We start from the raw sequence: 57,671 nt of genomic DNA on the forward strand, positions 1-57,671 counted from the left end.
AAGTGTCTTTACATCTTTGCCCTCTTGCTTATAGGCTTTACCATGATGTTCTTCCCAGTGTTTCTGAAACCACTCTGGCTCTGCGATTTCATAATCATACATAAAGGCGGCAATTGCCTCAATATCTTCTTGCTTATAAGGCTGGTAAGGCATTAAACCAAAGCGTTTTACAGCCCCCTTCAGCTTAGCCTTTTCTTTGGTAGGTTGCTCTACAAAATTCCAAATGTTGGCAATAAACTCTTCTTTTGAAGTTGCATCTTCCGCATATTTGGCCTTTAAAGCCACCATAGGTGGCGCAATCATAGACCCTTCTGCAGCTTTAGGACTGTGACAGAGGTAACATTTGTTTTCCATAAGGGTTTTTCCCCTTACGGCAAGTTCTTCTGAATTTAATTCCGTTGACTTTAATTTGATGTAATCTGACTTGTTTTTTTCAGATGAATTTTTGCAGGATGCTAGGCTTACGGCTATAACTAAAGCTATTATGGTCCATTTCATGGCAGATGTATTTAAAAAAGCAAGTTACACAGAGTCTAAAAATTGAATGGTAACTTAAGTTACAAGAGAGTAATTAGGTATTAGGGAGTAGGTTTTGGGGGTCGTAGGAAAATCTGAACTAGTTTTTGATTGATGCAGTGCTGCTGTCATTCAGAAGGAGTCTTTTGAGCGACTGATGGATCTCTCCTATCGCAAAACTAAAAAATCCCGTTCTATGCCCGCCTTTAGATTAGGTTTTAGTTCGTGAGTTAGTCAAGTTTTAAGAAGTAGATTTTTGGTTTTAGAACCATTTGAGTGAATTGGTGAGTTTTGAGCTTGCCCGAATATTCTTATAGGCGGGTTCTTGAATTGGTGAGTCTAGAATAAAAATTTTGAATTTTGAAATGAAAAATATTTTGACTCTTTGAAACAGGACGTTTTGAATCAGGACTTGTTCTGAGAAATGTTCACAATTCTGATGTTTTACTTCAAAAATTTCTCTTTATCATTCGGTGTTCTTTATTCGGTATTCAGTGTTTCACAGTGGGTTTGTTGGTCGTCCTTCGTGACTCGTAATTCGTGGATCGAAATAGAGATATTTTGACTCTTTGAAACAGGATGTTTTGAATCAGGACTTGTTCTGAGAAATGTTCACAATTCTGATGCTTTATTTCAAAAATTTCAATTCATCATTCGGTGTTTATTATTCGATACTCAGTGTTTCAAAGTGAGTTTGTTGGTCGTGATTCGTGATTCATGATTCGTACCTGAAAATTTGATAGGAACCAAGCGATAGCTGCATAAAAAAAGCGGAGGCAAAACCCCCGCTTTTCATAACCAACCTAGTAAAAACACCTTATTAAAATTGCTTTTTGGCCAGGTACCAAGTAGTTTTTTCTACTGAATCGTCCTCCAGTCTTGCTTCATAATCTTTTAATGTTTTTGGAGGTGAAACTATTCCTTTGTCTCCTTTTTTCCAATCGAGTGGACATGCAGCTCCATGCTCATCAGAAAACTGAAGTGCTTCCAAACACCTTAAAATTTCATCCATGTTTCTACCAACATTTAGTGGATAGTACATGATCAATCTTATTTTCTTACTTGGATCTATAAAGAAGACTGCCCTTACAGCTGCGGTTTCGCTTTCGTTTGGCTGCAGCATTCCATAGAGCTTAGATACTTTCATATCAATATCGGCTATAATTGGAAAGTCCATATAAACCCCGGTGTTTTGTTTTACACTATCCACCCATCCTATGTGTGAATGAATCGAGTCGATACTCAAGCCTAATAGTTCAGTATTGAGGGCTTCAAATTCTTTTTTACGTTCTGCAAACCCGCTCATTTCAGTTGTACAGACTGGTGTAAAGTCTGCAGGATGAGAAAACATTACAATCCATTTGTCTGGAGCAAAATCAGACATTTTCATTTTTCCTGTAGTTGTTACCGCTTCAAAATCTGGTGCCTGATCACCAATTCTTGGCATGCTTATGACTTCTTGATTGTCTTGTACATTTTTTAAATCTTCCATAGTTTATTTCTTTTTTTGTTACAGGACAAATATAAGGTATATTGATAGTTTTAAAAGTAACAATAGTTACACCTGATGATGAAATGATGAGATCTTTTATAATTTTTTCTTGTCGGGAGTAGGAAGCCTGCCTGCGTTTCCCGCCTGAGGCGGTCAGGTCGGTAGTCGGTGGTCGGTAGTCGGTAGTCGGTAGTCGGTAGTCGGTAGTCGAAATTTAAAAAAATTTGAAATAATTTAGCCCCGATAGCAATGGAAAGCCCGTCAGATGAGCTGCTGTACAAAAGCCAAAACCAAAAAGCGACCAAAGGAAGCTCTTTTGGTTATGCTGCTTTTTGCCAGCTGGTCGTCGAGGACTTGAAATGGATAGCGGGAATAGCTCCCAATACTCATTTACTGCGTGAATTCTTTGAAAACGATATAAATGCCCATAAGCAAAACAAACCAGCCGAAGCCTTTTTTCAGTTTTTTGCCGTCGATAAACTTATTGAGCCAAATCCCCACGAAGATTCCTACCACTGAAAGCCCAGTAAAGAGCCCTAAGAAGGTCCAGTCGATTTCTATATTTTGAACATCCCCAATAAAACCAATCAGAGACTTAACAGCGATGATTAATAGTGAGGTGGCCACTGCTTTTTTCATAGGTAATTTGGCTAACAGAACCAAAGCAGGAATGATGAGAAAACCTCCTCCTGCTCCTACTATCCCGGTAAGAAATCCAACAACTACGCCTTCTACTATAATAAGCGGATAGTTGTACTTTACCTCTGCCTCGGGATCTTCTTGCCCTTTCTTTTTGTCTTTGATCATGGAGTATGACGCCAAAAGCATAATCAATGCAAAAAAGAGCATGATCCCTATGTTTTTGGTCACTTCGAAGTCGGCTATCGTAAACAACGAATCTGGAATGGCTGGAACCGCATATTTTCTGGTGGCGTATACCGCTATAAACGCAGGAATAGCAAATACGGTGGCTGTTTTGAGATCTACCAGGCCTTTTTGCATGTTACGGATAGCTCCTACAAGACTGGCGGTACCTACTACAAATAGCGAATAAGCTGTGGCTGTAACCGGATCTTCCATGAGAAGATATACAAGTACCGGTACCGTAAGAATGGAGCCTCCACCGCCTATTAATCCAAGAACAACTCCTATGATGAGTGCTCCAAAAAAGCCTAGTATTTCGATTATTTCCATGAAGAGTATTTCATTTACATTGGCAAATGTAGAATTAGAATACGGCTAAGGCAGTAACTTTGGTTACATTGAAAGTAAGGCTTTAAATTGATTTTGATAGATTATTATTTATCTTAGCGAAAAATTTGAAAAATGGCACTGGAACAAGAGGTTATGCAAAAAATGAAAGAAGCGATGAAGGCAAAAGATTCTGTCGCCTTAGCTTCTTTGAGGTCTATTAAAAGTGAAATTTTAAAAGCTAAAACAGCTACGTCTAGTAAAGAAGATATGAGTGAGGCGGATGAGCTCAAGCTTGTTCAAAAACTCGTCAAACAAAGAAAAGATAGCGCTCAAACTTACAAGGAACAAAATAGAGATGACTTAGCTGAAGCGGAATTGGCCGAGGTAAAAGTCATAGAACAATTTTTACCCGCTCAGCTGAGTGAAGAAGAAATCGATAAAGAGGTAAAATCTATCATTGAAGACACTGGTGCGGACTCTATGAAAGATATGGGAAAAGTGATGGGTCTGGCTTCTCAGCGCCTGGCTGGAAAAGCGGATGGAAAAACCATTTCAAAAATCGTCAAGGAGAACTTGTCTTAAGATAGATTTCTATTGTAAATTTGCATTGAATAGATTTTCGATTTAAAGGAAATTTGAGGCCGCGTAGTTCAACTGAATAGAATATCAGATTTCGGCTCTGAGGGTTGCAGGTTTGAATCCTGCCGCGGTCACGATAAGCACAAAACCACATTCTAACGAATGTGGTTTTTATATTTTACTCAAGTTAGAAAAGCAAAGCTTTTATAAACGCAGAGTAAATATAAAAATCAGAACTGCGATAGCAGTGGTTTTGTATTTCCAGCAGAGAACGCACTCAGGATATGCAATCCTGACGCGCCTGCCTGCCAGAGGCACGACAGGCAGGGTCACGAATAAATAGTCCAAACAAAAAAATCAGGTTTTAGGTTATAGTCTGTAGGTTTTAGGGAAAATGACCTTCCCTAAATAGCATTGACCGTTTAAAGAACAGGAAGGAACAGGACGTTTTGGGGTGCACGTAGTGAATCCTTGATTAACACAACAAACAGAAAACCACGCCATTTTAGCGTGGTTCTTTGTTTTTGACAAAAGCTAAAGCAATAGCTGAATGGTTTTTAAAAAAAATGTGGACTTGGACGATAATCTTAAGTTTACTATTTACTTAGGGAAACTAATTAATCCGCTGTAACTAAAACCAAAGCAGCCACGGGCATAATTGGTGGAAAGAATGGTTAACATTGTATATTCTTTTCATCAGATTAAAAGGCGTCTGCTCTCATAGCAGGTTCAATTATTTCTTTCTGATAAGAAAGCAACTTCTTTTTAAGCAAAAAATATCCCCTTAAAAGAAGATGCCTATAATTTTCAATAGCCAAAAACAAGACTTCTAAATTCTCATTGTTGTAAGCTGTATCTCGAAAATACTCCAAGTCACTTGAAAGAAATAAATGGAAGTTATCCTTCATATCTTTTGAAATTTCATTTGTATAAAGATTATCCTTCACTATTGATTCTATTTCTTGTTTCAATTGTGACTCTAATGGTCGAAAACGTCTAAAGTTGGTTATTATTTTATCAAATGGAGTTGTATAATTTGTAAATTCTAGATGATTATATATTTTAGTTATTATATCTAATTTGGAATCAATCTGCTGATCATATTCAAATAAGGTTTGGTAGTACTCCTTTAGCTTTTTAGGTTTAGATAGTAAGGCTTCAGTTTGTTCAAAAAAAGTAAAAATCTTAATATCATTTTCTTTAATTTTAGAATTGACTTGTTCTAATTCCAAGTTAAGCTTTGTTATTAGTTTATAGCCTTCTTTGCTCTCATACTTTTTGCCGTCATAGTCAAAGGTTTTAAGAGAAATAGTTTTATAAGCTATTTTTTTTATAATTTCAAGATCATTTTTTAAAGCAAATTCTGTGTGAACTAAATCTACAATTTGTTCTGAGAAAAGCTCAGGAAATTCTATTTTACCATCAGTTGTATTGATGTTTTCTAAATCAAAATAAACTGGATTTTTATTATCGTAATATTCATTATAGATATCAGAAAAAGTATTGTTTTTGAATTCTTGATAAAAGATGCTTTCAAATTTACTTGAGTCCATATATTGTATTTCCCCCTTATATTCAATATCTGTAAATAAAAAATTAGTTAAAGTTTTCTGTACTTCTTCATAATTTCTAAAAAGATGCAGTGCAGGTTGATGCTTAAATTCTACAAATTCTGAATGTTTTTTTTGTCTTTCAAGTCTATCGCTAATACTTGGGTGCGAAGCCCACTGATCTTTAATTACTAGTTTGGATTTTTTAAACTTTTTGTACTCTTCAATAGTAACTTCAGGAAACCCATTAACAATTGGAAGTTTACTTTCTTTTGCAAGTAAATTAAGTACAAACCAATGCTCATCATAAACGTTTTCACTTCTAATGTTATCGGATATTTTATCTGCATAAAACGTTAAAACTCGACTAAGTGCCTCTCCAGATAACTCCGCTCTAAGTAAAGATCGCCTAAAAGGCTCATAACCTGCAATGCTTACTGCGATTTCATCGGCATGAAACTCCATTTCTCTAGAGAGGCCCAAATAACTTTTATTTACAATTTCATAAAGCTTTTGAAGGATCCATTTTATCCCCTCGATAATATTGACTGCTAAAACAATGAAAAAGTTTAAATATCCACTTGCTTCTGCCCATTTCTGAATAATTTTATCAAAAGATTCATCCTCAGATACCAAATTGAATATCACTTGATTTACGTTATAAACATAACTGCTAAGCTTCAAACTTTTTTGAGAGAAATGACCAAATTCATGTGCCAGGACAGCTTTAAGCTCATCTTGAGAAACGCTATTCAAAAGTCCCATACCAATTAATAGGTTTTTTTTAACTGGAAAAAACATACTCCAGAAATTAGAATCATAAAAAACAGCTGCATTAACATCTGTAGATAGGTAGACTCTTTTTGGAAAACTAGTTTTGACTTCAGTTACAATTTCTTGTATCAGACTAAAGATTTCTGGCTGATTTGCATGTTGGATTTCATAAAAATTAGAGCGATCAATTTTTCTGAAGCTAAATACAAACTTGATTAAAAAGTAAAAAATAAGCAAACCAAAACTAGCAAGTCCAATTCCAAGAGCTATGGAAATAAATCTTGGAAAAGTGTCTATAAGTAATATTGCTCCATAAATACAAAGTGCTGTGAGTCCAATTGTAAAAGAAAATAGTATAAAATATATTAGAATAAAAAAAGCGATTGACCCAATTGCAAGGATACTTTTAGTTCTGAATTCTGATGATCGATTGGCTTGTCTTTTTATTTCCATTCTTAGTATTATACTTAAAAAATTTTGAAATTAGATAAATATGAAATCAATTCTGTCGAGTTAGTATAAAAAAACAAGATTATCATTTTCTGGACATGCTTGTTACAATATTGTTCAAATTAACTTAATATTTTTTTAGGTTCCAAACCAATGATAATTAGCAAAAACTAGTAAAAGTGTCTACCTACAAACTCTTATTTATAGAATACTCTAATAAACAACTAAGTTTGAAGTTACTAATTTTAACCTTTACATTGAATTAGCATATTTAATTCCACAACAAAAAGTTTTTGATTAATTCGATAAATTCCATTAGGTCTGGCAGTGTCACGAATAAATAGTCCAAACAAAAAAATTAGGTTGTAGGCTGTAGGTTTTAGGTTTTAGGGAAAATGACCTTCCCTAAATAGCGTTGACCGTTTTGAACTATAGTCAATATCTGATTATTTAAAATTTAACCATCTCAACTTTTATCAAAGGGATAGTTTGGATGGCATGGCTCTTGGATTTATACATAAGTTGACTCCAATTCAAATTGAGATGTCAGGGTTACACCCCTTTTTCCTGGATCCTACTGTTTTTTTATGAAGATATCAGGGCTAACGCCCCTAATTGGAAATAGTTTGAGAATTAAAGCATAAAATCTATAAGAGGATTTAAACAAGGTGATTTTAGGGGTAGCGCACTGAAATCTTTGTCTTCAATCAGATGTGTCTTAGCTACTTTCATCGATTCATAACTTAAGACTATAGACTGTCTTTTTGAGGTGTCGAAACCATAAACCTACAAAGCTTGATTAAACTAATTTGAGGTTATATCTATTGACTTTAAATGGTCAACCTATATCAGGGAGTGACTTTAAGAGAATTGACCTTCCCTAAATAGACTTGAAGTTTTTATGAACATTTAGAACCAGGACCCTAATCCGTGGTTATTACATTACTCAAAAGTAAAAAGCAGTGCTTTTACTTTTTAAAAGATATATTCTTAAAATTATTACAAATGCTGGATTTATGATCTAGCTAAAAGCAATTGCTCCAAAACAGATTCCACTCCATGCTCATCATTGCTTGATGTCGTATAATTAGCTATTTCTTTAACCCGTGGGTGCGCATTGGACATAGCGTAACTGAACTTTGCTAACTTCAGCATTTCAATATCATTGTTGTAATCCCCAAAAATCATCGTCTGCTCTGGTGTGATACTTAAGTCCTTTTGAATTTGCTTTAGCGCAAAGGATTTATTGGCTTCCTTATGAGAAATGTCAACCCAGTTCTGTCCAGAAACTATGACTTGTACCTCATCCCTAATTGGCTCAAGATAAGGATACACAAACTCCTCTGAAGAATCAAAATGAAAAACTGCAATTTTTAAGAATTCGTCGTCAGTGACCTGAGTAAGATCATCTACTTGTGTAGCCTCTGTATAATATTCGCATAGTTTGGAAATGAAATTTGAATCTTTGGATTCGGTATAAGCTGTTTTTCTTCCACATAAAACAATATAAGCATCCTTTACCTCTCTAAGGTGTGAAATACAATCCAAAATTTGATTCGGGCTTAGCTCTAGCAAGACGTTGGTTTCATCCTTATACTTCATAATGGCACCGTTCTCGGCTATAATGCTCATGTCATTACTGATAGAGGGAAACTTGCTAAGTATGCTTTGGTATTGTCTTCCACTCGCTGCTACAAAATGAATATCCTTACTTTTTAGCTGCTGAAACTGATTCAGGAATTTAATACTCACCTCATGCTGACTATTAAGCAGGGTGCCATCCATATCGGATACTACCAGTTTGATGTTCGAAAAATCCATGTTTTAATTTAGTTTATGGGCTAAACCAAAGTGCTTGATAAGTACACCAGGTTTAAAAAACAAATGTAGATATCATCCATAACATAGACATAGATTTTGATTTTTTAGGATAAATAATTTTGAAATTAATACCATAATCGACTCATTACTTTGATTAAGAGTAATTGCTATACTATGGATTTTGTATATTACACGTTAAGTTAAAACACATGAATTTATGACTTCTTTTCAAAAAGAGATCAGGCTAAAAGCTTACAGAAGAGGCTTTCACTTAATAACCGATGAAATTCTGAAAGAAGTGAAAAGCGAATTAATCTCAATTGACATAGGTGTTTTTCATGTTTTCATTCAACACACTTCTGCTTCGTTGACCATCAATGAAAATGCAGATCCATCTGTAAGAGTAGACTTTGAAAGCCACTTCAATCAGTCAGTTCCAGAACATGCTGCATACTACACGCATACTATGGAAGGATCTGACGACATGCCAGCTCATTTAAAGGCCTCCACTTTGGGTTCTTCGGTAAGTATTCCTATAAGTCAGGGTAAATTAAACTTGGGAACCTGGCAGGGCATCTACTTATGCGAACACAGGAATTATGGTGGCAGGCGTACGATTGTGGTTACCGCTTTGGGAACCCCTTCTAAACATTAGTTTTGATTAGAAATCCACCTTAAGAAAGACATTTCCTGTAGGAAAACAACTAAAGTCTAAGACTTGTATAACCTATCGGTATGCTTTCAAAAATCTTAAACTTATTTCTCATGTTTTACAAATTCCATCGTGTTCACTTTTCCTGAAAGATACCCTCAAAAAGCAATTTCAAAAATTAGCGTAATACTTAGTTTGACAGAAATGTATTTCGTATCAAGCTAAAATCAGACGTTGATACACTTGTGCCGTGAGGAAAGCATCACCCATTGAGGTATGCCTGTCTTTCTTGGTGATATGGAATTCATCGCACAACTCGTCCAGACTTTTTCTCATAAGCTGATGGACACCTTTATATTGAGAATACAAAGCACTGGTGTCCTGGACCTTATTCTTCAACTTAGGAAGCCCAGCATTTTTTAAAGCCATATTGATCATATGCACATCAAACTGAATATGATGCCCTATAATTTTTGAATTTCCCAGGTAGCTGAGTAATTGCTCTAAAGCTTCAGACTCAGGTACTAAGTGGTCAGTTTTATTTTTTACAATCCCATGTATAGCGATGCTTTCAGGTTTATTGATTTTTTGTTTCAAAAACACACTAAAATTATCTTCGATATAAATGATTTTATTGTGTAAGGCTACTGCTCCAATGGATAGAATCTTATCTTCAGTTGGTTTTAAACCTGTAGTTTCACAATCCAAAACGACCACACGAGCTGAATCGTCGTTCTTAAATTTTGCGCTGTAGTTCTGCCAAAATTCAGGATAGTCTTTTTTATTTTTGAACAACTTATTGAACAAGAGCTTCATAAAAAATAGGTGAGTTGAAATCTATTCTTAAGTAAACTTTGGATGTCTTTGATGGGTTTGAAGGCACGTTTCAACTTCATTTTATCGCTTTTAGTCAATTTTGAAAGTTCGAGATACCTCCCAGATGACTGATTTTTAAATCCTTCAATAGCTCGAAATTTTGATAAAACATGAAAACTCTTGATGCAGCCTGCATAGACCTCTTCATTTTGAGGTTCGAGTTGAATCAATTTTTCAAAGCGCTCTATGGTGTTATTTTTACCTTGTATTCCTTCAGATAAAATCAAAACTCTGGCTGCATCTACCAAAGGCTGAATAGCTCTAGCTTTTACATCAAACTCGTCCTTATGCTCGCCATCATCTTCAATAATAAATTGCCTGAAGAAGCCCAATGGTGGAGGGTTTTTAACAGCATCTTCTCCCAGATACGCAAAAAACTTTTGATTATTGTTGAGTTTTTTATAAATATGCTGACTCAATTCTTCCGCAAGTTGATCCTCTCCGTAAACCCTTGAATAATCAAAGAAAATACTACACATCATCATATGCTTGGTCGAGGGATGTTCAATCCAGCGTGAAAATTGTCGTTTCCAATCACTTATACTCAAGCAGTAATCTGGATTACTAGCCATCATCTCCGCAGGACAGTAGACGTAACCCAGCTGATGTAAAGACTTACTCACTTCTTTTGCCAATTTCAAAAAATACTCCTGTGTATCGTTAAGTTTGTCTCTTTCCACGTCTTCAAAAACCAGGGCATGGTCCTGGTCTGTTAGTAAAACCTGTTCTCCCCTGCCCTGGCTTCCAATCCCTAACCATGCATATTTCACAGGTGCTTTGCCTACTTTTACTTCGCTAATTTCTATAACTCTGTACATCAAAGCCTGAGTGATAAGACGGCTGATCTTCATCACGTAAGCCATTGGCAGGGCAGTTTCCAAATAGGCCTCGAGAAGCCTACTCAAGGATTCTCTTATTCGAATCAATGATTCCAAACTAGTTACGCGTTCAATTTGTTTTAAAAGAGCGACAGGATTATTGGCTTGTGCCGTCATAATATCATGTTCAGATAAAATTCCAATTATTTCAGATTGATCACTGCCGTCTTTGGTGACACACAAATGACCAATCTTATGCTGCAAAAGCAAACTTTGTACTTCAGCCAGATGCGTTTGTGGAGGAATACACCTTACCGGTGATGACATGATGTTTTCAAGCTTATCTTCCTTATCCATTTTACCTGAAGCGACCCAGCGACGTATGTCTTTGTCTGTGACGATACCTGTTGGCAGGTGTTTGTCTTCAATTATTAGTGAGCTTATTTTATGTGAATTCATGATTTTAGCAGCCTGTTGAACAGTTGCCGCAGAGGAAAGACAAATGGGGTTTCTAGTATAAAAAGCCTGCTGAAAGAAATCCAAGTCTGTTGAATCCTGATTCTTTAAGCTATAATTGGTTGACATGAGTTTGCCTTTAGCATCTGAAGCTTTTGGGTTTCTAGTATTGGAAGCAAAACTTTCTAAAAGAAAATTCATGATGCTAGTATTGTGTTGCAAAAGGCTTTTAAAAGCTTCAAAAGGAATTGCGTATAGAACTGATTCCTCTCTAGCCAACGCTTCCATTGCATAGGTCTGATCTGCAAATAAAGGTCTGAGACCAAGTATATCCCCTTCGTCACAGATATCAATCCAGTCTGCAGCATGGATTTGACTGGATCGTAAACCTACAGCTCCCTGTTGAACTACATAAAACTCAGTATGAGCAGCATCTCCTTCTTTGAAAAGAAAGTTCCGTTTGGGGATGTAGTGAACTCTAACCTGTGAGGCAATGGATTTTAAGTCTTCAAAGCTAAGATCCTCAAAAGGCGGATACTTCTTTAAAAAATCTGCTACGCGTTCAACAATTACATTCCCCATTTTTGACTGGAATTAGTGCTTAAATGAATCGTATAAATTTATTAAAAAGAAAATTAGGTTTAGGTGCTTTTATTCAAAACCTGAATCAACATGGTTTAAACGCTCAATTTTGGAATTCATTGATTGAAGGAGAGGTCCCTAGGCAAAAAAACGATATCTTTAAGCAAAAACACTATCATGATTAAACAGTATATCATTTTATTTTGGGCAAGTGGCTTGTTTTTGGGCTTGATGGTTGGCGCTTATTTTGCCTGTCCGCTTTGGAAAGTGGCCGTACCTGCAATGCTAGTCTTATCCATAGCTACTGGAGTTACAGGGTATAATCAGTTGAAGGATCAAGCAAAAGATTGAGACTTTGCTTAACAAGCTTACTCACTCTCACATTGACATTATTTTATTGTTGAATTCATTTTAAAGATCCTCTCCATCTCATAATTATCTGGTTAACATGTAGAAAATCAATAGGAATAGTTTTACATTAAGCTGTTAGGTCATTTAATAAATGACCTAAATGTTAAAATAAGTTGATTAAAAGCTTTAGAAATTTTCTAATCTATCCTCTGTATTGGTGTGTCAAACATTTTATAAAAGTTAATGATTAAAAAATACAAACCAAAAAGTTTGTTAAATGAAAGATTTTACTAATTTCGAAATTCTTAATAAAATGATGCAAACAAACAATCTGTGATCGATAATTAGTTATCTATGATTTCTTATGAATTAAGGAAAAACTCAATCTTTATGAAACCAAACCATTTGTTTACCACTTTATGTGTATTTACTTTATTTATTAATCTTTCCTGTAGTAGCGGTGATGACATTGATGACATTACAGAGTCAGACTCAGAGAGTCTACCAGAATTAAATTCAGATAATGAGATACTTTCATTTACCTTAAACAAAGGGAATTATACACAGGATTTCAATATTGGAGATTCTTCAATAGAAGGAGAAGTAGAGAGTCAAATTGACTTGGTAGATATCAACCTTGATGTTCAGATTTCCCAAGACGCAACTATAGACCCTAAGCCAAATACAGTAACTTCAATTTCAGAACCTTTCACCTTTACAGTAACTGCAGAAAATGGTGACAAAAGGGACTATTTAATTTCAATAAACAGAAAGTTGAGTGTAGAAAATTCAATACTAGAATTTCGAATCGATACTGAAAGCTTTTCAACTCAGGCAACCGTAGACGAAGAAAATAGAATCATTAGTCAAAGACTGCCGGAATATCTAGATTTTTCCAATCTTGATGTATCCATTGAAATTTCAGACCGAGCTATCTTAAGTCCAAGTAGTGAAGACCCTCTTGATTTTTCTTCCCCAGTAAATTTAATAGTAACATCAGAATCTGGAGTTGAAAAAGAATACACGGTAGAATTAAGTCCGATGACTGAAAGTTTTAGCGTGACCTGCGATGAAATGAATGTATCTAAATGGTTTGGCGGAGACAACAGAGACGCACCCCAATATGACATGGTACCTTTTGATAGAAACGTAGGTACCGGTCAGATCGTTAAACTGGACCAGGACCTTTTTCCAAGCACATTTGGTGTGCATCTCGATCGTAATTTTGAATATTCAGAGGGCAGTGTTCCTTTTAACGCTTCTGTAGAATTGAAATTAAACATCAGAACTAAAGATGGAAACTTATTGGGCTCTAGTATAGCTAACGTATTTCCAAACTTTACGGGTGGGTTTATAGATTTTGATTTAAGGGATCTCGATTTGTTTTTGAAAAGCAATACCGAATACGTGTTCCAGTGGTATTTGTTAGATGGTGCGGCCCTGGGGGTGAATGCAGGAAGTAATGGAACAAATACCAATGGCGATGCTTCCAATTTCTGTTTTGGAGGAGGATATTCTGGTCAATCTAAGCTAAGCCAGAACACAACCTTAGAAGATCCTGAAGTCTGGTTTACTCATGGCTGGAATTTCAACATAAGACTTAATGGTAAGCAATAGAAAGTTAGTTGCATAAAATTATGAAACAACTCATACTCCTGGCTGTAATACTAATATTATCATTTTCTTCATATGCTCAAGATTCAAAATTTAGTGTAGAAGTTAACTATCCAGTTTCCTTTGGAGATAGCTACTTTGGGGAAGCTTATGATGGCATTGTTGATATTGGAGCAAAGTATCAAATTATAAATCTTGACCTCATTAGCCTTGGAACCTCACTAAACGCAGGGATTTTTAAGAATCAAGATGAAAGGCTAGCAGAATTTATAGATGTTTATGTCTATACCATACAACCTGGAATTTTTGGAGAACTTAATTTGCCATCGTTGAGCAGACTGAGGCCTTCTGTAGGAGTTGGTTACAGTTTTATAATATTCGATCAGATCAATCAAAGTCCGTTACTTGACCGTGAAAGTTTTTCTGAAACAGAAGGTGGAATAAATCTAAATTTTGGAATCGCATACGATCTTACGTCCAGGCTTTTTGTCCAGATTCAGTATGATTATATTAAACTTCTAACTCAGGATGATTATTTAAGAACAACTGTAAATAGTAAAATCAATATTTTTAAAGCAGGATTGGGTTATCGCTTTTAGGTGTTTTCTCCTGAACAGATAGAAATAATTAAATACCATGAAAATTGTTGTCCTTCTTTTATTGTTTGCCCCTATGTATCTCATGCATGGGCAACCTGATTTTAAAATTCAAAAGTCTGGGAACGAACGCTTGATAAAAGCTTTAAATAATGCTGAGCAGATTGCTAAAAACAATGAGAATTATTTATCAGTTAGAGTTTATAAACTAGATAACGGTCCTGGTAGTGCGGAAAGTGAAAGCTGTGAAGTTTCGCATAATGTTTTAGTTGCTGTTTCAGAGTTTGATACAGCACCCATGCAAAATGTTTTTGAAATCGGTCCTTTTATAAATCCGGAGTTTTTAAGCTGGAGCGAAGTAAAAGAGTATGAAAGAAGCTTTCTAATTGAGTATGGTGATTATGATAATCGCAAAAAAAAAGGCTTAAGAGTAAACATTGATAATTTAAAAGTCTACTAATTCTAATCAATCCTATGAAAACCAGTTCACTTTATTGTTGTATTTTTATAGCCCTCACATCCTCCTGCTTTAGTCAGGTTACCGATATAATTACCAATTTATCCACTCCCACTGGATTAGTAATAAACGATGGTAAATTGTACATTTCAGAATCTGGAAAAAACAGAGTGATAAGCATAGACATTGAAGCAAATACTAATGAAATTACAGAAGTTGCTACAGGATTAATCTATCCTCTTGGATTAGAAATATATGCAAATGACTTATTAATTGCAGAGAACGATGCTGCAAAACTTTCAATAAAAAACATTGACAATACGTCAACTTCTGTAGAAACATTCATAACTTTCGAAAGTCCAACTACAGATCCGTATGGCTTACTAATCAAAGACCAGACACTTTATACTTCTGGAGTAGGCGGATACTTATTTGAGGTGGATATGAGTCTAAGTGATCCTATTGCGGTACCAACACTATCGAGAAGTGATGGTACTGTACTCAACTTAATTGTATTTCAGGATCATCTTTATTACACCGAATCTGAAATTGAAAACTCAATGTACGGCAGTATAAAGAAAGTAGACCTCATGAGTTCTAACCCTGAGTCTAATCAGTTTATTGGTAATTTAGACTCCCCTGTAGGTTTGGCACTAGCGAATAATCATCTATATTTTTCTGAGCCAGAATTAAATAAGATTTTTAGAATTGATTTGTCTGATGCCAATCCTAGTCCTGTAGAAGTTTTATCAAACTTAGATGGCCCAGGCACTTTATACATCCACGATGACTTTATGTACATCTCTCAGCTTGATAAAGTTTCACGAGTCCAGTTAGCCACATTGGGAACTTCAAATATTGAAAAACGACAAATTACAATTTACCCAAATCCAACCTCTGACGTCTTAATTCTAGGGGAAATTGAAAATGAAACAACATATTCTATTTTTAGTATCACTGGTAAAAAAGTGAAAAAAGGGCTGACCTCAGATCAAAAAATAGATGTCAACAACTTTGAACAAGGACTATATTTTTTGGAGTTAAACAACAACAACAAAATTTTTAAATTTTTAAAAGAATAAATACAGGTTTTAAAAATAGAGCGATATTATGTAATCCATTCTAATTCAATACAATGAAAAAATTCTTCATCTTATCTTTGATTATCATCTCTTCATCTCTGGCTGCTCAAGACTTTAATGGAGAAATCTTATACGAAATCAGACTTATACCCAAACATAAGAATCTAAATCTCGATTCTTTGTGGGCTACCAAAAAAGGAGATCAAGTGAGATATAGAATTACAAATAGTTTCTATGAATCCGCCTATTTAAAAGAAGGAAAAAAAACCTATTCTTATAGCTATAATAATGTTTCAAAAAGGATGTATGATAACTATGCCGATAAAAAGTACATTACTTACAGGGATTCCAGAAAATCCATTACTGAATATTATAGTTCTAAGATGAATAAAGATTCTTTGATCTCCATTTTAGGAATGACATGTTATCCTGTAGAATATAAATCTGATTTCGGGAACACTACATCCTATTATTCTGAAGATTTAAGAATAGAATATTCATCTTATAAAGATCATAAAGTTGGAAATTGGTATGAAAAATTGAAGAAAGTTGACGGTAGCTTACCTTTAAAATTAATCACAGAGCATGCAACTTACACTGAAATCCAAGAAGCCGTAAAAATTTCGGAAATAGACCTCAATGCTTCAGACTTTAGTTTACCCAGCAATAAAATTATTGTTGCTTCAGCTTCTGCTTTAGATAAAAAAGTAGAAATGATACAACCTCCCAAATCTAAAGTAAGACTTTACCAGCGTTTAATTAAAGATGCAATGAAAAAAGCAAACTTTAAGGGTACCTATAAGTGTTACTTATCTTTAGTGGTTAGAAAAAATGGAGAAGTAGATTATATAGAAGCTGTTGAACAAGATGAACATAGCCTATATAAAAGTGCTGAAGAACTATTTGCTCAAAGTGATTTTAAATTTATACCAGGTCAGATTGATGGAAATGAAGTAAGTTCATTAATCTATTTCCCTGTTGAATTTAAAAAATAACCAGTCAAGCAAAGAACACTTCAAAGGCTGGATTATCAAAATTAGTTCAACCACTTTGGGGCCATTAATATAACCTTAGTCGATTGGTTTAAAATAAATTTTCATTAAAAGTGTAATAATTTTCAAGTTGCGTGTCTAAAGGTTGAATCTTAAAAAATTTAACCATGAAAAATCAACTTATTTTATCGATCATTTTTAGTTTAACTTTTAGTCTTTACACATTTTCTCAAGAAGCCATTTCCGTGGCAGTACATGGAGATGGAGATCCAGTACTTTTTCTACCTGGTTTTGCAAATTCTTCTGAAGTTTGGAATGAAACTACTGCAAAAATTGAGGGTACCTTCGAATATCATCTAGTAGACTATGCCGGTTTTAATGGAAAAGAACCTATCCAAAAGCCTTGGCTCCCTCAAGTCAATACAGCTTTAATTGATTACATCCAGTCAAATAAATTAACCAATCTTACCATCATTGGTCATAGCTTAGGCGGAACAATCGCCGCTTATCTTGCTGCAGAACTCAAAACGCATGTAAAACAAATAGTTATTGTAGATGCCCTTCCACATACCGCCAAATTGATCTTTCCAAATCTTACACAAATAGATTATGAAAACCCTTTTTCTACATCTCAACTCACCATGGATAAGACTTCTTTTAAGGCAATGATAGAGCAACAGGTAAAAATGATGGCTTTCAACGAAGAAAAGCAGCCTAACATCATAGACTGGATTTTAAACACAGACCGAGAAACCTATGTTTACGGTTATATAGATTATCTTAATTTTAATGCGACTTCTTATCTTGAACAAATTGAATGTCCTGTGTACATCTTTGGAGCTACGAGTTACGGCGAAGAACAGTCTAGACTAACTTATGCAGATCAATATAAAACACTTAAAAACTACAATTTAAAAATGGCTCCAAACTCAGCTCATTACATTATGTACGATCAGCCAGAATGGTTTTATCAAAATCTAAACTTGGCCCTAAATGAATAAGCCTCTGGATTTTGAAGTCTTGTACACAGCTCATCAATCGTCTGTTTATAGGCTATGTCTAGGATATTTTGGAGGAAACAAACCAAAAGCAGATGAAGTTTGTCAAGAAGTCTTCATTAAAGTTTGGAAGTATATGGACACTTTCGAAGGCAAATCTCAGGCAGGAACTTGGATATACAGAATTGCAGTAAACACCTGTCTTAACGCTTTGCGCTCCTCCAAAAAAAGCTTTAAAAACGTTCCAATACAAGATGAATTTCTTTCTCCTGTAGAGCATGAACATACAGATGATGAAGCTAGATTAAAAAGCATGTACAGCTGTATCGAGAAATTAAATCCTAAAGACAGAACGCTTATTTTGTTAGTTCTAGAGCAAGAACCTTATGAGAAAATCTCAGAAATTATGGGACTTTCAGAAAATAATCTCAGAGTAAAAATCCATAGAATAAAAACTAAATTATCTAAATGCGTCCACCTATGACTTTTCAAGAATTAGAACACCTCTGGCAAGACCAGACTCCAGTTAAAGCATCTTTAAGTGCAAAAGATATACAAACAAAAGCAAACTTAAGCTTAATCAGAATGAAGAGGAAACAGAATTTCACCTTAGGAATTCTAGGTTCAACAAGTCTTATTATCATTTTGTTTTACATTTGGGTAGAAGCCTATAAAGACCTATGGCAAGGACTTGGGTTACTGGTGATGATTGTCATGCTATTCTCACGGATTGGAATTGAGTTGTATCAAAAGAACAGGTTAAGAACCATAGACCCAACTACAGATTTCAAAAATTATCTTTTAACCCATAAAGCTTATTTTAAAAGTAGAAAACGAGTTCACTTTATACTTACGCCTGTCATCTACTTTATCTATTTTGGAGGGTTTGCATCCATGCTTCCTGCCTTTAAGGCAAGTCTGTCCAGCGGGTTTTACACCTATATTGTTATCAGTGGAAGTTTTACTTTTTTAGCCCTGGCAGTATTTATTGGTTATCATATTAAAAAGGAACTTCAGGAGTTGAAGTTTTTTGAGGAGCTAATTTCAAATTAGAGCTTTGTTCAATCCTAATAATTATCATTTTTAGGTTAAGAAGGTTTGAATGCTGGAGTTTAACCTTATAATTTATAAATAAATAGTTATTTTTAGACACAATTACACTAATAACATCAACTCTAAAACTTCTTCAAAACCAAAAATGAAAATCAAGCTAACTAAAAAAAGACTTTACACCGACATGATTTTAGGAGCATTGTGGATTTTATTAGGTGCTTCTTATTTCATTTTTGATGAAGGCATGTCTTGGCTTGGGTACGGGTTTATGTTAGTTGGTGCTTTCAATTTATTTCAGTTTTTCTATAACCTCCAAAACCAATACCTCATCATCAAAAATGGAAGAATCCAAAAAAATATGCTCTTCAGTTTCACCAACAGAATTGAAATTGATGAGATTGAAGAATTAAAACGAATTCGAGGAAATTATATATTAAAATCAAAAAATGCAAACCTTAAAATCAATCCTGATCTGATTAAAAAAGAATCCCTTGAAATTTAATTGAGTTTTTAAGCAAGCTTAAAGTGCCTTCAGAAAAATCCTTTTTAACTCATCAAAATGAAAATAAAATTCCCCAAGTTTAGGCTTTATGTCAAACTCGTTTTAGGTCTCCTTTGGTCTATAGCGGGCTTATATTATTTATTTTTAAGGGATGACAATTCCAGTTGGACTGGTTATTTCTATTTTGCAGGCGGATTTCTTGTCTTAGCTCAATTTATATATGATATACGAAATCAATACTTCATCATCGAAAACGCTACGATCACCAAAAACATACTTTATGGTTTTAAGAATAAAATAGAATTGGATCAAATCCAGGAAATCCAAAAAGTAAAAGGCAATTACATTCTGACATCTGAAACTCAAAAAATGAAAATTAATCTGGATTTAGTTGATGAGTCGTCGCTTAATAACTTAATTGAAGTTTTAAGTCATCTCAATTTACCTTCAGAAAAATCCTTTTTAACTCGTCAAAAATGAAAATAAAATATTTTAAAAAAAGACTTTATCTACAGCTTATTTCAGGTGTGCTATTTATTGCGGGTAGTATTTTTTCTTTTTTTTACAGCGATGGTATTGGCGTTTGGATTGGTTATGCTTATCTCGTGACTGGTATTTTACATTTAGCTGATTTTTTTAATAACAAGTGTCGATATCTTATCATTGAAAATGCTAGTATTGAAGAAAGAAAATTATTCGGTTCTAAGACTAGAATGGATTTAGATGAAATTCAGACTATCGAAAAGGTGGATGGAAATTATATTCTGAAATCAGATACCAAAAAACTGGAGATTGAAATTGATTTGATTGACAACCCTTCGCTACTGAAATTGATAAAAGTATTTAAAAGCTTGGATCTACCAGCAGACAAAACATTTTTGCCTAATTGAAAAAATATAAAAAATACATTTACCTCAATCTTGTTTTCGGCATCATTTGGTTACTTGTTGGGCTCTATCAGGTCGGCATTCAAGGTAGAGAAAACTGGCTCGGCTACATTTGGTTTTTACTCTCCGCTTTCTATTCCGGTGTCTTTATTTATCAAATCTGGAAATTGAAAAAAGAAAGAAATCGTAAATGAACGTTCTAAAGACTTACTTAAATTTTGAATCGTACTGACATAGGTATAAAGCGTTTCAAATGCATATATTTAAGCTTTGAAAAATTATGTTTATGAAGTCATTTATATATTTTGCTGCTCTTATTTGTTTTACAGCTACAGGAATTTGTCAAACTCAAAGTCAACAGCTAGACATTGTCATTAAAGCCTTTCAAGACCATAAAGGTTACGATAGAGATACGTATCCGCTGGGACTATACACCGAAGAGTATTATCAGCAGGAAGCTGAATTCGCGAAAGAACGCTTAAAAGATTTAGCTGAAATTGAGACCGATAAGCTTTCTGAAACTGAACAAATTTCTTTAGAACTTCTGAAATTCAAACTGAATGAAACCATAGATTTCTATGAGTTTAAAGCCTATCTCAACCCTTTACTTTCAGACTCTGGCTTTCACCTCAGCTTGTCTTACCAGGTGAGAGACCTCAATTCTTACGACCAAGTAAAGGCTTATCTTAACAAACTAAATGCGATACCCATTTACGTCGATCAGCATTTCAAACTCCTTCGGAAAGGGTTAAAAGACGGCATCACTCAGCCTAGAGTAATTTTTGAAGGTTATGAATCTACTTATGATTCGCAAATCGTAAATCAACCTGAAAACAGCTATTTCTTCGAGCCTTTTGAAAAGCTACCTTCTACTCTATCTCAGCGACAGAAAGACTCTGTGATTAAAGCAGCTAAAACCGCTATTGAGACCAACGTAATTCCACAATTCAAACGCATCAAAACCTTTTTTGAAACTGAATATTTACCAAAAACCAAGACTATTCTTGGTGTTTCCGAAGGACCACAGGGCCAGGCTTATTATCAAAACCGACTGAATTATTACACCACTTTAGATTTAACTGCTGATGAAATTCACCAGATAGGATTAAAAGAAGTGGAGCGCATTAATGCTGAAATGCAATCCATCGTTGATGAAGTTAATTTTGATGGCGACTTAGACGAATTCATTGCTTTTCTAAGGACTGATGAGCAGTTTTATGCCAAAACTGGCGACGAACTTTTAAAGGAAGCCCGCGATATCGCTAAGCGGATTGATGCTAAGCTTCCCGCCTACTTCAAAACTTTACCCAGAAAACCTTATGGTGTCGCCAAAGTCCCCGATGCCATTGCGCCTAAATATACCACCGGGCGTTATATCGGTGCTTCCAATGAAACTCAGCCTGGCTATTATTGGGTAAACACTTACAATTTACCCAACCGTCCACTGTACGTGTTGCCTTCCTTAACCGCGCATGAAGCGGTTCCAGGACATCATTTACAAAACGCCTTGAATGCAGAGCTTGGGGATAGCATTCCAAAATTCAGAAGAAATATGTATTTATCGGCTTACGGAGAAGGCTGGGGATTATACTCAGAATTTCTGGCCGATGAAATGGGCATCTATACCACCCCTTACGAACGCTTTGGCAAACTCACTTACGAGCAATGGCGGGCCTGCCGACTCGTGATTGACACCGGAATTCATGCGATGGGCTGGACAAGGGAACGGGCTGTGGAGTATTTCACCAAAAACACAGCGCTTTCTATGCATAATATCAATACAGAAGTAGATCGTTACATTTCCTGGCCAGGTCAGGCGGTGTCCTATAAAATAGGAGAAATCAAAATCAGAGAATTACGAACCAAAGCCGAAGAAGCGCTTGGACAAAGGTTTGATATCCGAGATTTCCACGAAGTGATTTTAGAGCAGGGAATCGTTACTTTACCTATTTTGGAGGAACGAGTAACTAATTATATAGAGGAGTCGAAATGAGTTAGGAAAAAACAGATCAGCTTATAAAAAATAAAGCAGTTGCAAGAGCTGAAAAAATAAATTTAGCGTATTGAATTTAGCAAAAAGTGGGATTATTTGTCATTATAAAAATGATGAATTGGCCCCGAGCCTCCTCCAAGCCTGTAGGTGCTGCCTGCTTTGATGGCCTGATGGATAAATGCTTTTGCTTTTTGAGCAGCTTCTTCCAAGCTAAAGCCCTGAGCCAGATAACTTCCTAAAGCCGAAGACAAACTGCAGCCCGTGCCGTGCGTGTTTTTAGTGTCAATCCTTGGTGAGCTTAGCTTTGTCAGTTGCTTTGATTTGATATTGAATAAGATATCGGTAGAATGCTCGCCCTCTAGATGGCCAGCTTTGAGCAGTACAGAAACCTGAAACTTTTCTGCCAGCGCTTTAGCATATTCTGAAAATTCTGTGGTATTCTCTATGTTCTCACCCAGAAGAAGCTGCATTTCGGGCACATTGGGAGTGATAACCTCTGCCAGTGGAATCATGGTTTCCATCAAAGCCTGCATGGCTTCTTCCTTAAGCAAACGGTCTCCGGAGGTGGCGACCATCACTGGGTCCAGCACTACAGACTTTGGTTGATAGTACTTGAGGTGTTTGGCAATGACTTCGATTACTTCTTTGGAATGCAACATCCCAATTTTGACCGCATCGGTACCGATATCCTCCAAAACTGCTTTGAGCTGGGCAGAAATCATCTGAGGAGAAACGCCTTCGATAGCAGAAACGCCAAGTGTATTTTGCGCAGTGAGCGCGGTTATCACTGTGGTCGAGTAAGTACCGCAAGCCCCCGCCGACTTGATATCGGCCTGGATACCAGCACCTCCTCCGGAGTCGCTTCCTGCAATGATCAAAAGTTTAGGATAGGTTTTCATATTCGTAAATTTTAGAATTTTAGTCTGATAGGGTTAAGTTAAACAGGCCATTTTTCTTGTCGATAGGCGCTGTCCCAAAACATCCATTCCATCTGTGCTGTTTTCAAAAAAGCCCTGGCCATTAGCGTTCTGACCTCTGGCGTTGTTTTTTGGGCGTAATGTTCAGTGATTTCGATAGCTCGCTTTACTGAGTTTGAAAAATCCTCACTGCCATAAGTAGCAATCCACTTCTGATAAGGATTAGCCCCTGATTCTGCTATAGACAACAAATAATCTCCAACCTCTTTATAAATCCAAAAACAAGGCAGCACTGCCGCCAAACTCACTTCGATAGAATCGTATTCAAAAACTTCAGCAAGAAAGCCAGTATATAACTGGCAGGTTGGTGATTTCTCTGGAACTTCAAATGTCTTCAATTCTTCAGCAAATTCCTGGTGCAGTATTTTTTCAACTGCAATGGTTTCGTTTGCAAATCGCATATAATCTGAAGACTGTTCCGGATCTTTCAGTTGAGTGGAAATGCTAGCCAATACCTTTCCGTAGGTATTAAGGTAATAGGTGTCCTGATGAATGTAAAAATGAAATCTGTCCTTACTCAAAGATCCATCACTTAATTCTTTTATGAAATTATGCTGTTGAATAGCATCCATAATTGGATTTACCTGTTCAACAACTCCCTCAAACCAGTTCAGTTTCATACTTGGTGTAATTGGTAGTTTGCTAATTTAGTATCGGTCTTGAAATTCACCTGATTGATTTCGTCCATCAGGTAGCTTCTGAAGCTGCCTGGCAGATGACCTCTCTCTAGTTTTGTAGCTTTCTCTCCAGCAATTCCCATAGTGATTAAACCTGTGAGATTTGCTTCGAAAAGAGCTTTGGGGTTAGCGCCAGAAAAACCAGCCAGCAAAGCACCTAGCATACATCCAGCACCAGTGATTTTGGTAAACATCTCAGACCCATTATCTACTGTTGCAGTTTGCTTCCCATCGGTGATGATGTCTCTTTTACCAGTAGCTATAACGATGCACTTCCAGTCTTTGGCCAGTTGCTCGCAAACTTCAACTGCATCTTCTCCATCGTCCAGGGAATCCACGCCTTTCACTTGTGTTTCTGCACCTGCTAAGGTTTTGATTTCTCCAATATTCCCTTTGACGATACTTATTTTACCAAAAGATCTGAGCTTATTGATAAAGTCGATCCTTCTGGGAATCGCACCACAACCCACCGGATCCAAAACCACTGGAATATCCACTACGGCTGCTGCTTTTACAGATTGCAGCATCGCTAATTCCTGCTCTTTAGTTAAAGAACCAATATTAATGTAAACAGCCTGTGCCAGTTTGGTAAAGTCGTAAGCTTCGTCAGCAGATTCACACATCGCTGGCGAGGCGCCTGCACTTAGTAAGATATTAGCACAGTCGGTAATCGTGACATAATTGGTAATGGCTTCGACTAAAGGTCCGCCTTCTTTTACTTGTTGTAGATAGTGTTGTAAATCCATAAAATGGTTTTTTATTAATTTAAAAATGCGTTTTTGAATTTGTCTTCGCTTAAGTTGGTGATCCCGATTTCATTAAAAAAATGCAGGATAGGTAGTTCTTTTTCCGCTGAGGATTTAAAATCCTTATGAAAACACCTGGCAGTGGCTTTTAAGATATCGTCCATCAATGGTGATGATTCTTCATTGATATAGGTGTAGTAAATTTTAAAGGCCTCTTCTGGGTGGGTTTCTATAAATTCAATGGCCTTTTGAATAGCCTTGACGAAAGCATCAATTTTTTCGGGATGCTTTTCATAATAAGTTTGAGAAGTAAACAGGTCTAAGGCACAGAAGTTGGCAAAACCAGCGGAGTCAGCGTCCATATGAATGACCTCTAAATTCTCGTGTTCTGCTTCGACGCCTTCAAAATTATAAAAATAAAGCCAACCGGCGTCTGCTCCCTCATTCATATGTTTGACCAAATAAAAATCTTTGGCCACAAATTCGACTTGTGAAGCTTCTACAGTAACGCCTTGTTTGGCAGCATATCGCTTTATAATTTCCAGGCCTATACCGTTGGTTTTATCATTGGAGACTGGAGTGGCTACCTGAATTGTTCCGCCGTTTTTTAAAAGTTCAAAAGAGGCGGTTTTCATGAGGACTCCACCTTTGGTTTCAAAATAAGTCCCCAAAGAAAGAAACTCGGGATGGTGTTGCTCGATTAAATGCAAAGGCTCATTGGTGGCCAACTGAATATTCCCCTCAATTAAATCCTGAAGGCCATCGTAATGATCGGTTGGAACAATCAATTCAAAATTGGAGATACCATTGTCTTTTAAATATCTCTTTTCCTGAGCAATAATGATAGGCAGGTGGTCTGGATTTAAAAACCATTCTATAGCTAATTTCATGTTATTCTGATTTTGATAGGTTATTCACTAATTCGGTTACTGCTGTTTTGATGTCGCCAGAACCAAAAATATCACTCACCAAAGCATATAGGTCGGGTTGATAAGCGGCGATTTCGGCAATATTATCACGATGAATTCCACCAATGACACAGACGGGAACATCGAGTTGTTTTTTGGCTTCAGAGATCACTTCCTTGCTAACGACATCAGCTTTAGGCTTAGTTTTAGAAGGGTAGAAAGCTCCAAAGGCCACATAATCTGCTCCATCCTGAACGGCTTGTTTTGCTCTCTCCAGGTCTCCGTAACAGGACACACCAATAAGCATTTGCCCTCCGACCACTTTTCTGGTTTCTCTCACCGTCTGATCGCTGAATCCGACGTGGACTCCATCGGCTCCTATGTTCCTGGCCAGCTGAACACGGTCGTTGATAAAAAAGGTCGCTCCTTTTTTACTGCAAAGCTGCTGCAGGGCTTTCGCAGTGTTCTCCAGCTCAGCATCTGTGGATGATTTGTCTCTTAGCTGAATCACTTTTGCCCCTGCATCCAAGGCTTCTTCAACTTGTTGGAGAATGGTTAATTTTGGGGTTAAGACTTCATCGGTAATGGCGTAAATGCCTTGTAATGATTTCATAAGTTTTATAAATTAAAAAAACCGTTTCATGTGGATACACGAAACGGTTTATTGATGTTTCTTCAATTTTTAGTTTCGTTTTCCTACGCTGTAATTACTCAGTTCAGGTTCTAGGATGTATTCTCAGCCTTTCGGCACTCCTAACGATGATATAAATATAAATAATGAAAGCTTACTTAAGGCCTTTAGTAATTCGAAATCTCAAGATTTTACATAAATTTTATGAAAATGCTTTAAGCTGGCAATCGCATAACATCAATCTGACTTGTATTAAATTCCGAAGAAAAAGAAAAACATAAAAAAACCCGCATCAAAGGATACGGGTTCTAAAACTTCAAAATAATTTAAAATTCTTATTTCTTAATAAACCTTTTAGTTAAGGTATCTTTTCCTGATGACATAATTAGGAAATAATTTCCAGATGCCAGAGGCGAAACATCAATAGAAGTATTGTTCCCAGAGGTGTTTATGCTCATTAATTGCTTACCTCTAATATCGTAAACAGTCACTTTATCGACTGAGATTTGAGAGGATCCTAAGTCAAGGAATAAAGTTTGACTTACAGGATTTGGATAGACAGAAACTTCTGCATTATCAAAAACACTTGAGCTTAATGAACAAGCCGAAGTTGGGTCTGTAAGCGTCACCTGAATAGTTACACTAGACTCATTTCCACTTGTATCTGTCACTGTGTAAGTAACTTCTGTAAATTCCTCTTGCTTGTCTAAATCATCACAATTGAACTCAACTTGACTCAATACCTGAGAGTCAATTGCACAATTGTCGGTTGATCCGTTTTCAACATCTTCTACAGATAAAGTTGCTAAGCCATCATTATCAAGTTCTAAAGCAATTGACTCATTTGCAACAATGACAGGGTTTTCTGTATCTTCAACAACGACATTCTGAGTTTGTGTGCTCACATTTCCTGAACTATCTTCAAATTCCCAGGTAATAACTGTTGTTTGTGTAATTGGTAATTCTACTGATGTAGTTCCAGTAATTTCACCTGAGTCACAATTATCTTCTGCCGTTGGAGCAACTAAATCTGTGACTTCACATTCTCCTATCACATCTTCTAAAACTTCTTGAGTAGGTGTAGGCCCTTCTACATCACCAATATTAATTGTAATTCCTAAACGTTCTGTACTTTCACACTCCCCCTCAACATTGGCAGCATAGAGCACCTCTCCATCTGTGATCGTATAATTTTCATCAAGCGGCTCACCTTCTGTTTCTTGACTATACCAAGCTACAGTTGGCGTATCCAGTTCGATTTCTCCTAAAAGTGGAGCATCACAGAAGGTTTGTTCTGTTTCTCCAGTTGGAGCTAATAAATTACAGCTACCGGCCGGCAGAAGTACGATTGAATAATCTTCCACTTCTCCCCACGTAAACGATTCACATGAAGAAGGAATGTCATCATATTTCATAGATACTCTCATCCGTAAAGATTCCCCTTCTACAGCACCTTCTGGCACTGTAAATGTACCACTAACTTCGTTGTCTGTGGATGGTTCGCTGACCATAACCAATTCTCCGTCGTCTGTGAAATCTCCATTGAGGTTAAAATCGATCCAAACCGCAATGCCTTCATCGTAAACAGTCCCGCTCCATTCTGGATTAACAGTAACTGTGTAAGATTCACCAACAACTAGCTCTGTAGAAATATTCGTGAAATCTGAATAACCTGGGCCTGCTCCAGATTCATTATCTATCTCGTGAAGTCTTACTCTTGAAATATGCTCATCCGCTGTGGTCTCACCACTAGAGTTACAGTATGACAATACAAATTCTTCGGTTGTAAAAGTTAAGGTTTCTGAGTAATCTGAAAGTGTACCTTCTTCAACACAATTCGTTCTAATTTGGACTTCATAAGTGGTTTGCTCTGTAAGACCATCAAGATTTATAGCATTGGTTTGTAGGGAAGATTCAATCCACTCGGTTGATCCTTCTTCTCTATATCTAAAATCATATTCTCCGCCTGGAGAATTATCCCAGTATAAAGAGGCTGAGTCTGAATCTAAACCGCCTACTGTAATACCTGTTGGAGGTGTAGCTTCACAAACTACAGGTTCTGAATTCAAGCCTGTAACAATCAAAGTGAAATTTTGCTGACCGTTGGTGAGTTCACCTTTGTGTGTAACTTTTACGGTGTATATTCCAGAAGCATCAGCAATATCTACTCTTTCAAAGTTGTCTCTTGAGTTGTTACCCTTTTCATTGGTGTTCACCCCAGTAAGTCTCCAAGGTAAATTTTCAGAACCTTCCTGCTCAACCACTATATCTAAATCGTTGATTAATCGAGCTGTATCCGAGTTTAAATCTGAAGTAGCTTCGCCCGCTGGATCTGTCCAGGATATGGAAGCTAAAAGGTCATCTACATTATTGCTTTCTACTTCAAGTTCGTAGGTTTGACCAGGAAATAAAGACAGATCGTTGATAACGACTCCATTGTCTTTATTTGACATTGCTTCTGCTGCACGTTTAGTATTCATAAGTCCCCATCCATACACTGCATCTGGCCCTTCCATACCAGCATCATCTGCTGTATGTAAGATTAAACCTTTGAGTGTAGCTGATAGCATATAGTTTCCAAATAATTTCTGAGCGTGTTGCTGTAGTAAAAGCGCACTACCTGCAACATTTGGAGATGCCATAGAGGTTCCTGAAATCGAATTGTACGAAGCATCACCATTAGCATATGTTGAATATACACCCGTTCCATTACCCGTTATATCTGGTTTTATTCTAAGGTCATCTGTAGGACCTTGACTACTACTAGAATTTATCAAAACTGAAATCAATTCACCCTCATCACTAACATCAGCATCTATGCCGTTGGCCACAACCAAATTGTTTTTTGATGTGGAGTGCCCGGTTAATTTATCAAATTGAGGATTGGATGGATCTAAAGGAGATCCATTCCATGTGGCTGTACCATCGTTACCAGCAGCAACAACCATCAAATAATTTGGTGCATTGTAATGTAAAACATCCCAATTTCTGGATTCATCGATATAAGCACCAAAATAATAGTCTGGAAGTAAATCTGGTCTAAATCCATAAGAATGGTTAGACACCAGCATACCCTCTGCTGCAGCTGCTGTGGCTTCTGCCAAATCATTACTCCATTTATAAGAATCAACACTTGCTTGTGGTGCCATACCTTTTGCTGCAGGAACTACTCCAGATGCCATAATAGTACCTGTAACGTGTCCAGCGTGAAAATTAAGGTCAAGACCTCCTTCTGAATCAGCATCCATCACAGTAACTCTACTACCACTTGAACCCCCCTGGTATTCCTGATGTGTTGCTCTGGCATGCCCCCCATCCCAAACGTGTGCGGTCATATCCTGTCCATCTAGATTGAAACCTGTAGACCCTCCTATGTTTAAATGATCTGTTCTAGTGGAACGTGCTGCATCTACATTATAGGTTTGGTAATATATGGGAGTGCCATCACCTTCTATACGTTGTAATTCTGCATAGCTTCCATTGTCTAAGGTTAAAGAAAGTTCTAGATTTTGTCGTCTAGCCTTAACTTCAAGTCCTTGTTTATGAGCCTGAGATTCTGACATAAACTGGCTAGACAGCTGGTTTAACAATGAAGAGTTATACCTTGAAGTAATTCTCTGTTTTTGATTTTCTGTTTGCGAATGTGCTACGAAGCTTACTAAAACTGCTAATATTAGCACCAATCGATTCAAGTAATTGTGATTCATTTGTTTTTTAATAAAAATTAATGCGGGGAAATTAATTAATAAGATTCTGTTAACAAAACTTGATCCGTTAAAATATGGAAATAAAAAAACCCTGCCTTAAAGGCAGGGTTTAAAATAAAGAACAATTTAATTTATTCTTCTGTAGGAAGTGTTAAAACAACTCCTACTTCAAAAGGATCAGCACCCTCTTCTTGAGGTAAGAAAACTTCCTGTAATAAACTGTAAGTGAAAGTTTTAGTACAAGGATCATATGTTCCTGAGCCACCAGGAGTTTCTGGTTGATTTCCAACAATTTCTACTGAAAAGTCATCATTGATAGTTAAAGTTCCAGAATAAACTAAAATGCCATCGTTAGTAGGGTCACCTGTTGCTTCTGCTACAAAGTTTGTTCCCCAGGCTGAATCTATCTGATATACATTTTCTTCACCTTCTACTGGAGTTAGGTTAGCTTCAAACGAATTTATTTGATCACCATCAATACTTGCAGCACCATTGTAAGTAGGAGCAATATCAGTATTACATACTTGCAACGCAAAAGTAATAGGGTGATTACCTTCCAAACCAACAATTACATTTGGCTTGCTTACATTTACAATCGTAGCTTCAAGCGTATAATCCGAACCAGAACTTATAACAGGCAGCTCCAAATCAACAGTATTTTGATTTACAGGAACAACTACCTGAATGTTTGTTGGGTACTCACTTGGCAGTGATCCTGACGTAGCTTCAATTTCTATATCCACAGTAACGTCAGAGACGTTATTTGTTGAGGTTTCTAATAGAACAGGGACCTCTACATCTTCACTATTGTCTGGAACCGATGCAGAAGTTGCTCCAAATTCTATCCATCCAGACTCTAGATCTCTAGGGAAATTACCGTCTGTATAATCTGTATCACAAGCTACTAATAAAGTACTTATGAAAATTAAACTTAATACTTTTTTCATATCTTAATTATTTGTGACTTTTGTTAAACTAAATGTTACCTGGTAAGGGGCTGCCCCGCAACCTCCATCGGTTACATATTCTGTAAGAGTTAATTCAAATGATGAATCATCAAGTAAATTAAAACTAGCTGGAACATTTCCTGGGCCTAAGGTAATGGTTCCATCTCCACATCCTAGACCAGTTTCTAACGCTTCGTCAACAAGAACTTCGTCACAAACCAAATCAAAGACCACTTCAGTGGCTGGTTGATCAATACCCAATGCCTCAAGGTAGACTGCTTCAAAACTTCTCTTAGTACTAGCACCTTCCACAGGGCTTAGAGTGACAGTTTGATTTTCAAAAACTAAAACTCCGTCATCTGGATTGATAGGCGTGAGTTGTTCCAATTGATATTCACCCGCAAAAGCATCAGGCTCAATAGGACATATCTCAAAAATACTAATCGAGTGACTACTTTCAGACAATAAATCTGCTTCTGCAGCAGAAAAGGTAAGAACTATGGATTCTCTTTGTAACTCTACAGAATTATCTATACCTCTCACAACTAAATCGGATACATATTCTCCAGCAGGTATAGTAACCTGAGGATTTACAATCTCATAATTTTCAGGGTTTGCAGTAGACCTGTCTTCGTCTACTTGAACTGTTACTGTTCTATCTTGATCTGAAACTGTTGATACCCCTATTTCAATACTTACTTCACCTTCATCATCTTTTATGACTTCTAGGTTTGATGTATCATCAGTAAAACTGACTAATGAAGTACCGTTTTCATTATCAAAAATAGTCTGTTCTGTGTCATCACAACTCATAAGAGCTGCAATCAACAACAAAAACAAGCCTTTTAAATATATTGTTTTCATAATCTTTGTTTTAGTAACCTGGGTTATTTTCATTAATGTTAGGATTAGAATTAACTTCATCTAACGGAATAGGTAAAGTAAATCTAAAATCATCTGTCGCTAATGTACAAGGAGCAGAACCAATACAATCTGAAGGATCTCTTACAAGACCTTGATTGATATCAAATCTAAATCTTTTTAGGTCAATAAATCTATGACCTTCAAAGGCTAGTTCGATTCGTCTTTCATCTAAAACAGATTGAAGAGCTTCTGTTCTATTACCAAAAACCTCTAAATCCTGCGGATCTTCAAATCTTGCATCTCTGAGTGTCTTTAGAGATTGGGCAGCATCTGTAAGCCTATCCAATCTAGCTTCAGCTTCAGCTTTCATTAAATGCATCTCAGATATTCTCATAGCTTTGAAATCATTTAAGAAATTGAATCCTCCACTACCTGGATATTTGCCAATAAGATGGAGGTTGTCTTCAGGATCTGAGCCTTCAACATCTAAATTAACTTGATACCTAACGTCAAGTGTATCCAAGGTGTTGAATAGTTGATTTGACATTTCAATAAAGGCACCACCAGTTCCAGTAAAGTACCAAGCTCCTCCAATTCTGGCTTCAGCTTGAACAAACTCTCTTTTAAAAACAACTTCGGTATTATCTTCATCAGAAAACATATCAACATACTGTTCTCTGTTAGCTAACGGATATCTAGCAATAAGATCATCGGCTATAGTAAGCACATTCTCATATTCACCAGTTATTAATTCTACTCTTGCTCTCAAGAATGGTACGAAATCTGCGTTTGTACGAAAAATATCATCATTATCACCTATTAAGTCTTCAGCAATATCAAGATCTTTGAATATACCTTGTTTCACTTCTGAAACCGTATTTCTCGCAGGGAAATCACCACTTAAAAGAACTTCATCAAAGTAAGGAACGGCTACTCCATTAGGATCTAAAAGATCTGGAGAGAAAAAACGCATCAATTCATAAAAAGCATATCCTCTAAGAGCGTAAGCCTGACCTAATAAAAAGTCGTATCGCTGCTCTTCACCCAATTCAGGCTCAATGCTTTCAGCACTTTGTATCAAGCGAGTTGCCCTGTTTGCCAGACGGTTGTATCTCAAATAAAAATTTCCTACAAACGCACTTTGTGAAGTCACTTCAAAATTAAAAATATCTCTTTTTTGACCTCCTGAGTCCGCTCCAATCTTGGTATTATCACTTTGAAGTGAATTAATGTCTAAAATACTACCATCTACTGCCGGAGCTGGAAATACATCGTATATACCACTCAATCCTAGTTCTAAATCATCTACGGTTTGAAAAGCACTATCTGCTGTAGCTTGATCAACTGGAATTCTGTCTAGTTCATCACTGCATGCAACAAGTGCAACAGTGAACAACGACAGTAAAAATATATTATGTAATCTTTTCATTGTTTTATGTTTTAAAATGTTATGTCGATACCTGCTGTGTACTGTCTTGGGGTTGGGTAATCAAAAAACGAGCCTGTATTTGTTGACTCAGGATCAAATCCTCTCCACTTACTAAATGTTAATAAATTTGTTCCTTGAACATAGATTCTTACATTCTTGAATACACCGGTTTTCTCAAGTAACTCAGGACTAAAATTATAGCCTAAAGATAAGTTTCTTAATCTTAAGAAGGAAGCATCTTCTAAATATCTGTCTGTTCCCTGAAGTCTAGTAGATCCAGAGTTTATACTTGGAATAGCTGTTATATCGCCAGGTTGTTGCCAAGCTGTTAACATATCAACAGATTGATTAGAAAAGGCAGCTGCACCTACATCTTCAAGTAGACCTAAAGAACCATTTGTTCTGTACTGTTCTGCAGCAAAAGAGAATAGCAAGTTAAAATCAAATCCTTTGTATTTAGCACTTGTACCAAAACCACCTGTGTATAAAGGATCGGCTTGTTTATCTGAAAACACCCTGTCATTATCGCTGAATTGCTCTGTAAGGTTCCCATCAATATCTAAATAAAGTGGGTTACCATTAGCTGGATTAACTCCTGCCCATCTTGTTAAAAAGAAAGATCTAAGCGGCTGTCCTACCTGTAATGCGGTGTTTCCTTGCTGTACGAAATCCGATTCTGCTAACGCTACTACTTCGTTTTTATTATAAGCTGCGTTTGCAAATACATTCCAAGTTAACTCATCATTCCTAATGACATCAAATGATAAACCAATCTCAATACCTTTATTTGAAACCTCTGCTACATTGGACTCAACTGTAGTAAATCCAGTTGAAAATGAGACTGGCTGAGGAAAAAATAAATTATCCGTTTTTTTATCATAAACGTCTAAAGAACCACTCAATCTATTTTTAAAGAAGCCAAAATCTACACCTATGTTGGCCTGAGTTGTAGTCTCCCATTCTAGGTTGGGATCAACTAATTCTGTTGGCGCAAAACCTGGGGTCCCCTGGTAACCAGTAAGTGCACTTACTCGATCTAAACCAACATAAAAACCAGTAGTTCCAGGTCTTACAGTTCTGTTACCTACAACACCATAACTAGCTCTTAGCTTTAAGTTTGTAATATCTTGTGCATCTGAGAGAAAATCTAATTCATGGAGATTCACACGACCAGATACAGAACCAAAAGTACCCCATCTGTTTTCTTCACTAAATCTTGAAGACCCATCACGTCTTAGGTTAGCAGATAATCCAAATTTACCATCGTAATCATAATCTACAGTTCCAAAATAAGAAAACAAAGCGTCTTCAACTTCAGATGAAAAAGTGTTTGGTATGTAAAATCTAGCTTCACCACCGTCACCATCATCCTCTGTTAAAGTACCATCTGCAAATCCACTACCAGAACCAGGAAGTTTAGGATTCAAACCATATGCCTGAAATCCAGCCTGCTGAATATTTGTATAAACATATTCTGTGTGTACTGACGCAGAAATAGTATGGACATCAAATGTTTTATCAAATCGAATATAAGGGTTAAGGTTAAACAAGAAACTTCTGTTGAAAGCCTCAGTTTGTGATCCCTTCAATTGAGAATTTACATCTGGCTCAACTAAACCTCTAGTACTTAAAGGACTCACTATATTTAAGTTTTCAACATTGTTGTAGTCACCACTCACTCTAGCACCTACAGTAAAGTTATCGTTGAGATGATAATTGGCATTAAATGCTGCAAGAATTTTAAACTCTCTTTCCTGGTCAGTATCAAACCTTTGGTTATTTAGAGCCAGATAAGGTGTATTAGTAAAACCATTTGCTCCGTTAGGACTGATAGATCCATCTGGATTAAGTGCACCAGAAGCCTGTGTTCCTATCACATTTAAACTACCATCAGGATTGTAAGGATTCAACATTGGCAATCCAATATAAGGAACAATAAAAGGGTTGTCTAACTCACCTCCTGTATTATCTGCAAAAACTGAAGATTGTCTGTCTGCATCTACAACAAAATCATTTACAGAATAGTTCATTGTAATATTAGAATTGAAATCAAACTTATCGCTAGGTCTCACTTCTAAATTATTTCTGATAGAAAAACGTTGAATATTACTTCTATTGGTAATTCCTTCCTGCTCATAATATTGCATCGAAGAATAAGACCTGTGCGTATCACTACCTTCTGTCATAGTCAATTCATGGGAAACTGTTTGCCCGTCCTGTAACAAAATATCTGCCCAGTTTGTGTTGGTTCGTCTTGCAGTAGCATTGATTTCTTCATCAGTAAGACCTACGCCTGGACCACCACCAAAAATATCTCTACCAAAGGTTAGATATTGCTGAGCATTCATCACCCTGAAATTTGGATCTGGGTATTGAGAAGTACCATATAGAGATCTGTATTGAAAGGTTACACCTTCACTAAAAGAACCTTTTTTAGTGGTCACCAATATAACACCATTAGCAGCTCTGTTACCATATAACGCAGCAGCAGAGGCATCTTTTAATACAGAAATATCTTCAATATCATTGTTATTTAAACTCCTAAATGTGTTAGGATCTACCGGCGTACCATCAATTACATACAAAGGGTCTGTTGCTCCATTTATAGAACTTCTACCTCTAATAATAACATCTCCACGTCTACCTGGCTGTCCTGATGCACTTTTTGCATTTACACCCGGAGCAAGACCTTGCAATGCTTGATCTACTGAAGCAATAGGCACCTGCTCAATACTTTCAGAACCCACGTTCGAAATTGAAGATGTAACTTTAGCTCGGGACTGATTACCATAAGCGACAACTACTACTTCATCCAAATCTTCATTATCCTGAATCAGACTAACATCAATTGTAGACTGATCTCCAACTTGGATTTCTTGTGTTCTAAAACCTAAATATTTAAATTGTAGGGTTTGTTCTGATTCTACACTTAAAGTGTAGTTTCCATCAAAATCAGTTTGTGTACCCGATGAGTCTCCTTTCACAAGGATATTAACCCCCGGAAGAGGTAAACCTCCTTCATCGGTAACGGTACCCGTCACAGTTTTTGTTTGTGCAAACGAAATTTGCACCATCAACGCAAATAAGAGCGTCAAAAATCCATTAATTTTTAATTTCATGTTTTTGTTTATTAGAATTAGCCATTTCAAAAATGATAAGATTAGGTTAATAGACCAATGAATATGAGGCTTAATAAGAAGCCTAATACGTTAAAATTCCTTAATAAAAGCGGTATTGACTCACTAACACCTGTTAGCATACTGAATAACAGTTAATTATAAATTTAAGAATACTCTGATTTATCCATAAAAACTGATTTGCACGTTTTTTTAAGTTAACAACTAAATTAATAGTAGTTGATTTATACGCGTTATTAGTTAATAGTATCTTAATAAAGTTAATCCCATGTTATTTCACATAATTTACTTGGAAGCTAAATCCTTCTAAAAAACGCTAATAAAACTATAATCATAAAAAAAGGCCAACAAAATTGTTGACCTTTTTCATGTTATAAAATCGTTATTTCTAATCTACATTGTCATGCAAAAAAGAGTTATTGGATCTAAAATTTAAGTTGTCTTTATCTCCTTCTACACTTGTTCTAGATAAAGCATTCCCTTCATTGCGATTCTGACTCAGTTCAATTCCTGCTCTTTTGTAAGCAGGTTGCTTCTCAATTTCATCAATGTTATTGGTGTTCCTGAATTTATAGTTGAATTGTTTCATCTTAGCTTTACGTTCAGCTGCTCTAGACGCCAACTCAGACAACGGTGTATTCATAGGATCAATATCCTCATTTGAGTTTGAACTTGGTGCCGATGGCTCTACAGTTCGCCTTTTAAACTGAACTTCTTCCGGCTCTTCCTCAACTTGTTTTACTTTTGGTTTTCTTGGAGTAGGTGAAGCTTGCTCATCTTCTTCCATAAATTCTGACAAATCGTATTTTTTGACTTCAGAGTTAGAGTGGCTTTGAGTAGCATTTACTTCTTCTGGCTCGTTCACCTCTATGTCTCTTGTCGACTGGAACTTAATGTATTCTGAATCGTCCTCGTCTTCTTCCTGTTCTGAAAAATCAAAACTCAGCATACCAGAAGAGTTTTCTTCTTCCTTTACTGGACTATCTTCAATAATTTCAAAGTCGTCGTCATGAGCATTTACAATCTCAAAATCAACTTCTAAATTATTGACATTCACTTGCTCACTTTCTATCTCTTTTTGAGATTCTTCTTCAACATCAAGCTTATGAACCACTTTGGGATCTTCTTTAGATCCTGAAGCTTTAGGTCGAGCACGTGGAATATCTACAGAGGATTGTTTTTTGAACCTTCCAGTCGATAAATTTTGCTCAATACGTTGATCGTCTTCCAAAGTATGGATAATCTTCTTGGTTTCAGTATTGACGATTTCATCCTGTTGTTCAGTATTAAAACCTGTCGCGATTACCGTAACTGAAATGGAGTCTTCCAAACCTTCGTCATCGCCAACACCCATAATAATATTCGCACTATTTCCAGCTTCAGCTTGTATATGGTCGTTGATTTCTCCAATTTCATCTAAAGTGATTTCATCGGTTCCAGACACAATCAATAGTAATACGTTTTGCGCCCCTTTAATTTTATTGTCATTCAGCAGTGGAGAATCCAAAGCCTTTTCAATAGCAATTTGAGACCTGTTGGTTCCTGAAGCTACAGCAGAACCCATGATGGCTGTACCGCTGTTGCTCAATACCGTTTTAGCATCACGTAAATCGATGTTTTGCGTATAGTGGTGCGTAATCACTTCTGCTATCCCGCGAGAAGCCGTAGCCAAAACTTCATCAGCCTTAGAGAAGCCTGACTTGAATCCAAGGTTCCCGTAAACTTCTCTGAGTTTATTATTGTTGATCACAATAAGTGAATCTACATTACTTCTGAGTTCTTCTACACCCAGCTGAGCCTGTTCGTTTCTGGTGCGACCTTCAAACTGAAATGGGATAGTAACGATACCAACCGTAAGAATATCCATTTCTTTTGCAAGCCTGGCAATTACAGGCGCAGCCCCTGTACCCGTACCGCCGCCCATACCAGCGGTAATAAATACCATTTTGGTATTGGTGCTCAGTAAGCCTTTTAAATCTTCTCTACTTTCTTCGGCTGCCTGTTTACCAATATCTGGGTTGGCACCAGCCCCAAGCCCTTCTGTAAGATCAACACCCAACTGAATTTTAGTTGGAACCGGACTGTTTTCCAGCGCTTGTGCATCGGTATTACAAATCACGAAGTCAACACCTTTTATGCCCTGACTAAACATGTGATTGATGGCATTGGAACCTCCTCCACCAACTCCTATCACTTTTATGACATTGGATTGATTTTTTGGGAGGTCGAACGATATGTTTTCGAATTCTTGGCTCATAATTATTATTTTTTGGTTGGTATACTATTTACTCTGCGTTATCTAAAAAATCTTTTAACTTATCAAACCATTTCTCAACCACATTTCTACTAGGTCGAGCAGGTTGATTGGGTTGCTCTGGAATGCCTTTGTTTTCATCCCGTTCTGAAGAATCTTCTGTGATTTCATCATCATTGTAGTTCATTGCCGATTCCGCTGGCTCACCAGTGGCTTCCATATGTTCTTGCTCTTCTTGTTCCAATCGCTCAGCTTTATCAAAGGCTTTGCGCTCCAGCCCATCCATCACTAGCCCTACGGCTGTCGCATAGAGTGGACTTGCTATTTCTTTGTCGGTTTCACCAGCCAAATACTCGTTGGGATAACCAATTCTGGTATCCATGCCAGTTACATACTCGACTAGCTGCTTTAAATGCTTCAATTGAGCTCCACCGCCAGTGATAACTATTCCGGCAATTAACTTTTTCTTCTGTTCATCATGGCCATAATTTTTAATTTCAAGATACACCTGATCTATAATTTCTACAGCTCGGTAGTGAATTACTTTAGATAAGTTCTTCAGCGAAATCTCTTTAGGATCTCTTCCCCGTAAGCCTGGGATAGAGACGATTTCATTCTCTTTATTCTCACCAGGCCAGGCCGAGCCAAATTTCACTTTTAGTAATTCTGCCTGCTTTTCTATAATAGAACAGCCTTCTTTGATGTCTTCCGTAATCACATTACCTCCTAATGGAATGACAGCTGTATGTCTAATGATGCCGTCTTTGAAAATGGCCAGATCTGTAGTTCCGCCACCGATGTCAATCAAGGCAACACCTGCTTCTTTTTCTTCCTGACTTAACACTGAATTTGCCGATGCCAAAGGTTCTAAAGTCATGCCATTGAGCTCCAATCCAGAATTCTTGACGCATCTGCCAATGTTTCTGATCGAAGATATTTGACCAACAACCACATGAAAATTAGCCTCCAGACGGCCTCCAGACATCCCTCTGGGCTCCATAATTTCAGATTGGCCATCAACTTTATATTCCTGTGGCAAAACGTGTATAATTTCTTCACCTGGTAACATCACGAGTTTGTGGACTTGATTACACAAATTGTCGATATCATCATCTTCTATCACTTCTTCTACATCATTTCTTGTAATGTAGTCGCTGTGTTGTAAACTTCTAATGTGTTGCCCGGCAATTCCTACGGTGACACCTTTGACTTCAATGCCAGAATTTGCTTCCGCCTGCTGTATAGCTTGCTGGATAGACTGTATGGTTTGAGTTATATTGTTCACAACACCACGATGTACCCCCAGACTTTTGGTTCTACCAATGCCTAATATCTCTACTTTCCCGTATTCATTTTTACGACCAATCATGGCTACAATCTTTGTTGTACCTATGTCTAAGCCTACTGCAATATTATCTTCTTCCATTTTTGTAGATTATTACTTTGTTGTACATACTACCTGATTACCAAATTGCAAATCTATGCGTTTATAGTCATCTAATTTTTTGTATTCCGAAGCTTTTGAATAAAAAACTTTATAGTTGGTCAACTTTTTGTCAAGATAAGAAATTTGACCAAAATTGACTAAATATCCTTGATCCCGAACCTCCAAAACATAGCTTTTTTCTGCTATTTTTCGGATTGCAATGATATGTTTTTTTAAAAAATCATCCGCCTCTATTTTCTTCAAAAGTGGATAAACTTCTTGTAATTCTTTTGGACTTACTCCAGACACCAAAGGCACTCGCGATGAGTAGTTTGAAGATAATGGCATTGGCAATCCCTCTGTATCTAAATAATAAAATCCTTTATCTCTTATCCTGGCGATAGGTTCCCGTTGTATGATTCTTGCTGAAAGTGTTCCATCGAGACTATAAAATGCTTCCGATAACTTTATCATTTCGTTGGCGTTCAGTGCATGTTCAAAAGTGGCCAAACGTTGTTCATTTATCAACGAATCTCCGTTAGATGCCAGCACTTCTTCTAATAAATCTTCAACTTCTGCTTCTGTAATGAAAATCTTGGAGGCATCCAAAAGCTCAACATTTATTGCTTTTACAGGCTTTAATTTCTGGCGATGGTTTGCAAAACCAACCAAGAAGAAAAGAATCCCCAGGATCAAAATCAGTCTTATGGTATGTAGATTAACTCGTTTCATGCAGGTAATTTGTAATGTTTCTTGCTTCTACTCCTATATCTCCTGCTCCAAGCATTACGATCACTTCATTATCGGCGTTCTCAATTCTATTTTGAATATCAATTTTAGTTATCAATTGTTTCGATGAATGCTGGATTAAGTTCAAAAGATACTCTGACGAAATTCCCTCAATAGGCTCTTCCCTCGCTGGGTAAATATCCAAGAGATACACCTTATCAAATAGAGCTAAGCTCTGAGCAAAGCCCTCAGCAAAATCTTTAGTCCTGGAAAATAAATGAGGCTGAAAAATAACTACTGATTTTTTATCAGGATGCATTTCTGAAATGGCTTGATATACAGCATCGATTTCCATAGGATGATGTGCATAATCATCGATAACTACTAAATCCTCTGACTTATACACGTAATTGAATCGTCGCTGAACACCTTCAAAAGTAGCTAAAGCTTTTCCAAATTCATTTGCCAGCTCAGGTTTAAAATCGATTGCTAAAGCTAATGCAGCAGCTGCATTGAATAAGTTGTGGCGGCCTGGTAAATGAAATTTCAGGTTTTTCAAGCGATGCTCTTCTTTTATAAAGTCGAAGACATAACTTCCATCTGTGATTTTAATATTCTTAATCTGAACCTCTGCCTCATCTTCTATGGCTATAAATTGGGCCTCCAGATCCAACCCACTTTTGGCATATAAATGATTTTTCGGAACCAGTCTCGAAAATTCTTTAAAGGTCTCTACAAGCTTTTCGGTAGTTTCATAAATATCCAAATGATCGGCATCCATGGAGTTAATGACAGCTGCAGTAGGATGTAATTGCAAAAATGACCTATCAAATTCATCGGCTTCCACAACAACTACCTCTTCGCCATCTCCGATATAATTGGTCATATAATTTTGAAGTATGCCACCACAAAAAGCAGTCAACTTGATACCGCTTGCCTTTAAAATATGAACCAAAATCGCAGACGTTGTCGTCTTACCATGCGTTCCGGCAACGGCTAAGGTTGGCAGATCTTTTGTGATTTTACCAAGTACAACTGATCGCTTATGCATTTCAAAATTCTGATGCTTGAAATACGCGAAGAATTTTGAAAGTTTCGAAATTGCTGGCGTGTAAATAATAAGAGTAGTTGATTTTGATAGCTTCTTAAGTTGACGCTCATCAGCTTCAGAATATACTACTTCAATTCCTTCATTTACTAATGCTTTGGTCAAGTCAGTTTCTGTTCTGTCATAACCAGAAACGTTCAAGCCTTTTTGATTGAAATATCTAGCCAAAGCACTCATACCGATACCTCCGATACCGATTAAAAATACATGTGTATATTGACTTATTTCTCTCATTTTAATTCATGTTCTATACGTTCCACTTCATCAACTATTGCTTTTGTAGCCAAAGGTTTAGCCAAAGTGATAATATTTTTAGAGAGTCGCTTTTGCAATTCAATGTCATTGATCAAACTCTTGAAAACCTCCTGAAATTTATCGTCCAAATCACTTTCTTTTAGCATTAATGCTGCATCTTTATCTTCGATGGACCTGGCGTTTTTAGTTTGATGATCTTCTGCCACATTTGGAGAAGGGATAAAAAGCACTGGTTTTCCCACCAGGCTCAATTCACTTACAGCGCCGGCACCGGCTCTGGAAATGATAACATCTGCTGCAGCATAAGCCATATCCATTTTTGAAATGAACTTCAAAACTTTGATAGCTTTAGTTTCTAATGATTTGTATCTATCGTAATATAATTTCCCGCATTGCCATAACACCTGAAGGTTTTCAGCCTGAAACATAGACAACTGACTTGCAATTAATTCATTGATACGCTGTGAACCCAGGCTCCCACCAACAATCAATAATGTTTTCTTTGTAGGATCCAACTGAAAATACTTCAGTCCAAATTCCTTTTTACTATTCACTTCCAGCAGGTCCTTTCGGATGGGATTTCCTGTAACAACTATTTTTTGTTTTGGAAAAAATTTCTCCATGCCTTCGTAAGCCACACAGATAGAATTGGCGTCTTTGGCCAGCCATTTATTCGTAATGCCAGCATAGGCATTTTGTTCTTGAATCAAAGTTGGAATACCCTGGCTAGAAGCCACCTTTAGCAAGGGTCCGCTGGCAAATCCACCAGTACCAATTACTACATTGGGTTGAAACGATTTGATCAGTTTTTTAGCTTTTAGCATAGAACTGATTAGCTTAAAAGGAAACATCAAGTTTGTGAGAGTGAGTTTTCTCTGAATTCCAGAAATCCACAGTCCTTCAATTTTGAAGCCTGCTTCTGGCACTTTGGTCATCTCCATTTTATCTTTAGCACCAACAAATAAAAACTTAGCATCAGGATATCTCTCTTTCAACTCTTCTGCAATAGCGATGGCCGGGTAGATATGTCCACCAGTTCCTCCTCCAGAAATCATGTATCGTTTTGCACTCATATGGTTTCGCTTAAGACTTCTAATGGATTCTCAATCGCTAGATTGTCTTCTTTTTCTTTCTGCTTAGCTTCAGCAGTAGCATTCACTTCGTTATTAGCACTTACACTTATAACGATGCCCAGAGACAGACATGTCATCCAAATGGACGTTCCCCCACTTCCTACCAAGGGTAAAGTTTGACCTGTAACGGGGAAAAATTCAACAGCTACAGCTATGTTGATAAAAGCTTGAAATATGATAGGGATTCCCGCTGCAATGACAAGCAACCTGCCATAGGTTGTTTCTGATTTGGTGACGATTATCGCTATGCGATACAGCATAAACAAGTAAGCGAGTATGACTCCAATACCGCCAACCATGCCCATTTCTTCCACAATAATGGCATAAATAAAATCTGATGACGATTGAGGTAAAAAATTGCGCTGTACGCTTTTCCCTATACCATTTCCTGTAATTCCTCCAGTAGCTATAGCAATTTTAGCTTTTTCAACTTGATATTGTTCTCGTGTGTTTTCGTCCTGTGTAAAACTTTCTACTCTACTGATCCAAGTATCCACTCTGTTGGGAAACAAGTCTGGAAAGGCTTTGGCCGTTAAGCCAAATAAAACTAAAGCTAGCATTCCTACTCCTACAACTGCTGCTGTGTACTTGAGTGTATATCCACCAACAAAAGTGAGCAGCAACACAATAAAAAAGATGATGGCTGCTGTAGATAAATTGGCTGGAAGGATAAGTCCTACCACTAAAAAGACTGGAACCCAGAGTGGCAGAATAGTTTCTTTGAATGTGTAAGCTGTATCTTTAATTTTTGATAAATACCTGGCTACATAAATGAGTAAAACAACCGATGCTAAAGTGGAGGTTTGAAAGGAAAAGTTCACAATCGGTACTTGTATCCATCGACTTGCATTGGCGCCTTGCATAGTTGTCCCCTGAAACAAAGTAACGATCAATAAGATAATCACTACCGGCAATAAAATGATAGATAATCCTCTGAAGTATCTGTACGGAATTTTATGAGTCGCATACAGTATAGAAAAACCTAGTACCAGATGAATAAAATGTTTCACCAAATAAGCAAAGGTGCTACCACTGGCTCCGTTGAGATAAGCCAGATTACTTGAAGCACTATAAACAGGAATAAAGGAAAAGATAGCCAAAAGCGCAGCCACAGACCATAACATCTTGTCGCCTTTTATGCTTTTAAAAAACTCTCTAATTCCAGTGTTTGTTGACATTAAGCTTTACTTTTTTAAGCGTTGTACTGCATTCTTAAACTGTCTTCCTCTGTCTTCATAATTTTCGAACAAATCGAAACTTGCACATGCAGGCGATAAAAGCACAGCATCATTTTCTTCTGTCAATTCATATGCTTTATTGACAGCGTCATTCATGTGGGAAGTTTCAATAATAGTATCTACGCAATTACTGAAGGCATCGTAAATTTTTTGATTATCAATTCCTAAACACACAATGGCTTTTACTTTTTCATTGACCAGAGCAAGTAAATCTTCGTATTTATTTCCTTTATCTACACCTCCAACAATCCAAACCGTAGGGGCGTTCATGCTGTCCAAAGCATAAAATGTAGCATTCACGTTGGTAGCTTTAGAATCATTAATAAAAGCTACTTTATTGATTTTTCCCAGCTGTTCTAGCCTGTGCTCCACCCCGTGAAAACTTTCCATACTTTCCCGGATGGTTTGTTTTCTGATTTTCAGCAATCTTGCAGCAGTAGATGCTGCCATTGCATTTCTTGTATTATGGTCGCCTTTTACGGCTAAATCTCTTACTGACATAGTAAATAAATTATGGTTGAGTTTGATATTAATCTTGTTGTCTTCAATAAAAGCTGATAAATCTTCAACGATAGTTGCCATGGAAAAAGGAATCAACTTAGCTTTTGTTGTATTATGCGCTAACCAGGTATAAATCACGTCATCATCTTTGTTGTAAATGAGATAATCTTCCTCGGTTTGATTTTTAGTGATATTAAATTTTGCTTCTATATATTCTTGAAAGTTATTATGGTATCTATCCAAATGGTCGGGTGTAATACTGGTTAAAATGGCTATGTGTGGCCTGAAGCTTTCAATCCCGTCCAATTGAAAACTACTCAGTTCCAATACATAGTTATGAACGCTTTTTCTAGCTACTTGCTCCGCAAAACTAAACCCGACATTACCCGCCATTGAAACAGAAAGTCCTGCATTCTTCAAAATATGAAACACCATATTAGTGACTGTGGTTTTACCATTGGATCCAGTGATTCCGATCAAATTGGCATCAGTAAACCAGGAAGCAAATTCAATTTCGGAAATAAGTTTAATCCCTTTTTTCTTCAAGTTTTGAATAAGCGGGAGATCATCAGATATTCCTGGGCTTTTCACAATCAAGTCAGCCTCTTCTAACTTCGAAATACTGTGTCCACCTTCCTCAAAATCAATTCCTTCTGAATTCAATTTCGTTTTGAACTTAGGTTTTATCATGGAAAAATCTGATAAGAAAACATCATACGACTTGTCCTTACCAAGAATGGCAGCTCCTACACCACTTTCACCTCCACCTAAAATGACTAGTTTATCCATTTTATCTGATTTTGAGTGTAACGATGGTAATGACGGCTAACAAAATCCCTATGATCCAAAACCGAACGACAATTTTAGATTCATGAAAACCAAGCTTTTGGTAATGGTGATGAATTGGAGACATTAAAAAAACACGCCGCCCAATTCCACTTTTCTTTTTGGTGTATTTAAACCAGCTCACTTGCAGGATCACAGATAAACTTTCTAGAAAAAATATTCCGCAGAGAATAGGAATCAAAAGTTCTTTACGCGTAGCAATAGCGATCACCGCTATGATACCACCAATGGTCAAACTTCCTGTGTCTCCCATAAAAATCTGAGCTGGAAACGTATTGTACCATAAAAACCCTACCAGGGAACCCGCGAAGGCGGTAATAAAAATGGTCATCTCTCCAGATCTGGGGATGTTCATGACATTGAGATAATCTGAGAATATAATGTTACCAGACACCCATGCAAAGATCCCCAACGTGAGCACAATTATGGCTGAACTCCCCGCTGCCAGTCCATCGATGCCATCTGTAAGATTCGCACCATTGGAAACCGCGGTCACTATAAAGATGACGATAGGAATAAAAATAAGCCATGCATAAGAGGCCGCACCTTCACTCACCCATGAGATTGCCTTGGAATAATCCAGTTCGTTATTTTTAAAAAACGGGATGGTAGTCGTTGTTGATTTCTCTTCTGGAGAAGTTTCAGAAATCACTTGTATGTTGTTGGTCGTCGTTACTTTGTTATCTGGTCTTACGGTCACATCCGGATGAAAGTACATAACGGCACCCACAAATAATCCTAAACCAACCTGGCCTATGACTTTAAACCTACCCTTTAAACCTTCTTTATTCTTTTTAAAAGTTTTGATGTAATCGTCCAAAAATCCAATAGCTCCCATCCAGATGGTGGTTACTATCAAAAGAATAATGTAAATATTATCGAGCTGAGACAAGAGCAAAACAGGAATAAGTGTTGAGAAAATGATAATCAACCCTCCCATGGTTGGTGTTCCAGCTTTCTCCTTTTGTCCTTCAAGCCCAAGCTCCCTTACGCTTTCGCCAATTTGTTTTCTTTGAAGAAACAAGATGATGCGCTTACCAAAAATGGTAGATATCAAAAGCGATAGAATGATAGCTGCTGCTGCTCTGAAAGATATGTACTGAAACAGACGAGCTCCAGGGAGATCGTAGTTGTTTTCCAAAAATTCAAATAAATAATATAACATATCTTATTTCTTAAATTGAGCTAATAACTCTTTCACAATTTTCAAATCGTCAAAATCTGATCTCACTCCATGAACCTCTTGATAAGTTTCATGTCCTTTGCCTGCTATCAAAATAATGTCTCCCTTTTGGGCCAAGCTACAGGCAGTCTTAATGGCTTGTTGTCTGGAAGTAATACTCAGTGTTTTGAAGACATCCTGAGGTTCTACTCCCTTTTCAATATCTGTGATTATTTCTTCTGGATCTTCTGTCCTGGGATTATCACTGGTAAAAATGACTTTGGTACTCAAGTTTCCAGCAATCCTACCCATCTGCGGTCTTTTAGTTTTATCACGATCTCCTCCGCAACCTACTACGGTAATCAGTTCCTCATTACGAGTCCTGATGTCATTGGTAGTTTGCAAGACATTCTTCAAAGCATCTGGAGTATGAGCATAGTCCACAATCACATGGATTCCAGTTTCAGAAATGTGATGCTGATATCTTCCGTCCACAGGCTTCAATTGACTCAAGGTCTGAAGATTCTCCAGTTCTTCTACTTCAAGCAAATCTGCCGCAGCATAAACTGCCAGTAGATTGTAAGCATTAAAATCTCCTATAAACCTTGACCAAACTTCATTGCCGTTGATGTTCAGCTTAAGTCCAGAAAAGCTCTTTTCCAGTACTTTAACTTTATAGTCGGTAAGGTTTTTAACTCCATATCCATAAGTTTTAGCTTTGGTATTCTGAAGCATATAATTTCCGTTTTTATCATCAATATTGGTGATGGCAAAAGCATTTTTAGGTAACTGATCAAAAAACCGTTTCTTCACGTCTCTATACTCAGCAAAGGATTTGTGATAATCCAAATGGTCTTGAGAAAGATTAGTGAAAATTCCTCCAGCAAAGTCAAGCCCTAGAGTTCTATGTTGAGCAATACCATGAGAACTCACTTCCATAAAACAAAACTCTACACCAACTTCATTCATCATTTTGAGGTATGAATTGATGGTTAAAGAATCTGGAGTAGTCAATTGGGTTGAGAACTCTTTGTCATCAACTTTGATAGTCACAGTAGAAATCAATCCAACTTTAAATCCAAGCGATTTAAATAGTTGATAAAGCAAAGAACTCACCGTCGTTTTACCATTGGTTCCTGTGACTCCCACAAGTTTTAAATTGGCAGAGGGGTTTTCATAAAAATTAGAAGCCATTACAGCTAAAGCCTCTCTAGTATCTTTTACTTGAATATAAGTGATTCCTGGAGCTAATTCAGAAGGAAGGTCTTCACAAACTACAGACTGAGCTCCTTTAGAAATGGCAGCATCTATAAATAAATGACCATCTGCAGCAGCGCCTCTTATCGCGACAAAAGTATCCTGCAAATTCACCAAACGGCTATCAAACTGAATGGTTTTGATATCAATTGCAGTTGGACCTTTTACAGATTCAATTGGTACTTTATAGAGTATGTCTTTTAAGATTTTCAACTTGAAATTAAATTTACGCGTTGGCTGTTTGTTATTTTTGTTCCGCTTTTTATTGATTGTTTTTGAACTTTTCCTTGACCGATTAAATTCACTTTAAGACCAAGATTTTCTAATATAGAAACAGCATCCATTGCTGGATACCCTGTTAAGTCCGGCATCACTGTCTTGTATTTTTGAGAAACTTCAAAATATTCCTCATATTTTTTGCTAGCTACTTTAGTATTGAAAGCTTCTTCTTTAGAAATTTCATCTTTAAGCGGAGTATCGATATAAATCTTTTGAGCGATTTTAGCAAAAACTGGTGCAGCTACTGTGCTTCCATAGTAGCCGATTTTCGGATTTGGTTTATGAATAACCACTATGCAGGAGTATTTTGGCTCCTCCGCTGGAAAATAGCCAACAAAGGAGGAAATATACCGGCCAGATTCTATCCAATATTCGGTCTGACAGGTTCCTGTTTTTCCAGCCATATTGAAGTTGGAATGACGAATATTACTACCAGTACCTTTGTCTACAACTCTACCCATCAAGCTTTGAAGTTGTTTAGCAGTTTCCTGAGAACAAATACTGCCATCTATTACAGGTTCCGTATAAGATTCTATGAGTGAATGTTTATCCCTTACTTGTTTTATGAATTTTGGTTTTATTTTTAAACCATCATTGGCAATAGCATTGTAGAAGGTTAGGGTTTGTAAAGAAGTTAAGGACACACCGTAACCAAAAGACATCCAAGGCAAAGTGGTCCCATACCAGTTAGAATCATTAGGGTGAGGAATTTTTGGCTGACCCTCTCCCTTAATTCTTAAACCAATTTTTTCATTAAGCCCCATATTGTAAAGGCGATTTACAAAACGTCCTGGTTGGTCTTTGTAGTTATCATTAATCATTTTTGCGAATGCGGTGTTGGAAGAGACTTCAAAAGCTTCGGCCATGGAAATTTTACCGTAACCCCCACGCTTAGAATCGTAAACTTTTCTATCGTAGAATTTTACCATACCTGTCTCTGTGTCGTAAACAGAGCTTGTGTCGATCACTTTATCTTCAAGAGCTGCTGCCAAACTCATGAGTTTAAAAGTTGACCCAGGCTCATGAGGCTCATACACAGCATAGTTGAGTTTCTCGTAATATTTGTTAGAATTTTTTATGCGGCCCAGATTGGACATGGCTTTAATTTCTCCAGTCTTAGTTTCCATGACGACTACACTGCCATGATCGGCCTCAAAATGTTCGAGCTGCTCCAAAAGAGCATGGTGTGCAACATCCTGAATATTTACATCAATTGTGGAAATAACGTCGTAGCCGTCTTCTGGCTCAACCTCATTAATATCACTGATTGGCTTCCACTGGCCTTTGGCTATTTTTTGTTTGAGTCTTCTGCCCTGCTTGCCTTTGAGATACTCATCAAAAGCCCCTTCTAGTCCGACATTGCCAAAACCAACTGTACGTTCTCCAATTTTTCCTAGCGGATTTTCCCGAACTGTGGATTGTTCTGCAATAAACCCTCCTTTATAAGGTCCAAGATTGAAGAGTGGAAACTCGCGCATGGCTATATATTCTGAGTAATCCAATTGTTTAGCAATCAACAAATACCGGTTTTTGATTTCTCGGGCTCTCTTCAATTTTTGTAAGTGATAACTTTTAGAGTTTCCAAGTGTTTTTGATAATTCTGTAGCTAAAGCTGAAGCGTATTTTTGAAAATTTGCTTCTGAAACTGTTACTGCATCAAATCTGATATCGTATTTAGGCACTGAAGTTGCCAATAAATTCATATTCGTGTCATAAAGATTTCCACGATTTGGCTCTATACTAAAGTTTTTGTAGACAGTTTCCTGAGCTAAGTCTTTATACTTCTGACCTTCAATAATTTGAATGTCAAAGAGCTTGTAACCCATCGTTAGGAATACAAGCACTAGCACAGTGGCTAAAATGTAAAACCTCCTTAAAATGCTTTTGTCTGTTGTCATTCTAATTGGACTTTACAAGGATTTTATAGGGTGGCTTATCGGATAAACCGATGGAACGTTCCTTCATTTTCTTAGCAACGTTGGATTCCATTTTTTGCTGCATCACGGTCTTACGAGTATCCACAAATTCACTCCTCAATTCTTTTAGTTGCTGATTCAATTCAGCTACTTTATATACTTTCCTTTCAGCACTGTGCGAGCTGGCAATCATTATAATGGCAAGTAAAGCGCAAAAGACTATAAAAGCCCAGTTGGCATAAGCACCTTCGCTTACCAAAAATTTACCTTTCAATATGTCTCCCAATCCATTTGACATGTTTATAATTTTTCGCCTATTCTCAATTTTGCACTTCTAGATCTTGTGTTTTGCAGCATTTCCGTTTGACTTGGGGTTACCAGTCTTCCAAGCTTTTTGAAAGGAACCAGCATATTTCCATAAAAGTCTTTTTCCGGCGCTCCAGAAAATTTACCATCTCTTATAAATCGCTTCACCAAGCGATCTTCCAAAGAATGGTAAGAGATCAAACTCAGTCTCCCCCCTTTTTTGATTAATTCTGGTGTTTGAAGCAAAAACTCCTTCAGCACTTCCATTTCCTGATTCACTTCAATTCGTATCGCTTGATAGACCTGAGCTAAAAACTTATTCACTTTGGTAGGTGGAAAAAAAGGAGTAAGCAGCGCATTCAATTCCGAAGTAGATTGAATAGGCTTTATTGCTCTTTCCTGAACGATTGCTTTCGCCAGCTTTCTGGACATTTTGATTTCTCCATATTGCCAAAGTAATTGAGAGATCTGCTCCTCAGAATATGTATTGATCAACTCTGAAGCACTTAACCCAGTATGCTGATCCATACGCATATCCAATTCTGCATCAAATCGAATGGAAAAACCTCTTTCGCCTTCATCAAACTGATGAGAAGACACCCCAAAGTCTCCAAGAATAGCATCAACTTTCTTCACTCCCTCCAATTTTAAAAAGCGCTTTATAAATCTAAAGTTGGCCTGAATCAGCGTAAACCGATCATCAGCAATAGCATTTTCTTGAGCATCCTGATCTTGATCAAAAGCATAAAGCCTCCCATGCTCTCCGAGCCGAGATAAGATTTCTTTTGAATGCCCACCGCCACCAAAGGTTACATCCACATAGATGCCATCCGGCTTTATAGCCATGCCATCTACGCTTTCCTTAAGCAATACAGGGATGTGGTAAGCTTCATTCATTAGTATCAATTCCCATTACGTCTTCAGCTAAATCTGCGAAGTCTTCAGAATCGCTAATGACAGATTCATATTTTTCCTTATCCCAAATCTCTACGATATTGATAGCAGAAGAGACTACGATTTCTTTGTCTATAGACGCAAAACTGATCAAATCCTTTGGTATCAGTAATCGTCCATTGGCATCTACATCTATAACCTTTACCCCTGCAGAAAATTTTCGTATAAAATCATTGTTCTTTTTATTGAACCGGTTCAAACCGTTCATTTTGTCCATCAGAGCGTTCCATTGGCTCATCGGGTATAATTCCAAACATGGCTGAAACACAGAACGTTTCAACACAAAGCCCTCTTCTATGATAGGAAGCATCTGCTTTTTCAAGCCAGATGGTAGCATAAGTCGACCTTTTGTGTCAACTTTGCATTCATAAGATCCTATAAGGGTATTCATGATTGGTTTGATTTCAATTTCAAATATATTGAAATTTTTACCACATTTTACCACTTTCTACCACATTGTGGATAACTTTTTCCCTTAGAAGTCTTTAAGACTTGTTGATAGTAGTAATTACAGAAGGTTTCAGCAATTCTAAAAATTGCTAAATGGCTGTGGATAAAGTAAATAATTCTTATTTCTGAGGTTGATTTGAGATAAAACTCGTACTTTTTTACTCTTAAACTGATTATAAAAGTCTAATTCACACTCAATTACCTTTTGAATTCACAAGTCCCTAAAACTGTAGGGGTTTCTTATTCAAATATCTTTATATTTGGGTTTTGAAATTTTGAAAACCTGATGGAAGAACATATATCGCAAGAAGGCAAGTTTAAATACTTTGAAAAAGGTGAAGGTACTCCTATAGTCATTTTGCACGGACTAATGGGTGGCTTAAGTAACTTTGACGGGGTTATGAGTTATTTCCCTGAAAAAGGATACAAGGTGGTGGTACCAGAATTGCCACTTTACGACATGCCCTTATTGAATACCAACATCAAAAATCTTACGAAATACGTCAAGGAATTCATAGATTTCAAATCTTATGGCCAGGTGATATTGGTTGGAAATTCTCTTGGCGGACACATAGGTTTACTAACTACAAAACTATACCCTGAGATTGTAAAAGCCCTTGTTATAACAGGAAGTTCTGGACTTTACGAAAGCGCTATGGGCGAAAGTTATCCAAAACGTGGAGACTATGAATATATCAAAAAGAAAGCTCAGGACGTATTCTACAATCCTGAGGTAGCTACTCAGGAAATCATAGATGATGTATATAGTGTTGTAAATGACAGAAGCAAGCTAATAAGAACTTTGTCTATTGCCAAAAGTGCCATAAGACATAACATGTCCAAAGACCTTCCAAATATGCAAACTCCAACTTGCATTATCTGGGGAAGACAAGATGAAGTCACTCCACCGCAGGTTGCCGAAGATTTTGATAAGCTTTTACCTGACTCCGAATTATTTTGGATCGATAAATGCGGACATGCAGCGATGATGGAACATCCAGAGGAGTTTAACAAAGTTCTGTACGCATGGCTTGAGAAAAGAAAATTCTAAAGCCTCACTTTATGAAAATTAAAACTTCAACGTTTGTGGTCAGTAATTCGGATGTGACCAAATGTCCGAATTCGCATTTACCAGAATATGCTTTTATTGGTCGTAGTAATGTTGGGAAATCTTCGTTGATCAATATGCTCACAGGACGAAAGAATTTAGCAAAAGTTTCTGGAAAGCCAGGCAAAACCAGACTTATCAATCACTTTTTGATCAATGAAAATTGGCATCTTGTTGATTTACCTGGTTATGGTTATGCCAAAGTGAGCAAGAAGGAGAAAAAAACATTTCAAAAGTACATCACGGCCTATTTTGAAAAACGTCAGCAACTTGTCAACACATTCATTTTGATAGACTGCAGACACGAGCCACAGCCAATAGATTTGGAATTTCTGGAGTGGATGGGCATGAATACTATCCCCTTTTCTATTGTTTTTACCAAAGCTGATAAACTGAAACCCCAAGCTTTAGAACAAAACATAGCCAACTACAAATCCAAACTCATGGAAACCTGGGAAGAGTTACCGCCTTATTTTGTTACTTCATCTGCACATCAAACAGGTCGCGATGAAATATTGAATTATATACAAAGCATCAATGACACCTTAATTTAATTGAACTCTGGACTTTATTTTCTCAATTAAAAGTTCAACATCCTCAATTTGATTTAGCTCATCTTTGCCTATTACAAGGCTTAATTCGTAATTATCCTGGAATAAAACCACAGGAAGGTCATAGAGTTTTTCAAACTTAGACTTGAACTTCTTTTGATATTCGTCTTTATGCAGAAAAATCATCTCCATATCACTTTGCTTCCTAAACGCCTTCCACTTTTTGTTTTCTGAAATAACTCCAAAAGTAAGTTCACACAATTTGCATTCATAAGTATTTGGATTCAATACTTTATGAGCGCTATCCAGTAAAGCATTACTGAAACCAGCATTGGCATTGTAAACAAAGATTAAAGATTTATTTCTTACCACTTTGCGCGTCTTTTATGTCCAATTTTTCTGCAAAATAATCGCAGAAATCTTTCATAGTTGCTGTCATTTTTTCATCATCTGTAGCCCTTTGGAAAGTATCTGTCATTCCTACAAAAATCTGGTGAAAGAATTTTTTCATTTCATCCACTGGCATTTCTTTCGTCCAGAGGTCAATGCGCAAAGTTTCCTGTGCTTTGTGATCCCAAATGCTAAGAAAAGCCGCTTTGGCCTCTTCATTATCTATGCCGCCGTCCTGAGCAGACCAGGTTAACTTTTCTGGAATTCTGTTTTCGTCTGTAGTGACATTTATTTTAATTTCAGACTTTTTTTCAATCATAACTAGGGTTTATATTTTGATTTTTTAAAAATAACATCCGCTTCGAGTTCTAGAAGCTCATTTATGTTTGTATTAGGATACTTTTCCATATAAGCTTTCACAATTTGCCATCCTATGTATTGCCCAATTCTTGGAGAGGACTCATTGTCCAATTCCAAATAAAATTTGGAATACGGCCCAAGGTTGATAAACCTATCTTCCAACCGATTATCTGTTGAATAAATTAAATTTCGTTCAACAAAAAAAGACCAAATTTGGGTTTCATTTTCTTCTGCCCATCTCATTTGATCTTCTGAATAATAAATCTTGGCAGCATCAGATTCAAAAGGCATCAACAGGTCTTTAAGGTACAACACTTTGCTATGATGAACCATATCCGATAAAAATGTTCTGGAACGTTTTCTGCTCATTTTTTGTTTAGCGAAAGCTTCCGCAAGGTCTGAAATTAAGAAGTCTTTATCTTGTTGAAACGCAATATACTGAGCTAAACCTTTATAAAACTTATGGTTTTTACCAAGATAATTATCAAGCGAAATCAATAAGGCATCTTCAGTCAATACCAGCTTTTGTCTATAATTCACCTCTTCGGCCAAAGTAAAAACAGTTGGTATTTCAAAATCAGGATAATAGTATTTAACGTATTTGAAAAAATGCTCGATTCTTTCAGCTTCTTCTTTAAAATCAGGAAAACTTTCTTTGACCTCAGTATTGATTTCTTGTTGAAGATCGCTTTGCATCTTAGCCACCCAGAGGCTGTCTGGTATTTGATCTGGAAAAAGTTTTGGATAATTTGATTTGAGTTCTGGCAAATCTCCTGCATTTGCTTTTGCAAATTCAAGGTCGAAGCGTTCCACTTCAAGCTCAATGTCTATAGCTTCAGCATCAGAATTCAGCTTAGAATTGTCTTGACAGGCACATAAAACCAAAAAAAGACTTAACAAAATTAAAGGAAACCTCATTTTTGAAAAGGTAGGGTTTTGCAACTGCATAGATTATTTATATTTGATGCAAATGTAAGTATTAAGCCTAAAAATTGCCTTATGGATACCCAGAAAACAATTAACCACATCACAGATTGGATGAAAAATTATTTGAAAGAAAGCCAACAAAACGGTTTTGTTATTGGAGTTTCTGGTGGCATAGATTCTGCAGTAACTTCTACACTATGTGCAACCACTGGCAAGCCAACCCTGTGCGTTGAGCTACCTATTCATCAACACAAGTCCGAAGTTTCCAGAGCCAGAAAGCATATTGACCATTTGGAAGGCAGATTTGGGAATGTCACCTCTGTGAAAGTTGATTTATCCAACACGTTTGATACGTTTAAATCCAGTTTACCCGAGATAGAAAATAAAGACGTACAGGACTTTTCTCTGGCCAATGCCAGAGCCAGGTTGAGAATGACTACGCTGTATTACTTTGCTGGGATTCATGGATATCTGGTGGCAGGAACCGGCAACAAAGTAGAAGATTTTGGGGTAGGATTTTACACTAAGTATGGTGATGGTGGTGTTGATTTGAGTCCGATTGCAGATTTGATGAAAAGTGAAGTCTATGAACTTGCAAAATGCCTGAGTGTAATAGATGAAATTCAAGACGCTGAACCAACCGACGGACTGCATGGCGATCATAGGACTGATGAAGATCAAATTGGCGCGAGTTACGATGAGCTGGAATGGGCCATGGAATTTAATGGAGAAATTTCAGATATCTCAGACAGACAACAAGAAGTTCTAAAAATTTACAACAGCTACAATAAAGCCAACCAACATAAAATGCAGCCAATTCCTATATGTGAAATCCCTGATGAATATAAAGCTTAATTTACTAAGCTATCATCAACTTAGAAGGTCTTAACAACTTAAGTTGACTCTTTGCTGCCTTTCGAAATCCTAAGTTGGCTACAAAACCCGGTTAAGTTTATTGGAAATCAAAACCTCCAGTCCATTATATTCCATCGTCTCACGCATCAACTCAATATCTACTTCTTCTTTTTGTTCTCTTATGATTTCACTTAAATCCTGAACTTTTTTCCTGATGAGGTAGCGGCGAAGATTTAAAATGGTTTCCATCACTTCTCGCGGATCCAAGACGCTTTTATCAATGACAAAAATCTCCTGACGCTTCCAGTCATGCAATTGATTTTTTTCATTTTCCATCAAAATGGAAGTCACTTCCTGAGCCAATTCAGGATTTAGGTGATTGATAAATGAATCGATTTTCAAAGTGCCGTCCTTCACAAAAACTTCAATAATTTGATCATAAAGTTCTTTAAAAATTGAATTTGAGAATTCAACTTCATCTTCTTGCAGTTCAATGAAAATCTTTTCAAAGACCACATATTCTCTTTTGATTTCTACATGTGCATCTTCTTCAAAATCGAATTCAAAATCTGTAAATACAGCCTTTTGTTCACCGTATCTTAAAAGTAACTGAATAATGCTACGCTCCAACACATACTGCTGATCCACTTTGGGAACAGGCGTAGAATCCTGAGTGTCTTTTACGACTTCCAGCTGTTTTTTCTTCACACCCCTACTGGCTTCTTTTCGGTCTTTAGCCAAAATCTGAGCAAGTGTACTAAAAAGAACATCCTCCGACACATCCAAAAGATTGGAACAGGTTTGGACATAAATTTCCTGAGTGATTTGATCGGGAATTTTGGAAATAGAATTCACAATATCCCTTACTACCTCCGCTTTTTTCACTGGATCTTTGTCGGCATCTTCCAGTAAAAGTGAGGCTTTGAATCTTATAAAATCCTGTGCATTTTTATCCAGATAGGCTTGTAAATCCTCTTGTGTATTGGCTTTGGCAAAGCTATCCGGGTCTTCACCTTCAGGAAACAGGCAGACTTTTACGTTCATGCCTTGTTCCAAAATCAAATCGATTCCACGAATAGAAGCCCTCAGTCCAGCTGCATCACCGTCAAATAAAACGGTGATGTTGTTGGTCAGCCTGCTAATCAGTCGGATTTGTTCAGGCGTCAGTGCCGTTCCGGAAGAGGCTACCACATTTTCAATGCCAGTTTGGTTAAACTGAATCACATCCGTATACCCTTCAACCAAATAACAATTATCTGCTTTAGCAATGGCTTGTTTGGCCTGATAAAGTCCGTAAAGCACTTTGCTTTTATGGTAAACTTCACTTTCTGGTGAATTCAGATATTTGGCCTGCTTTT

General features: G+C 36.9%; 52 protein-coding genes and 1 tRNA gene (2 of these 53 running past the window's edge). 19 read left to right on the top strand and 34 right to left on the bottom strand.

The features are described from left to right. The 3 genes from LB454_RS07595 to LB454_RS07605 all read right to left on the bottom strand — a co-directional run. On the bottom strand, positions 1–498 hold the start of the coding sequence (locus LB454_RS07595; protein ID WP_224464068.1) for a c-type heme family protein. Its footprint begins 504 nt before the window's first position; 498 of the gene's 1,002 nt are visible here — the first part of the coding sequence; the start codon lies at positions 496–498; its stop codon lies off the left edge, out of view. A gap of 838 nt (positions 499–1,336) precedes the next feature. Next, on the bottom strand, positions 1,337–2,008 hold the full coding sequence (locus tag LB454_RS07600) for a peroxiredoxin (RefSeq protein WP_224464069.1): 672 nt from the start codon (positions 2,006–2,008) through the stop codon (positions 1,337–1,339). Positions 2,009–2,398: 390 nt separating this feature from the next. Beyond that, on the bottom strand, positions 2,399–3,202 hold the full coding sequence (locus LB454_RS07605) for a sulfite exporter TauE/SafE family protein (RefSeq protein WP_224464070.1): 804 nt from the start codon (positions 3,200–3,202) through the stop codon (positions 2,399–2,401). A 132-nt stretch (positions 3,203–3,334) separates the two neighbouring features. On the opposite strand from LB454_RS07605, the gene LB454_RS07610 reads away from it, so the two are divergent. Together LB454_RS07610 and LB454_RS07615 are read left to right on the top strand one after the other, a co-directional pair. Next, positions 3,335–3,784: a GatB/YqeY domain-containing protein gene (locus tag LB454_RS07610; RefSeq protein ID WP_224464071.1), complete on the top strand. Its 450-nt coding sequence runs from the start codon at positions 3,335–3,337 to the stop codon at positions 3,782–3,784. A gap of 57 nt (positions 3,785–3,841) precedes the next feature. Then, a tRNA-Arg gene (locus LB454_RS07615) sits at positions 3,842–3,915 on the top strand. A gap of 567 nt (positions 3,916–4,482) precedes the next feature. Here LB454_RS07615 and LB454_RS07620 read toward each other — a convergent pair. Further along, on the bottom strand, positions 4,483–6,558 hold the full coding sequence (locus LB454_RS07620) for a M48 family metalloprotease (RefSeq protein ID WP_224464072.1): 2,076 nt from the start codon (positions 6,556–6,558) through the stop codon (positions 4,483–4,485). 1,011 nt (positions 6,559–7,569) lie between these two features. Then, positions 7,570–8,376, bottom strand: coding sequence for an HAD family hydrolase (locus LB454_RS07625; RefSeq protein WP_224464073.1), 807 nt, complete (start codon positions 8,374–8,376; stop codon positions 7,570–7,572). A gap of 217 nt (positions 8,377–8,593) precedes the next feature. Between LB454_RS07625 and LB454_RS07630 the strand changes: the two genes are divergently transcribed. Next, positions 8,594–9,031 (top strand): secondary thiamine-phosphate synthase enzyme YjbQ, encoded by a 438-nt coding sequence (locus LB454_RS07630; protein ID WP_224464074.1) that lies wholly within the window; start codon positions 8,594–8,596, stop codon positions 9,029–9,031. 213 nt (positions 9,032–9,244) lie between these two features. Here LB454_RS07630 and LB454_RS07635 read toward each other — a convergent pair whose 3' ends face one another. After that, entirely contained in the window at positions 9,245–9,844 is a 600-nt protein-coding gene (locus LB454_RS07635; protein ID WP_224464075.1) for a 3'-5' exonuclease, read from the bottom strand. Then, positions 9,841–11,760 (bottom strand): DUF294 nucleotidyltransferase-like domain-containing protein, encoded by a 1,920-nt coding sequence (locus LB454_RS07640; protein WP_224464076.1) that lies wholly within the window; start codon positions 11,758–11,760, stop codon positions 9,841–9,843. Before LB454_RS07640 ends, LB454_RS07635 begins: the two co-directional genes overlap by 4 nt. 177 nt (positions 11,761–11,937) lie before the next feature. Between LB454_RS07640 and LB454_RS07645 the strand changes: the two genes are divergently transcribed. The 13 genes from LB454_RS07645 (at position 11,938) to LB454_RS07705 (ending at position 22,285) form a co-directional block, all read left to right on the top strand. Beyond that, positions 11,938–12,111, top strand: a complete 174-nt coding sequence (locus LB454_RS07645; protein ID WP_224464077.1) for a hypothetical protein — start codon at positions 11,938–11,940, stop codon at positions 12,109–12,111. 390 nt (positions 12,112–12,501) lie between these two features. Then, a complete protein-coding gene (locus LB454_RS07650; protein ID WP_224464078.1) occupies positions 12,502–13,728 on the top strand; it encodes a DUF5018 domain-containing protein in 1,227 nt (408 codons plus the stop codon). A 20-nt stretch (positions 13,729–13,748) separates the two neighbouring features. Then, complete coding sequence (locus LB454_RS07655; protein ID WP_224464079.1) at positions 13,749–14,324, top strand: outer membrane beta-barrel protein; 576 nt, start codon at positions 13,749–13,751, stop codon at positions 14,322–14,324. Between the two features lie 37 nt (positions 14,325–14,361). Further along, a complete protein-coding gene (locus LB454_RS07660) occupies positions 14,362–14,781 on the top strand; it encodes a hypothetical protein (RefSeq protein ID WP_224464080.1) in 420 nt (139 codons plus the stop codon). Between the two features lie 14 nt (positions 14,782–14,795). Next, positions 14,796–15,860 carry a T9SS type A sorting domain-containing protein gene (locus tag LB454_RS07665; RefSeq protein WP_224464081.1) on the top strand — a complete coding sequence of 355 codons (1,065 nt, stop codon included), beginning with the start codon at positions 14,796–14,798 and terminating at the stop codon, positions 15,858–15,860. A 53-nt stretch (positions 15,861–15,913) separates the two neighbouring features. Beyond that, the gene (locus tag LB454_RS07670; RefSeq protein WP_224464082.1) at positions 15,914–16,855 is read left to right on the top strand and encodes an energy transducer TonB; all 942 of its coding nucleotides are present in this window, start codon (positions 15,914–15,916) and stop codon (positions 16,853–16,855) included. A gap of 164 nt (positions 16,856–17,019) precedes the next feature. Continuing rightward, positions 17,020–17,853 carry an alpha/beta fold hydrolase gene (locus tag LB454_RS07675; protein ID WP_224464083.1) on the top strand — a complete coding sequence of 278 codons (834 nt, stop codon included), beginning with the start codon at positions 17,020–17,022 and terminating at the stop codon, positions 17,851–17,853. Continuing rightward, positions 17,846–18,334, top strand: a complete 489-nt coding sequence (locus LB454_RS07680) for an RNA polymerase sigma factor (RefSeq protein ID WP_224464084.1) — start codon at positions 17,846–17,848, stop codon at positions 18,332–18,334. The genes LB454_RS07675 and LB454_RS07680 overlap by 8 nt, the downstream gene beginning before the upstream one ends. Beyond that, positions 18,319–18,903 carry a hypothetical protein gene (locus tag LB454_RS07685; RefSeq protein ID WP_224464085.1) on the top strand — a complete coding sequence of 195 codons (585 nt, stop codon included), beginning with the start codon at positions 18,319–18,321 and terminating at the stop codon, positions 18,901–18,903. Before LB454_RS07680 ends, LB454_RS07685 begins: the two co-directional genes overlap by 16 nt. 145 nt (positions 18,904–19,048) lie before the next feature. Then, positions 19,049–19,405 carry a hypothetical protein gene (locus tag LB454_RS07690; protein ID WP_224464086.1) on the top strand — a complete coding sequence of 119 codons (357 nt, stop codon included), beginning with the start codon at positions 19,049–19,051 and terminating at the stop codon, positions 19,403–19,405. 57 nt (positions 19,406–19,462) lie between these two features. Next, the gene (locus LB454_RS07695) at positions 19,463–19,885 is read left to right on the top strand and encodes a hypothetical protein (RefSeq protein ID WP_224464087.1); all 423 of its coding nucleotides are present in this window, start codon (positions 19,463–19,465) and stop codon (positions 19,883–19,885) included. Further along, positions 19,882–20,295 (top strand): hypothetical protein, encoded by a 414-nt coding sequence (locus LB454_RS07700; protein ID WP_224464088.1) that lies wholly within the window; start codon positions 19,882–19,884, stop codon positions 20,293–20,295. Before LB454_RS07695 ends, LB454_RS07700 begins: the two co-directional genes overlap by 4 nt. A 283-nt stretch (positions 20,296–20,578) precedes the next feature. Beyond that, positions 20,579–22,285 carry a DUF885 domain-containing protein gene (locus LB454_RS07705; protein ID WP_224464089.1) on the top strand — a complete coding sequence of 569 codons (1,707 nt, stop codon included), beginning with the start codon at positions 20,579–20,581 and terminating at the stop codon, positions 22,283–22,285. A 92-nt stretch (positions 22,286–22,377) separates the two neighbouring features. On the opposite strand, the gene thiD is transcribed toward LB454_RS07705, so the two are convergent. The 23 genes from thiD to mraZ form a co-directional block, all read right to left on the bottom strand. Next, positions 22,378–23,184, bottom strand: a complete 807-nt coding sequence (gene thiD / locus LB454_RS07710) for a bifunctional hydroxymethylpyrimidine kinase/phosphomethylpyrimidine kinase (protein WP_224464090.1) — start codon at positions 23,182–23,184, stop codon at positions 22,378–22,380. A 38-nt stretch (positions 23,185–23,222) separates the two neighbouring features. Beyond that, entirely contained in the window at positions 23,223–23,882 is a 660-nt protein-coding gene (locus LB454_RS07715; RefSeq protein ID WP_224464091.1) for a TenA family protein, read from the bottom strand. Further along, positions 23,879–24,685: a hydroxyethylthiazole kinase gene (thiM, locus tag LB454_RS07720; protein WP_224464092.1), complete on the bottom strand. Its 807-nt coding sequence runs from the start codon at positions 24,683–24,685 to the stop codon at positions 23,879–23,881. Before thiM ends, LB454_RS07715 begins: the two co-directional genes overlap by 4 nt. A 14-nt stretch (positions 24,686–24,699) precedes the next feature. Continuing rightward, positions 24,700–25,575 (bottom strand): ABC transporter substrate-binding protein, encoded by an 876-nt coding sequence (locus tag LB454_RS07725; protein ID WP_224464093.1) that lies wholly within the window; start codon positions 25,573–25,575, stop codon positions 24,700–24,702. Position 25,576: 1 nt separating this feature from the next. Beyond that, positions 25,577–26,206: a thiamine phosphate synthase gene (gene thiE / locus LB454_RS07730; protein WP_224464094.1), complete on the bottom strand. Its 630-nt coding sequence runs from the start codon at positions 26,204–26,206 to the stop codon at positions 25,577–25,579. A 353-nt stretch (positions 26,207–26,559) separates the two neighbouring features. Continuing rightward, positions 26,560–29,931 (bottom strand): S8 family serine peptidase, encoded by a 3,372-nt coding sequence (locus LB454_RS07735; RefSeq protein WP_224464095.1) that lies wholly within the window; start codon positions 29,929–29,931, stop codon positions 26,560–26,562. 131 nt (positions 29,932–30,062) lie between these two features. Next, complete coding sequence (locus LB454_RS07740) at positions 30,063–30,878, bottom strand: hypothetical protein (RefSeq protein ID WP_224464096.1); 816 nt, start codon at positions 30,876–30,878, stop codon at positions 30,063–30,065. A gap of 3 nt (positions 30,879–30,881) precedes the next feature. Beyond that, positions 30,882–31,742 (bottom strand): DUF1735 domain-containing protein, encoded by an 861-nt coding sequence (locus LB454_RS07745; RefSeq protein WP_224464097.1) that lies wholly within the window; start codon positions 31,740–31,742, stop codon positions 30,882–30,884. Between the two features lie 10 nt (positions 31,743–31,752). Continuing rightward, positions 31,753–33,171, bottom strand: coding sequence for a RagB/SusD family nutrient uptake outer membrane protein (locus LB454_RS07750; RefSeq protein ID WP_224464098.1), 1,419 nt, complete (start codon positions 33,169–33,171; stop codon positions 31,753–31,755). A gap of 11 nt (positions 33,172–33,182) precedes the next feature. Then, positions 33,183–36,290: a SusC/RagA family TonB-linked outer membrane protein gene (locus LB454_RS07755; protein ID WP_224464099.1), complete on the bottom strand. Its 3,108-nt coding sequence runs from the start codon at positions 36,288–36,290 to the stop codon at positions 33,183–33,185. 406 nt (positions 36,291–36,696) lie between these two features. Then, a complete protein-coding gene (gene ftsZ / locus LB454_RS07760) occupies positions 36,697–38,565 on the bottom strand; it encodes a cell division protein FtsZ (RefSeq protein WP_262902773.1) in 1,869 nt (622 codons plus the stop codon). Positions 38,566–38,593: 28 nt separating this feature from the next. After that, on the bottom strand, positions 38,594–39,988 hold the full coding sequence (gene ftsA / locus LB454_RS07765) for a cell division protein FtsA (protein WP_224464100.1): 1,395 nt from the start codon (positions 39,986–39,988) through the stop codon (positions 38,594–38,596). Positions 39,989–40,000: 12 nt separating this feature from the next. Then, the gene (locus tag LB454_RS07770) at positions 40,001–40,720 is read right to left on the bottom strand and encodes a cell division protein FtsQ/DivIB (protein ID WP_224464101.1); all 720 of its coding nucleotides are present in this window, start codon (positions 40,718–40,720) and stop codon (positions 40,001–40,003) included. Beyond that, positions 40,707–42,059, bottom strand: a complete 1,353-nt coding sequence (murC, locus tag LB454_RS07775) for a UDP-N-acetylmuramate--L-alanine ligase (RefSeq protein WP_224464102.1) — start codon at positions 42,057–42,059, stop codon at positions 40,707–40,709. Before murC ends, LB454_RS07770 begins: the two co-directional genes overlap by 14 nt. After that, positions 42,056–43,153, bottom strand: a complete 1,098-nt coding sequence (gene murG / locus LB454_RS07780) for an undecaprenyldiphospho-muramoylpentapeptide beta-N-acetylglucosaminyltransferase (protein ID WP_224464103.1) — start codon at positions 43,151–43,153, stop codon at positions 42,056–42,058. Before murG ends, murC begins: the two co-directional genes overlap by 4 nt. Then, positions 43,150–44,391 carry an FtsW/RodA/SpoVE family cell cycle protein gene (locus tag LB454_RS07785; RefSeq protein WP_224464104.1) on the bottom strand — a complete coding sequence of 414 codons (1,242 nt, stop codon included), beginning with the start codon at positions 44,389–44,391 and terminating at the stop codon, positions 43,150–43,152. Before LB454_RS07785 ends, murG begins: the two co-directional genes overlap by 4 nt. A 6-nt stretch (positions 44,392–44,397) precedes the next feature. Continuing rightward, on the bottom strand, positions 44,398–45,741 hold the full coding sequence (murD, locus tag LB454_RS07790; RefSeq protein ID WP_224464105.1) for a UDP-N-acetylmuramoyl-L-alanine--D-glutamate ligase: 1,344 nt from the start codon (positions 45,739–45,741) through the stop codon (positions 44,398–44,400). A gap of 1 nt (position 45,742) precedes the next feature. After that, positions 45,743–46,963 carry a phospho-N-acetylmuramoyl-pentapeptide-transferase gene (gene mraY, locus LB454_RS07795; RefSeq protein WP_224464106.1) on the bottom strand — a complete coding sequence of 407 codons (1,221 nt, stop codon included), beginning with the start codon at positions 46,961–46,963 and terminating at the stop codon, positions 45,743–45,745. Between the two features lie 3 nt (positions 46,964–46,966). Next, a complete protein-coding gene (locus LB454_RS07800) occupies positions 46,967–48,430 on the bottom strand; it encodes a UDP-N-acetylmuramoyl-L-alanyl-D-glutamate--2,6-diaminopimelate ligase (RefSeq protein ID WP_224464107.1) in 1,464 nt (487 codons plus the stop codon). Further along, complete coding sequence (locus LB454_RS07805) at positions 48,427–50,394, bottom strand: penicillin-binding protein (protein WP_224464108.1); 1,968 nt, start codon at positions 50,392–50,394, stop codon at positions 48,427–48,429. The genes LB454_RS07800 and LB454_RS07805 overlap by 4 nt, the downstream gene beginning before the upstream one ends. Before the next feature lies 1 nt (position 50,395). Next, entirely contained in the window at positions 50,396–50,710 is a 315-nt protein-coding gene (locus LB454_RS07810) for an FtsL-like putative cell division protein (RefSeq protein WP_224464109.1), read from the bottom strand. 2 nt (positions 50,711–50,712) lie between these two features. Further along, the gene (rsmH, locus tag LB454_RS07815) at positions 50,713–51,615 is read right to left on the bottom strand and encodes a 16S rRNA (cytosine(1402)-N(4))-methyltransferase RsmH (protein ID WP_224464110.1); all 903 of its coding nucleotides are present in this window, start codon (positions 51,613–51,615) and stop codon (positions 50,713–50,715) included. Further along, on the bottom strand, positions 51,608–52,063 hold the full coding sequence (gene mraZ, locus LB454_RS07820; RefSeq protein WP_224464111.1) for a division/cell wall cluster transcriptional repressor MraZ: 456 nt from the start codon (positions 52,061–52,063) through the stop codon (positions 51,608–51,610). Before mraZ ends, rsmH begins: the two co-directional genes overlap by 8 nt. Before the next feature lie 345 nt (positions 52,064–52,408). Here mraZ and LB454_RS07825 point away from each other — a divergent pair, with 345 nt between their 5' ends. Then, a complete protein-coding gene (locus LB454_RS07825; RefSeq protein WP_224464112.1) occupies positions 52,409–53,173 on the top strand; it encodes an alpha/beta fold hydrolase in 765 nt (254 codons plus the stop codon). A gap of 11 nt (positions 53,174–53,184) precedes the next feature. Continuing rightward, positions 53,185–53,784 carry a ribosome biogenesis GTP-binding protein YihA/YsxC gene (yihA, locus tag LB454_RS07830; protein ID WP_224464113.1) on the top strand — a complete coding sequence of 200 codons (600 nt, stop codon included), beginning with the start codon at positions 53,185–53,187 and terminating at the stop codon, positions 53,782–53,784. Here the strand turns inward: yihA and LB454_RS07835 are convergent. Genes LB454_RS07835 through gldB form a run of 3 tightly spaced genes read right to left on the bottom strand, consistent with a single transcriptional unit; the run spans position 53,776 to position 55,449 of the window. Next, complete coding sequence (locus LB454_RS07835; RefSeq protein WP_224464114.1) at positions 53,776–54,153, bottom strand: GTPase; 378 nt, start codon at positions 54,151–54,153, stop codon at positions 53,776–53,778. The two genes, yihA and LB454_RS07835, sit on opposite strands and share 9 nt — an antisense overlap. Continuing rightward, a complete protein-coding gene (gene gldC, locus LB454_RS07840) occupies positions 54,140–54,490 on the bottom strand; it encodes a gliding motility protein GldC (protein ID WP_224464115.1) in 351 nt (116 codons plus the stop codon). The genes LB454_RS07835 and gldC overlap by 14 nt, the downstream gene beginning before the upstream one ends. Before the next feature lie 2 nt (positions 54,491–54,492). Further along, positions 54,493–55,449 (bottom strand): gliding motility lipoprotein GldB, encoded by a 957-nt coding sequence (gene gldB / locus LB454_RS07845; RefSeq protein ID WP_456099360.1) that lies wholly within the window; start codon positions 55,447–55,449, stop codon positions 54,493–54,495. Between the two features lie 81 nt (positions 55,450–55,530). On the opposite strand from gldB, the gene nadE reads away from it, so the two are divergent. Continuing rightward, the gene (gene nadE, locus LB454_RS07850; RefSeq protein ID WP_224464117.1) at positions 55,531–56,313 is read left to right on the top strand and encodes an NAD(+) synthase; all 783 of its coding nucleotides are present in this window, start codon (positions 55,531–55,533) and stop codon (positions 56,311–56,313) included. A gap of 78 nt (positions 56,314–56,391) precedes the next feature. On the opposite strand, the gene dnaG is transcribed toward nadE, so the two are convergent. Continuing rightward, positions 56,392–57,671, bottom strand: the 3' portion of a protein-coding gene (dnaG, locus tag LB454_RS07855; protein WP_224464118.1) for a DNA primase. 673 nt of this gene lie beyond the right edge of the window; the window shows 1,280 of its 1,953 coding nt (coding positions 674–1,953); the start codon falls outside the window, past its right edge; the stop codon is at positions 56,392–56,394.

Origin of the sequence: Psychroflexus montanilacus (assembly GCF_020164535.1) — a bacterium.
Taxonomy (GTDB): domain Bacteria; phylum Bacteroidota; class Bacteroidia; order Flavobacteriales; family Flavobacteriaceae; genus Psychroflexus; species Psychroflexus montanilacus.

What these genes read in the sequence shown, in the direction of transcription:
- LB454_RS07600 (WP_224464069.1), bottom strand. Translation starts at nt 2,008, where the DNA reads ATGGAAGATTTAAAAAATGTACAAGACAATCAAGAAGTCATAAGCATG.
- LB454_RS07605 (WP_224464070.1), bottom strand. Translation starts at nt 3,202, where the DNA reads ATGGAAATAATCGAAATACTAGGCTTTTTTGGAGCACTCATCATAGGA.
- LB454_RS07610 (WP_224464071.1), top strand. Translation starts at nt 3,335, where the DNA reads ATGGCACTGGAACAAGAGGTTATGCAAAAAATGAAAGAAGCGATGAAG.
- LB454_RS07620 (WP_224464072.1), bottom strand. Translation starts at nt 6,558, where the DNA reads ATGGAAATAAAAAGACAAGCCAATCGATCATCAGAATTCAGAACTAAA.
- LB454_RS07625 (WP_224464073.1), bottom strand. Translation starts at nt 8,376, where the DNA reads ATGGATTTTTCGAACATCAAACTGGTAGTATCCGATATGGATGGCACC.
- LB454_RS07630 (WP_224464074.1), top strand. Translation starts at nt 8,594, where the DNA reads ATGACTTCTTTTCAAAAAGAGATCAGGCTAAAAGCTTACAGAAGAGGC.
- LB454_RS07635 (WP_224464075.1), bottom strand. Translation starts at nt 9,844, where the DNA reads ATGAAGCTCTTGTTCAATAAGTTGTTCAAAAATAAAAAAGACTATCCT.
- LB454_RS07640 (WP_224464076.1), bottom strand. Translation starts at nt 11,760, where the DNA reads ATGGGGAATGTAATTGTTGAACGCGTAGCAGATTTTTTAAAGAAGTAT.
- LB454_RS07645 (WP_224464077.1), top strand. Translation starts at nt 11,938, where the DNA reads ATGATTAAACAGTATATCATTTTATTTTGGGCAAGTGGCTTGTTTTTG.
- LB454_RS07650 (WP_224464078.1), top strand. Translation starts at nt 12,502, where the DNA reads ATGAAACCAAACCATTTGTTTACCACTTTATGTGTATTTACTTTATTT.
- LB454_RS07655 (WP_224464079.1), top strand. Translation starts at nt 13,749, where the DNA reads ATGAAACAACTCATACTCCTGGCTGTAATACTAATATTATCATTTTCT.
- LB454_RS07660 (WP_224464080.1), top strand. Translation starts at nt 14,362, where the DNA reads ATGAAAATTGTTGTCCTTCTTTTATTGTTTGCCCCTATGTATCTCATG.
- LB454_RS07665 (WP_224464081.1), top strand. Translation starts at nt 14,796, where the DNA reads ATGAAAACCAGTTCACTTTATTGTTGTATTTTTATAGCCCTCACATCC.
- LB454_RS07670 (WP_224464082.1), top strand. Translation starts at nt 15,914, where the DNA reads ATGAAAAAATTCTTCATCTTATCTTTGATTATCATCTCTTCATCTCTG.
- LB454_RS07675 (WP_224464083.1), top strand. Translation starts at nt 17,020, where the DNA reads ATGAAAAATCAACTTATTTTATCGATCATTTTTAGTTTAACTTTTAGT.
- LB454_RS07680 (WP_224464084.1), top strand. Translation starts at nt 17,846, where the DNA reads ATGAATAAGCCTCTGGATTTTGAAGTCTTGTACACAGCTCATCAATCG.
- LB454_RS07685 (WP_224464085.1), top strand. Translation starts at nt 18,319, where the DNA reads ATGCGTCCACCTATGACTTTTCAAGAATTAGAACACCTCTGGCAAGAC.
- LB454_RS07690 (WP_224464086.1), top strand. Translation starts at nt 19,049, where the DNA reads ATGAAAATCAAGCTAACTAAAAAAAGACTTTACACCGACATGATTTTA.
- LB454_RS07695 (WP_224464087.1), top strand. Translation starts at nt 19,463, where the DNA reads ATGAAAATAAAATTCCCCAAGTTTAGGCTTTATGTCAAACTCGTTTTA.
- LB454_RS07700 (WP_224464088.1), top strand. Translation starts at nt 19,882, where the DNA reads ATGAAAATAAAATATTTTAAAAAAAGACTTTATCTACAGCTTATTTCA.
- LB454_RS07705 (WP_224464089.1), top strand. Translation starts at nt 20,579, where the DNA reads ATGAAGTCATTTATATATTTTGCTGCTCTTATTTGTTTTACAGCTACA.
- thiD (WP_224464090.1), bottom strand. Translation starts at nt 23,184, where the DNA reads ATGAAAACCTATCCTAAACTTTTGATCATTGCAGGAAGCGACTCCGGA.
- LB454_RS07715 (WP_224464091.1), bottom strand. Translation starts at nt 23,882, where the DNA reads ATGAAACTGAACTGGTTTGAGGGAGTTGTTGAACAGGTAAATCCAATT.
- thiM (WP_224464092.1), bottom strand. Translation starts at nt 24,685, where the DNA reads ATGGATTTACAACACTATCTACAACAAGTAAAAGAAGGCGGACCTTTA.
- LB454_RS07725 (WP_224464093.1), bottom strand. Translation starts at nt 25,575, where the DNA reads ATGAAATTAGCTATAGAATGGTTTTTAAATCCAGACCACCTGCCTATC.
- thiE (WP_224464094.1), bottom strand. Translation starts at nt 26,206, where the DNA reads ATGAAATCATTACAAGGCATTTACGCCATTACCGATGAAGTCTTAACC.
- LB454_RS07735 (WP_224464095.1), bottom strand. Translation starts at nt 29,931, where the DNA reads ATGAATCACAATTACTTGAATCGATTGGTGCTAATATTAGCAGTTTTA.
- LB454_RS07740 (WP_224464096.1), bottom strand. Translation starts at nt 30,878, where the DNA reads ATGAAAAAAGTATTAAGTTTAATTTTCATAAGTACTTTATTAGTAGCT.
- LB454_RS07745 (WP_224464097.1), bottom strand. Translation starts at nt 31,742, where the DNA reads ATGAAAACAATATATTTAAAAGGCTTGTTTTTGTTGTTGATTGCAGCT.
- LB454_RS07750 (WP_224464098.1), bottom strand. Translation starts at nt 33,171, where the DNA reads ATGAAAAGATTACATAATATATTTTTACTGTCGTTGTTCACTGTTGCA.
- LB454_RS07755 (WP_224464099.1), bottom strand. Translation starts at nt 36,290, where the DNA reads ATGAAATTAAAAATTAATGGATTTTTGACGCTCTTATTTGCGTTGATG.
- ftsZ (WP_262902773.1), bottom strand. Translation starts at nt 38,565, where the DNA reads ATGAGCCAAGAATTCGAAAACATATCGTTCGACCTCCCAAAAAATCAA.
- ftsA (WP_224464100.1), bottom strand. Translation starts at nt 39,988, where the DNA reads ATGGAAGAAGATAATATTGCAGTAGGCTTAGACATAGGTACAACAAAG.
- LB454_RS07770 (WP_224464101.1), bottom strand. Translation starts at nt 40,720, where the DNA reads ATGAAACGAGTTAATCTACATACCATAAGACTGATTTTGATCCTGGGG.
- murC (WP_224464102.1), bottom strand. Translation starts at nt 42,059, where the DNA reads ATGAGAGAAATAAGTCAATATACACATGTATTTTTAATCGGTATCGGA.
- murG (WP_224464103.1), bottom strand. Translation starts at nt 43,153, where the DNA reads ATGAGTGCAAAACGATACATGATTTCTGGAGGAGGAACTGGTGGACAT.
- LB454_RS07785 (WP_224464104.1), bottom strand. Translation starts at nt 44,391, where the DNA reads ATGTCAACAAACACTGGAATTAGAGAGTTTTTTAAAAGCATAAAAGGC.
- murD (WP_224464105.1), bottom strand. Translation starts at nt 45,741, where the DNA reads ATGGATAAACTAGTCATTTTAGGTGGAGGTGAAAGTGGTGTAGGAGCT.
- mraY (WP_224464106.1), bottom strand. Translation starts at nt 46,963, where the DNA reads ATGTTATATTATTTATTTGAATTTTTGGAAAACAACTACGATCTCCCT.
- LB454_RS07805 (WP_224464108.1), bottom strand. Translation starts at nt 50,394, where the DNA reads ATGACAACAGACAAAAGCATTTTAAGGAGGTTTTACATTTTAGCCACT.
- LB454_RS07810 (WP_224464109.1), bottom strand. Translation starts at nt 50,710, where the DNA reads ATGTCAAATGGATTGGGAGACATATTGAAAGGTAAATTTTTGGTAAGC.
- rsmH (WP_224464110.1), bottom strand. Translation starts at nt 51,615, where the DNA reads ATGAATGAAGCTTACCACATCCCTGTATTGCTTAAGGAAAGCGTAGAT.
- mraZ (WP_224464111.1), bottom strand. Translation starts at nt 52,063, where the DNA reads ATGAATACCCTTATAGGATCTTATGAATGCAAAGTTGACACAAAAGGT.
- LB454_RS07825 (WP_224464112.1), top strand. Translation starts at nt 52,409, where the DNA reads ATGGAAGAACATATATCGCAAGAAGGCAAGTTTAAATACTTTGAAAAA.
- yihA (WP_224464113.1), top strand. Translation starts at nt 53,185, where the DNA reads ATGAAAATTAAAACTTCAACGTTTGTGGTCAGTAATTCGGATGTGACC.
- gldC (WP_224464115.1), bottom strand. Translation starts at nt 54,490, where the DNA reads ATGATTGAAAAAAAGTCTGAAATTAAAATAAATGTCACTACAGACGAA.
- gldB (WP_456099360.1), bottom strand. Translation starts at nt 55,449, where the DNA reads ATGAGGTTTCCTTTAATTTTGTTAAGTCTTTTTTTGGTTTTATGTGCC.
- nadE (WP_224464117.1), top strand. Translation starts at nt 55,531, where the DNA reads ATGGATACCCAGAAAACAATTAACCACATCACAGATTGGATGAAAAAT.